54 protein-coding genes and 1 tRNA gene (1 of these 55 cut by a window edge) are annotated in these 57,671 nt (G+C 56.8%); 19 read left to right on the forward strand and 36 right to left on the reverse strand.

Annotation, left to right across the window (positions count from 1 at the left end):
* The first annotated feature begins 22 nt into the window (after positions 1-22).
* A tRNA-Val gene (locus tag FY156_22730) sits at positions 23-97 on the forward strand.
* A gap of 455 nt (positions 98-552) precedes the next feature.
* Positions 553-2,496 (forward strand): HAMP domain-containing protein, encoded by a 1,944-nt coding sequence (locus FY156_22735; GenBank protein UXS04297.1) that lies wholly within the window; start codon positions 553-555, stop codon positions 2,494-2,496.
* Positions 2,497-2,597: 101 nt separating this feature from the next.
* On the opposite strand, the gene FY156_22740 is transcribed toward FY156_22735, so the two are convergent.
* The 9 genes from FY156_22740 to FY156_22780 form a co-directional block, all read right to left on the reverse strand.
* Entirely contained in the window at positions 2,598-3,758 is a 1,161-nt protein-coding gene (locus tag FY156_22740; GenBank protein UXS04298.1) for an alanine racemase, read from the reverse strand.
* A 41-nt stretch (positions 3,759-3,799) separates the two neighbouring features.
* Entirely contained in the window at positions 3,800-5,671 is a 1,872-nt protein-coding gene (locus tag FY156_22745) for an adenine deaminase (GenBank protein UXS04299.1), read from the reverse strand.
* Positions 5,668-6,255 carry a helix-turn-helix domain-containing protein gene (locus FY156_22750; GenBank protein ID UXS05213.1) on the reverse strand — a complete coding sequence of 196 codons (588 nt, stop codon included), beginning with the start codon at positions 6,253-6,255 and terminating at the stop codon, positions 5,668-5,670. Before FY156_22750 ends, FY156_22745 begins: the two co-directional genes overlap by 4 nt.
* A 101-nt stretch (positions 6,256-6,356) precedes the next feature.
* Positions 6,357-7,292, reverse strand: a complete 936-nt coding sequence (locus FY156_22755; protein UXS04300.1) for an N-carbamoyl-D-amino-acid hydrolase — start codon at positions 7,290-7,292, stop codon at positions 6,357-6,359.
* A 2-nt stretch (positions 7,293-7,294) separates the two neighbouring features.
* The gene (locus FY156_22760) at positions 7,295-8,380 is read right to left on the reverse strand and encodes an ABC transporter ATP-binding protein (protein UXS04301.1); all 1,086 of its coding nucleotides are present in this window, start codon (positions 8,378-8,380) and stop codon (positions 7,295-7,297) included.
* A gap of 4 nt (positions 8,381-8,384) precedes the next feature.
* Positions 8,385-9,173: an ABC transporter permease gene (locus FY156_22765; GenBank protein ID UXS04302.1), complete on the reverse strand. Its 789-nt coding sequence runs from the start codon at positions 9,171-9,173 to the stop codon at positions 8,385-8,387.
* A 7-nt stretch (positions 9,174-9,180) separates the two neighbouring features.
* On the reverse strand, positions 9,181-10,017 hold the full coding sequence (locus FY156_22770; protein UXS04303.1) for an ABC transporter permease: 837 nt from the start codon (positions 10,015-10,017) through the stop codon (positions 9,181-9,183).
* A gap of 23 nt (positions 10,018-10,040) precedes the next feature.
* Positions 10,041-11,066, reverse strand: a complete 1,026-nt coding sequence (locus FY156_22775) for an ABC transporter substrate-binding protein (protein UXS04304.1) — start codon at positions 11,064-11,066, stop codon at positions 10,041-10,043.
* Positions 11,067-11,258: 192 nt separating this feature from the next.
* Positions 11,259-11,675, reverse strand: coding sequence for a helix-turn-helix transcriptional regulator (locus FY156_22780; GenBank protein ID UXS04305.1), 417 nt, complete (start codon positions 11,673-11,675; stop codon positions 11,259-11,261).
* 117 nt (positions 11,676-11,792) lie between these two features.
* Between FY156_22780 and FY156_22785 the strand changes: the two genes are divergently transcribed.
* Entirely contained in the window at positions 11,793-12,404 is a 612-nt protein-coding gene (locus FY156_22785; GenBank protein ID UXS04306.1) for an NAD(P)-dependent oxidoreductase, read from the forward strand.
* A 32-nt stretch (positions 12,405-12,436) separates the two neighbouring features.
* Positions 12,437-12,907 carry a hypothetical protein gene (locus tag FY156_22790; protein ID UXS04307.1) on the forward strand — a complete coding sequence of 157 codons (471 nt, stop codon included), beginning with the start codon at positions 12,437-12,439 and terminating at the stop codon, positions 12,905-12,907.
* Between the two features lie 69 nt (positions 12,908-12,976).
* On the opposite strand, the gene iolG is transcribed toward FY156_22790, so the two are convergent.
* The 4 genes from iolG to FY156_22810 form a co-directional block, all read right to left on the reverse strand.
* Positions 12,977-13,969 carry an inositol 2-dehydrogenase gene (gene iolG, locus FY156_22795; protein UXS04308.1) on the reverse strand — a complete coding sequence of 331 codons (993 nt, stop codon included), beginning with the start codon at positions 13,967-13,969 and terminating at the stop codon, positions 12,977-12,979.
* A 271-nt stretch (positions 13,970-14,240) separates the two neighbouring features.
* The gene (locus FY156_22800) at positions 14,241-15,476 is read right to left on the reverse strand and encodes an adenylate/guanylate cyclase domain-containing protein (protein ID UXS04309.1); all 1,236 of its coding nucleotides are present in this window, start codon (positions 15,474-15,476) and stop codon (positions 14,241-14,243) included.
* 209 nt (positions 15,477-15,685) lie between these two features.
* Positions 15,686-15,916, reverse strand: coding sequence for a helix-turn-helix transcriptional regulator (locus FY156_22805; GenBank protein UXS04310.1), 231 nt, complete (start codon positions 15,914-15,916; stop codon positions 15,686-15,688).
* 246 nt (positions 15,917-16,162) lie between these two features.
* Positions 16,163-17,275, reverse strand: a complete 1,113-nt coding sequence (locus FY156_22810; protein ID UXS04311.1) for a DUF1612 and helix-turn-helix domain-containing protein — start codon at positions 17,273-17,275, stop codon at positions 16,163-16,165.
* Between the two features lie 246 nt (positions 17,276-17,521).
* Here FY156_22810 and FY156_22815 point away from each other — a divergent pair, with 246 nt between their 5' ends.
* The gene (locus tag FY156_22815) at positions 17,522-18,826 is read left to right on the forward strand and encodes an MFS transporter (GenBank protein ID UXS05214.1); all 1,305 of its coding nucleotides are present in this window, start codon (positions 17,522-17,524) and stop codon (positions 18,824-18,826) included.
* 58 nt (positions 18,827-18,884) lie between these two features.
* Here FY156_22815 and FY156_22820 read toward each other — a convergent pair whose 3' ends face one another.
* From FY156_22820 to FY156_22835, 4 genes are all read right to left on the reverse strand, one after another.
* Positions 18,885-20,219, reverse strand: a complete 1,335-nt coding sequence (locus FY156_22820; protein UXS04312.1) for a HAMP domain-containing histidine kinase — start codon at positions 20,217-20,219, stop codon at positions 18,885-18,887.
* Between the two features lie 6 nt (positions 20,220-20,225).
* Positions 20,226-20,879 carry a response regulator transcription factor gene (locus FY156_22825; protein ID UXS04313.1) on the reverse strand — a complete coding sequence of 218 codons (654 nt, stop codon included), beginning with the start codon at positions 20,877-20,879 and terminating at the stop codon, positions 20,226-20,228.
* A gap of 66 nt (positions 20,880-20,945) precedes the next feature.
* A complete protein-coding gene (locus tag FY156_22830; GenBank protein ID UXS04314.1) occupies positions 20,946-22,613 on the reverse strand; it encodes a phosphoethanolamine transferase in 1,668 nt (555 codons plus the stop codon).
* 180 nt (positions 22,614-22,793) lie between these two features.
* Positions 22,794-23,705, reverse strand: a complete 912-nt coding sequence (locus FY156_22835; GenBank protein UXS04315.1) for a LysR family transcriptional regulator — start codon at positions 23,703-23,705, stop codon at positions 22,794-22,796.
* A 185-nt stretch (positions 23,706-23,890) separates the two neighbouring features.
* Between FY156_22835 and FY156_22840 the strand changes: the two genes are divergently transcribed.
* From FY156_22840 to FY156_22865, 6 genes are all read left to right on the forward strand, one after another.
* The gene (locus FY156_22840; GenBank protein ID UXS04316.1) at positions 23,891-26,017 is read left to right on the forward strand and encodes a TonB-dependent siderophore receptor; all 2,127 of its coding nucleotides are present in this window, start codon (positions 23,891-23,893) and stop codon (positions 26,015-26,017) included.
* A 30-nt stretch (positions 26,018-26,047) separates the two neighbouring features.
* Entirely contained in the window at positions 26,048-26,950 is a 903-nt protein-coding gene (locus FY156_22845; GenBank protein UXS04317.1) for an iron-siderophore ABC transporter substrate-binding protein, read from the forward strand.
* Positions 26,947-28,914 carry a Fe(3+)-hydroxamate ABC transporter permease FhuB gene (fhuB, locus tag FY156_22850; protein ID UXS04318.1) on the forward strand — a complete coding sequence of 656 codons (1,968 nt, stop codon included), beginning with the start codon at positions 26,947-26,949 and terminating at the stop codon, positions 28,912-28,914. Before FY156_22845 ends, fhuB begins: the two co-directional genes overlap by 4 nt.
* 30 nt (positions 28,915-28,944) lie before the next feature.
* Complete coding sequence (locus FY156_22855; protein ID UXS04319.1) at positions 28,945-29,754, forward strand: ATP-binding cassette domain-containing protein; 810 nt, start codon at positions 28,945-28,947, stop codon at positions 29,752-29,754.
* Between the two features lie 236 nt (positions 29,755-29,990).
* Positions 29,991-30,518, forward strand: coding sequence for a DUF992 domain-containing protein (locus FY156_22860; GenBank protein UXS04320.1), 528 nt, complete (start codon positions 29,991-29,993; stop codon positions 30,516-30,518).
* A gap of 100 nt (positions 30,519-30,618) precedes the next feature.
* Positions 30,619-31,023, forward strand: coding sequence for a cytochrome c family protein (locus tag FY156_22865; GenBank protein ID UXS05215.1), 405 nt, complete (start codon positions 30,619-30,621; stop codon positions 31,021-31,023).
* Positions 31,024-31,030: 7 nt separating this feature from the next.
* Here FY156_22865 and recX read toward each other — a convergent pair whose 3' ends face one another.
* Together recX and FY156_22875 are read right to left on the reverse strand one after the other, a co-directional pair.
* Positions 31,031-31,540 carry a recombination regulator RecX gene (gene recX, locus FY156_22870; protein ID UXS04321.1) on the reverse strand — a complete coding sequence of 170 codons (510 nt, stop codon included), beginning with the start codon at positions 31,538-31,540 and terminating at the stop codon, positions 31,031-31,033.
* 189 nt (positions 31,541-31,729) lie between these two features.
* Positions 31,730-32,959 carry a PQQ-dependent sugar dehydrogenase gene (locus FY156_22875; GenBank protein UXS04322.1) on the reverse strand — a complete coding sequence of 410 codons (1,230 nt, stop codon included), beginning with the start codon at positions 32,957-32,959 and terminating at the stop codon, positions 31,730-31,732.
* Between the two features lie 203 nt (positions 32,960-33,162).
* On the opposite strand from FY156_22875, the gene FY156_22880 reads away from it, so the two are divergent.
* Positions 33,163-33,348: a hypothetical protein gene (locus FY156_22880; GenBank protein UXS04323.1), complete on the forward strand. Its 186-nt coding sequence runs from the start codon at positions 33,163-33,165 to the stop codon at positions 33,346-33,348.
* On the opposite strand, the gene FY156_22885 is transcribed toward FY156_22880, so the two are convergent.
* From FY156_22885 to FY156_22895, 3 genes are read right to left on the reverse strand one after another with little or no spacing between them, the layout of a single operon-like run.
* Positions 33,349-33,975: a class I SAM-dependent methyltransferase gene (locus FY156_22885; protein ID UXS04324.1), complete on the reverse strand. Its 627-nt coding sequence runs from the start codon at positions 33,973-33,975 to the stop codon at positions 33,349-33,351.
* Positions 33,976-33,984: 9 nt separating this feature from the next.
* Entirely contained in the window at positions 33,985-34,653 is a 669-nt protein-coding gene (locus FY156_22890) for an RNA pseudouridine synthase (protein ID UXS04325.1), read from the reverse strand.
* A 40-nt stretch (positions 34,654-34,693) separates the two neighbouring features.
* Entirely contained in the window at positions 34,694-35,281 is a 588-nt protein-coding gene (locus FY156_22895; GenBank protein UXS05216.1) for a YigZ family protein, read from the reverse strand.
* 54 nt (positions 35,282-35,335) lie between these two features.
* Here FY156_22895 and FY156_22900 point away from each other — a divergent pair, with 54 nt between their 5' ends.
* Entirely contained in the window at positions 35,336-36,595 is a 1,260-nt protein-coding gene (locus FY156_22900; GenBank protein UXS04326.1) for a TIGR03862 family flavoprotein, read from the forward strand.
* Here the strand turns inward: FY156_22900 and FY156_22905 are convergent.
* The 10 genes from FY156_22905 to FY156_22950 form a co-directional block, all read right to left on the reverse strand.
* The gene (locus tag FY156_22905) at positions 36,589-37,533 is read right to left on the reverse strand and encodes a glyoxylate/hydroxypyruvate reductase A (protein ID UXS04327.1); all 945 of its coding nucleotides are present in this window, start codon (positions 37,531-37,533) and stop codon (positions 36,589-36,591) included. The two genes, FY156_22900 and FY156_22905, sit on opposite strands and share 7 nt — an antisense overlap.
* A gap of 132 nt (positions 37,534-37,665) precedes the next feature.
* Positions 37,666-40,014, reverse strand: a complete 2,349-nt coding sequence (locus FY156_22910; protein ID UXS04328.1) for a polysaccharide biosynthesis tyrosine autokinase — start codon at positions 40,012-40,014, stop codon at positions 37,666-37,668.
* Positions 40,015-40,127: 113 nt separating this feature from the next.
* Positions 40,128-41,033 (reverse strand): UTP--glucose-1-phosphate uridylyltransferase, encoded by a 906-nt coding sequence (locus FY156_22915; GenBank protein ID UXS04329.1) that lies wholly within the window; start codon positions 41,031-41,033, stop codon positions 40,128-40,130.
* Between the two features lie 50 nt (positions 41,034-41,083).
* Positions 41,084-42,079 (reverse strand): glycosyltransferase family 2 protein, encoded by a 996-nt coding sequence (locus FY156_22920; protein ID UXS04330.1) that lies wholly within the window; start codon positions 42,077-42,079, stop codon positions 41,084-41,086.
* A complete protein-coding gene (locus tag FY156_22925; GenBank protein UXS04331.1) occupies positions 42,079-43,023 on the reverse strand; it encodes a glycosyltransferase family 2 protein in 945 nt (314 codons plus the stop codon). Before FY156_22925 ends, FY156_22920 begins: the two co-directional genes overlap by 1 nt.
* Positions 43,023-44,018, reverse strand: a complete 996-nt coding sequence (locus FY156_22930; protein ID UXS04332.1) for a glycosyltransferase family 2 protein — start codon at positions 44,016-44,018, stop codon at positions 43,023-43,025. Before FY156_22930 ends, FY156_22925 begins: the two co-directional genes overlap by 1 nt.
* Before the next feature lie 16 nt (positions 44,019-44,034).
* Positions 44,035-45,216, reverse strand: coding sequence for a glycosyltransferase family 4 protein (locus FY156_22935; GenBank protein UXS04333.1), 1,182 nt, complete (start codon positions 45,214-45,216; stop codon positions 44,035-44,037).
* 73 nt (positions 45,217-45,289) lie between these two features.
* Positions 45,290-46,081, reverse strand: coding sequence for a family 16 glycosylhydrolase (locus tag FY156_22940; protein ID UXS04334.1), 792 nt, complete (start codon positions 46,079-46,081; stop codon positions 45,290-45,292).
* A gap of 4 nt (positions 46,082-46,085) precedes the next feature.
* A complete protein-coding gene (locus FY156_22945) occupies positions 46,086-47,195 on the reverse strand; it encodes an acyltransferase (protein ID UXS05217.1) in 1,110 nt (369 codons plus the stop codon).
* Between the two features lie 412 nt (positions 47,196-47,607).
* On the reverse strand, positions 47,608-49,086 hold the full coding sequence (locus tag FY156_22950; protein UXS04335.1) for a lipopolysaccharide biosynthesis protein: 1,479 nt from the start codon (positions 49,084-49,086) through the stop codon (positions 47,608-47,610).
* A gap of 119 nt (positions 49,087-49,205) precedes the next feature.
* On the opposite strand from FY156_22950, the gene FY156_22955 reads away from it, so the two are divergent.
* Together FY156_22955 and FY156_22960 are read left to right on the forward strand one after the other, a co-directional pair.
* A complete protein-coding gene (locus FY156_22955; GenBank protein ID UXS04336.1) occupies positions 49,206-50,171 on the forward strand; it encodes a glycosyltransferase family 2 protein in 966 nt (321 codons plus the stop codon).
* 51 nt (positions 50,172-50,222) lie between these two features.
* On the forward strand, positions 50,223-51,173 hold the full coding sequence (locus tag FY156_22960; protein ID UXS04337.1) for a polysaccharide pyruvyl transferase family protein: 951 nt from the start codon (positions 50,223-50,225) through the stop codon (positions 51,171-51,173).
* A 56-nt stretch (positions 51,174-51,229) separates the two neighbouring features.
* Here the strand turns inward: FY156_22960 and FY156_22965 are convergent, their stop codons facing one another.
* Positions 51,230-52,222, reverse strand: a complete 993-nt coding sequence (locus FY156_22965) for a glycosyltransferase family 2 protein (GenBank protein ID UXS04338.1) — start codon at positions 52,220-52,222, stop codon at positions 51,230-51,232.
* Positions 52,223-52,346: 124 nt separating this feature from the next.
* Positions 52,347-52,631 carry an exopolysaccharide production repressor exox gene (locus FY156_22970; GenBank protein ID UXS05218.1) on the reverse strand — a complete coding sequence of 95 codons (285 nt, stop codon included), beginning with the start codon at positions 52,629-52,631 and terminating at the stop codon, positions 52,347-52,349.
* A gap of 372 nt (positions 52,632-53,003) precedes the next feature.
* Here FY156_22970 and FY156_22975 point away from each other — a divergent pair, with 372 nt between their 5' ends.
* The gene (locus FY156_22975; GenBank protein UXS05219.1) at positions 53,004-53,270 is read left to right on the forward strand and encodes a hypothetical protein; all 267 of its coding nucleotides are present in this window, start codon (positions 53,004-53,006) and stop codon (positions 53,268-53,270) included.
* Positions 53,271-53,370: 100 nt separating this feature from the next.
* On the opposite strand, the gene FY156_22980 is transcribed toward FY156_22975, so the two are convergent.
* Both FY156_22980 and rpsU read right to left on the reverse strand, forming a co-directional pair.
* Positions 53,371-54,261: a tetratricopeptide repeat protein gene (locus tag FY156_22980; protein UXS04339.1), complete on the reverse strand. Its 891-nt coding sequence runs from the start codon at positions 54,259-54,261 to the stop codon at positions 53,371-53,373.
* 121 nt (positions 54,262-54,382) lie between these two features.
* Positions 54,383-54,598: a 30S ribosomal protein S21 gene (gene rpsU, locus FY156_22985; GenBank protein ID UXS04340.1), complete on the reverse strand. Its 216-nt coding sequence runs from the start codon at positions 54,596-54,598 to the stop codon at positions 54,383-54,385.
* Positions 54,599-54,915: 317 nt separating this feature from the next.
* Here rpsU and FY156_22990 point away from each other — a divergent pair, with 317 nt between their 5' ends.
* The 3 genes in view from FY156_22990 to FY156_23000 are tightly spaced (at most 18 nt apart) and all read left to right on the forward strand, a layout consistent with a single transcriptional unit that may run on beyond the window.
* Positions 54,916-56,169 (forward strand): sarcosine oxidase subunit beta family protein, encoded by a 1,254-nt coding sequence (locus FY156_22990; GenBank protein ID UXS04341.1) that lies wholly within the window; start codon positions 54,916-54,918, stop codon positions 56,167-56,169.
* An 18-nt stretch (positions 56,170-56,187) separates the two neighbouring features.
* Positions 56,188-56,502: a sarcosine oxidase subunit delta gene (locus FY156_22995; protein UXS04342.1), complete on the forward strand. Its 315-nt coding sequence runs from the start codon at positions 56,188-56,190 to the stop codon at positions 56,500-56,502.
* Positions 56,499-57,671 carry the 5' end (the start) of a sarcosine oxidase subunit alpha gene (locus FY156_23000; GenBank protein UXS04343.1) on the forward strand. The gene runs 1,788 nt beyond the window's last position, so only the first 1,173 of its 2,961 coding nucleotides appear in the window; its start codon is at positions 56,499-56,501; its stop codon lies beyond the right edge, outside the window. The genes FY156_22995 and FY156_23000 overlap by 4 nt, the downstream gene beginning before the upstream one ends.

The raw sequence follows: 57,671 nt of genomic DNA on the forward strand, positions 1-57,671 counted from the left end.
GTGGTCTATCCGCCGCAACGGAGGGCGTGTAGCTCAGCGGGAGAGCACTACGTTGACATCGTAGGGGTCACAGGTTCAATCCCTGTCACGCCCACCATCCTAATTCGTTGATTGAAAAGGGCTTCTGAGAAATCAGGAGCCCTTTTCCTCTTTTAGCCTCCGGCCTCATCTCGTCGTTATTCTTTAAAAATTTCGCGCCAGACCGAAGCGGTTTTGTGCGGTTTCCGGCCTGTGGCGACAGCGTCAATTGCCCCGTTTCCAAGACATGAATAATTCGGCAGCAATCGATGCGAATTGCGATTGATTGGGTGCCTGAAGTAACAATTCATTCAGTGATTTGGTGAAATCTACACCGTGCAGGTTCCAATGTTTCATCGGAGGAGCCGGTAGAACGAGTGGACACCATCCTCGAGCGAGCTTTGGCCGCTTTCACCGGATGCCCGCTTGTCGCCCTATGAGGAGGGGCACAGCTACCCGCGATGTTTCATTCTATATTTCGTTTCTCAGGCGTCCTGGAGGGGAGCCGGGGAAGCGCTTGCCTTGAGGCTATTCATGTCGTTCCTGAAAAATACCAAGATAAAAACGAAGGTCGTTTTTGTCATATCGCTGATGAGTCTGATGTCGCTTTCCGGGATCAGCTATGTGAGCTGGCAATATAAGAGCACAGACAGCGTCTACAGCGATTTCATTGCCAATGAGGCGCTCGCTGCCGTACTGAATGCCCGGACCAGCGGAAACCTCAACGCATTGGGCATGCAGACGCTTCGCGCCACGCTCAATGATCCAAAGAGCAGCGATTTTGAAGCCGCGGTCAAAACCTTCAGGGCCGATCGCAAGCAGCTCGAAGAGCGCCAGAACAAGATCATGGAACTGGTTCCTGCCCGCACGGATGCAGCCCGCGAGATCCTGAAGGGCGTCGTTGAAGTGGAAGACCTTGGCAACAAGGCAATCGCGTTGGCACAGGCCGGCAAACAGGCCGAAGCCCAGCAGATGGCGCTCGCCGTGCTTCAGAAGATGACCGAAGTTTCCCCGAAGATCAGCGCCGGCAACGAGCAGCTCATTCAGGTCATGAATGAGGGGCGGCAGCGTCTAACAGCCAGCACCAGCACAACGATCTGGACGGGCCTTGCTGGCATCGCAATCGTCTCCATGATGTTGATCGCGCTTGGTCTTCTGATTTCTTCCCGCGGTATCACCGCGCCGATTGCGCGCCTGCGTGAACGCATGGGATCGCTGGCGGCCGGGGATACGGTTTCTGAAATCGACGGTATGGACCGCAAGGATGAAGTCGGCCAGATGGCCGCCGCCGTTCAGGCCTTCCGGGAAAGTGCAATCGAGCGCATTCGCCTTGAAAAAGAGACGGAAGCCAATCGTTCGTTGTCGGAAAAGGATCGCATCGAGCGTGAGAAACAGAAGGCGAAGGAAACCGTCGATGTGCAGTTTGCAGTCGATAATCTCGCCACGGCGCTTTCGAAGATTGCCCAGGGTGATGTGACCTACCGTATCGTGCAGCCTTTTGTGGCCAGCCTCGACGGTATCCGTGGCGATTTCAACAGGGCTGCGGAGCAACTGCAGTCGACGCTGAACCAGGTGGCGCAGAATGCCCGTGGCATCGATGCTGGTGCGAACGAGATCAGGTCGGCGGCAGATGATCTTGCCAAGCGCACGGAACAGCAGGCTGCTGCTGTCGAGCAGACTGCCGCGGCACTCGAGGAAATCACGACGACCGTGAAGGACGCGAGCAAACGCGCCCAGGACGCCGGGCAGCTTGTTGGTCGTGCAAAGGTGGGCGCAGAACAGTCGGGCGAGGTCGTTCAGCGGGCTGTGTCTGCAATGGAGCAGATCGCATCCTCCGCCAACGAGATTTCCAACATTATCGGCGTGATCGACGAGATCGCCTTCCAGACCAACCTGCTGGCGCTGAATGCGGGCGTCGAGGCGGCCCGTGCCGGTGAAGCAGGCAAGGGTTTTGCGGTTGTCGCGCAGGAGGTTCGTGAACTGGCGCAGCGTTCGGCAGGTGCGGCCAAGGAGATCAAGAATCTCATCACCACGTCCAACGGTCAGGTTCAGCAGGGCGTTCAGCTGGTTGGCGAGACCGGCAAGGCGCTGGAGCAGATCGTGACCGAGGTGAAGGAAATCAACCGGCACGTCGCAGCGATTGCGGAATCGGCACAGGAGCAATCATCCGGCCTGCAGCAGATCAACACCGCTGTGAACCAGATGGATCAGGATACGCAGAAGAACGCTGCCATGGTCGAAGAGAGCACGGCGGCAAGCCACGGCCTTGCCCGCGAGGCGTCCTCGCTTAACCGGATCCTGTCCCAGTTCAAGCTGTCAGAAGGTGGTTACAGTGAAGCGTCAGCAACGCTCCGCACCGCCTCGCCCGCTGACAGGCCCGCAGTGTCACCCGCGCGCGCACTGGGTGGAAAGATCAGGGCTGCATTCGCTGGCAATGCTGCGCTCAACACATCTGCGGATAGCTGGGAAGAGTTCTGATACGGACCGGCGAAAAACGTCTGCCTAGAAGCTAGGATCGGGGTCGGAGAGTTTGAACGCTTTCCGGCCCCTGTCTTTTCGCCAAACCCGAGACTTCAAGGTCATGGAAACGCAGAGCGTGTGCCTTCAACGTGAATTTCACGCGTTGCGACCCGATCATTGCCGAGACCCAGCATGCCCCCGCTCAGATTGGCGACAGGGCAGCTATGGTTCGGCAGGATGAGGATGGGGGTGCCATTGGCTGGCCGCTTTCCGCTGTAGGAGAGAAACGCATGTTCCTCTGACAGCTTCAGCACGCTTAGTGGTTCGTCGGCACCGGCGATCCATGCCTCGCCAAAGCTGCTTGTGGCCGACGTTCCATGAGCGCCGAGATCAGACGACAGCGTTTTAGATCCGACATTGGCAATGGCGTAACGGTCATTGCCGGAAACGATGCGGGCAGCGATGCCAAGGGCAACATCCGTACGCTTTGCGATGCCGAGACGGACTGCCGTCAGATCGAGGAAAGCATAGTTTCCCGGTCGGACCTCATCCACGCCCTCAAATCCTGCATTGGACAGGAGAGTGGGTGTGCTGCCAATGGAGATGCGGTGAACCGCGACGCCGTTCTTTTCCAGGCGGAGGCGAAACTCTGACAAAAGAGAGAGTTCTTCGGTTGCCACCACTCTGATCGCATCAGGATCGGGGGCGCCGTAAGCATGGCCTGCGTGAGAGAGCAGCCCGACTAGACTCAGGTGTGGATCACGATCGATAGTCGCTGCAAGCTGCAGACCCGCATCTCCTTTCGGATCGACGCCACAGCGATGCAGGCCAACATCGACCTTGAGAAAGACCTGAACGGACATGCCGAGCTTGCGACCGGCGGAGGAAAGGGCGATGACACCCGCATCGCTTTCAGCGATGAAACGCAACCGCTGCGGTTCACCCGCCAATTTCAAAAGAGCAATGATCGTTTCTTCTGATATCAGCGGGTAGGCAATGGTGACCGGATCGTGCCCGGCTTGAAGCAGCATCTTCGCTTCATGCGCGCGCGCCACCGTAAAGCCCTTCGCACCGTGATCAGACTGCATTCCGGCAATGGCAAGGCTCTTGTGTGTTTTCACATGCGGATGCAGTTCCGCCTGTCCGGCAACCAAGTTCGCCATCGCCCTGAGATTGCGGTCAAGCGTCGGGAGATCGATGACCACGCGTGGTTCAACAAGCGCGTCGAAACCAGAAAAGCGGTTTTCGAGCTCAGGTGTAACGGTGGTGATGGCGGTCATGCTTGCACTTTCAAAAGAAAACGGGGAGGGGAAAGTCCGGCTTAGAAGACAACCGGGTGGGTCGCTCCGGTCTGGACGTTGACCAGACCCTGCGGGGCATGGTCGCTCGGTGCAACCAGCACCCAGCGCCAGGGCGCGCAGGTCAGAGTGGCAAACGCCAGCCGCTCAGGAAATCCCGGGAACCAGCGCGGCATGAAGGTCGGCTCGTACATCCATTCTATCTTTTCGCCGGCTGCATAAAGCGCCTGCATTTCCTCGTGCAATGCTTCTGCCGAGCGGCAGCTCATCAGACCCGCCACCTCGTAACGAACGCGGGCAACGACCTCACCCGCGTGGACCAGCGCCCAGCCGCCGTCATTGTCTGCGACCGCATTGACGGCTTTTGCCATCGCGTCGTCGGACGAGCCGACGCACCAGATATTATGTTTGTCATGCGCCATCGAGCAGGCAAGTGCTGTGTCTGGCGTTGCCGGACCACAGCCGAGCCAGAACATTTTCGACACGCCGGCCGTTCCGGAGAAGCGGTCAATGACGGAGAATTTGGTGAGGTTGCGGCTCTCGTCTCGCTGCACCAGGCCATCTTTCACCGGCAGATCGTAAGTGAGGAAGTCATCTGTCCAGTGGAAAGGACGCAGGACCGCGGCGGTCATGGTTTCTCGGCCAGGAGCAGCCTTGATGGCGAAATCGTCTGCCGTCAGATGCCGACCGATGTTGACGGTCTTTCGGGCCCATTCCGGCCAGTCTATCTGGGGTACCTCCGGCAGGAAGGTCTTACCTTCAGAGACCTGCCGTCCGTCCGCCCAGACCTTGGCGATTTCGAATGTCTCGACATCGGAAAGCAGCACGATGTCGGCATAACGGCCAGGAGCGATCGAGCCGACCCAGGGTGTCAGCCGCATGTGGCGGGCCGGGTTGATTGTCACGCACTGAATGGCGATTTCCGGCGCAAGGCCAGCTTGAATTGCAAGTCGAACATTATGGTCTGTCGCACCAAGTTTCAGCGTGTCGGAGGCAGAACGGTCGTCCGTCGTCAGCGCGATCTGCGACCAGTCGGAAAGGCCGCGCTCCAGAAGGCCCTTGATGACCTCCGGCAGACTGTGCGGACGTAGCTCCATGAAGAGGCCATGTGTGAGCTTGTCCCAGAATTCCTCGACGGTCCACGCCTCGTGATCGGAGGACAGTCCGGCGGCGGCGAAAGCATTGATTGTCGGCAGATCGCGGATGCCCGCGGCATGTCCCTCAACCACGGCGCGCTTTTCGAAAGTTGCGCGGATCATGCCCCACAAACGGTCGTAAGAAGGGTTTTCCGGGTTCCAGACGGCTGGCCAGTCCATCACCTCATCAAGCCCTGCCGTCATCAGGCTGTCCTGAAGGAAAGCCTTCTGTTCATCGTAGCCGAAGTAACCGCCGCCGTGTTCATAGGCAGTGGGCGGTACTGCAGAGCCGGGCAGAGGGAAAATCTTGAGTGGTGAGCCAGCCTCACGTGCCTTTAACCAGAACTCCAGCGTTTTCGCACCGTTGACGTTGGAGAATTCATGGCTTGCCTCACAGGTCCAGGTGTTGCCACGCGGCAGAACCAACGCGGCCTCCCATTCCGGTGTCAGATGCGAGCTTTCGATGTGCTTGTGGACTTCTCCAAGGCCCGGAACGGCAGATAGATTGGGTTCGTGCACGCGGATTGAGACTTCACCCGGATAGCTGCCTGCCTTGCCGACATAGGCAATGCGACGATCCTTGATGATGATTTCCTGGTCGTCCGACCATGTACGGGTTGCGACATCAAGCAGCCGCCCGACCCGCAGGGCCACATCAGCCTTCTCCTTGCCCAGGGCAACAAGCGTCAACCGCTGGCGGATCTTGATCTCGCTGGCGGCATCAATGGAAATATCCTGGATCGTCGTATCGTTGGTCATGCTGTGTCCTCGCCGGAATGTACCGCGCTTGCAGGACGTTCCAGGCAGATTGAGAGAATGCGGGCGATCTTGTCGCTGTTGGAAGAAAAGCCGTGCTCACTGGCGCCGTCGAAATAGACGCTATCGCCGGTCTTGAGCACGACGGGCGTGTATGGCTCCATGAAGAAGGTCACTTCGCCGTCCAGTACGTAGACGAATTCTTCGGCTCGATGGGCGCTGCGAACGGTCTTGGCGTTGCCGGTACGCTTGGGAATGTCGATGACCATGGGCTGCATGGATTTTGCCGCCAGGCCAGAGGCGAGCGCTTCATAGGCGCCCATCTTGTTCACATAGGTCGTGCCTTCACCGGCGCGCGTGATAACCCGGGCTGCGGAGGCAAATTTCTGGGTCGAGCTGCCGATTAGGTCAGCAAAGTCGATGCCAAGTCCATCCGCCAGGCGCACCAGAACGCTGTAGGCCGGTGTCGACTGGTTGTTTTCGATTTTTGACAATGCAGAGATGGAAACGCCTGTGCGACGAGAAACCTCGGCAAGCGTCCAACGTTTTTCGAAGCGCAGCCGCGACAGGATTGCACCAACGGGCATACCGACGGGTTTTTCCGCGCTTCGCCCGTCAATTGCTACCGGCCTGTTCGGCGTTGCCTCATGTTCCGCCATATAATGCCTCTCAATCCTGCCGATAGTTCTCAAACCTCGACAATTGGTCCCTTGCGCTCCACGATCAGACCGTATTGCGATGGCTCGCGGTGTCGAGCGAAATCGAAAATCGTGCGCTTGTACAGGACGCCCATGTCGAGGTCGCACCTGGCGCTGATGATCTCATCACCAGTTGTGGATGCCATCGCGACGATCTGGCCGGATGGTGCGACGATCATCGACAAGCCGATCATGTTCGTGCCTTCTTCACAGCCGGCCTTGGCAGCAGCGGCGACCCAGGTGGCGTTCTGATAGGCGCCTGCCTGCAATGACAGCTGGTGATGGAAGCCGGTCAACTGGTCGAAATCGAAGACGCCGGTGTGATTGTCCGGTGTGTTGTAGCCAACAAACACCATCTCTGCCCCCTGCAAGGCCATGACGCGATAGGTTTCCGGCCAGCGTCGATCGTTGCAGATGCACATGCCGACGATGCCGTCCATCGTGCGCCAGACCGGAAAGCCCAGATTGCCGGGCTCGAAATAGCGCTTTTCCAGATGCTGGGCATCACGGCCGGGCACCGGCTCAGCGTGGCCGGGGAGGTGAACCTTGCGATATTTGCCGACAATCTCGCCTTTTGAGTCGACGATGATCGAGGTGTTGAAATGCCGAGTACGGCCATCTTCTTCGGCCAGTTCAGCATAACCGATGTAGAAGCCGATGCCGAGTTCTCTGGCCGCGTCGAAGAGTGGCTGTGTCTCCGACCCCGGCATTTCCCGTTCGAAATAGCTGTCGATCTCGGCCTGATCGTTTAAAACCCAGCGTGGGAAAAAGGTGGTGAATGCAAGTTCGGGGAAAACCACAAATTCTGCACCGCGCGATTTTGCCTCGCGCAGCAGTTCGATCTGCCGCTTCACGATCTGCGGACGGCTATCTATACGGGCAATCGGGCCCATCTGTGCGCAGGCAATGTTGATGAAGCGGGCCATCGTCACGTGTCCTTTTTGCTGGAAATGGCTTCGAACGGCAGGATCGCACTGTGCAGCGGATTGATGGTCAGGCCCACGGCCGTGCCGGCCTCGAATGGGGTCTCGATCGATCCCAAAGCCACCAGCGTGCCCGCCGAGCTTTCGCAGTGATACTGATAACTGCGGCCCAGAAAGGTTCGCAGGCCGATGTTTGTCGTGATGCCTTCGCCGGCGATGTCGGGCGTCAGGCCCTCGGGACGTGTAGCGATCAGGCCCCGATCAGGAATTTCACCGAAGTCGGCACTGGAGAGGATAACACGGCTTCCGCCCTCGAATTCAACGCTCACCTTGCCATTTGCCAGACGGTCGACGACACGGAAGGGCAGGATGTTCTCGAATCCGACGAAACGGGCGACGAAGGCGTTCGCCGGTCGGCGATAAAGAACCTCCGGGGTATCGAGCTGGACAACACGTCCAGCATCCATGATGGCAACCTTGTCAGAGATTGAAAACGCCTCTTCCTGATCATGGGTTACGTAGACGGCTGTACGCTGACCGGCCATCTGCAGGCGGCGGATCTGCACCCGCATATCGACACGCAGTTTTGCATCGAGGTTGGAAAGCGGCTCATCGAACATCATCAGTGGTGGATCGATGACAAGCGCGCGCGCCAGTGCGACACGTTGCTTCTGGCCACCGGAAAGCGCAGATGGCAGGCGATTGGCCAGGTGCGCCATGCCGACGATTTCAAGCATCTCAATCGAACGCTTCTGGCGCTCTGCAGCAGCAATGCCGCGTTGTTTCAGTCCGAAACTGACATTGTCGATGACGGTTAGATGCGGCAGCAGTGCGTAGTTCTGGAATACTAGGCCGATGTCGCGCCGGTGCGGCGGCAAACTGGTCAGCTCCTTGTCACCAAGCCTGATGGAGCCAGTAGAAGGCTTGATAAAACCTGCGATCAGTCGAAGCGTTGTCGTCTTGCCGCAGCCGGATGCGCCAAGCAGCGAAATCAATTCGCCGCTTTTGACGGTCAGGTTCAGATCATCGAGAATGCGGGTGGGGCCATAATGGGCGGAGACGCCGGTGAGCGAAAGGGTAGGACTGGTCATCGGTCTATCTCATGACTTTCGACAGGCCGAGCGTGCGTTCGACGATCACGATAACAATCGCCGTCAGAAGCATCAGGAGCACGGAAACAGCGGCAACTGATGGATCGAAATGCTGCTCGACATAGGTAAACAGGTTGATTGGGAGCGTGCTGACGCCGGGTCCGGTCAGGAAGAGCGATACGGACACGTCGTTCATGGAGGAAATGAAGGCGAGGATGAAGGCTGCGACGATGCCCGAGCGGATGTTGGGCAAGACCACCGTGAAGAAAGTTTTGAGTGGCGAGCAACCAAGCGAGATCGCAGCTTCCTCCGCGCTGAAATCGAAGCTTGAAAGGCTCGCTCCGATGACGCGCACTGCATAAGGGATGGCAATGATCGTGTGGCCGATCAAGAGCGCGGTCATGACGGGAAGCTCCAGCGTCACGATCACGGTTTTCAGAAGCGAAAAACCGAACACGATTTCGGGTACCAGTACGGGAAGGAAGAAAATCGATCCGAACCAGCCAGGAATGACGGAGCGATGGCGAACCAACGCATAGGCCACTGGAATGCCGACCAGCATGGCAATGCCGGTGCCAAGCGTTGCGACGATCAGGCTGGTCTTGAAGCTTTCCATGAAGCTCTCGTTCTGCAGAACGAAGGCGTACCAGCGAAGCGACAGGCCTTGTGGCGGGAAGGAGAGAAACGTTCCGGGTGTCAGCGATGCGCCGAAGATGATGAACAGCGGTGCCAGCAGGAAAATGAACACCAGGACGGCCATCAAGCGGGTGAAAAGGGAGGTGGTGTCAGTCATCGCCCGATTATCCTGCAGAGGGGTTGAGACGTCGTGCGGCGAACTGGCCGACAAGGACGACAGCAAAAGTGATCGCGACCATCACGACGGCGATAACGCCAGCGGCGTCCCAGTCGAAGCTGATCATCGCCTTTTCGTTGAGCAGTGTCGGAAGGATGGTCTCCGCTTCACCGCCGAGCAGACGGCCCGTCGCAAATGCCGCAAGGCTTCCGGTGAAGACCAGAACGCCGCCGACCAGAAGGCCAGGCGCGATAAGCGGTAGCGTAACTTGTCGAAAGACAGCTCGCGGCGATGCGCCAAGCGACGTAGCAGCATCGATGATGCTGCGGTCGATCGCCTCGATAACGCCAATCAGGGAAAGGACGGCAAGCGGGGTGAACAGGTAAACAAGGCCGAGGATCAATGACACCTCGGTAAAAAGCAGCGGAATCGGTTCGTTGATAATTCCAAGTGACAGCAGTGTGGAATTCAGCAGGCCGTTGCGACCGAGCACGATCATCCAGGCGAAGCTGCGCACGATCGCGCCTGTCAGCAGCGGGAATACCGCGCAGACAAGCAGGATTTGCCGCCAGAGGCCGCTGGCGCGTGCAATGACGCTTGCGGCAAAATAGCCGAGAACGAGAGACAGCACCGACGTGACAAGCGCGACGCGGACGGAGCGCACGATGACGGTGATGTTGTAGTCGTAGCTGAAGAACTGGCGGTAGAGAGCGAGACGATCGCCCTCTGGGCCAATTGTTCCAGTAAATGTATCTGCAACTGGCAAGACGAGAAGGCCGAGGACGATAAGCGTCCCCGGCAACACCAGAAGGTAAGGTAAAGCCTGACCGGGCCGGATGTTCATTGGTCGATATCCACCGTTTCGGCTTATTTCGCGAAAATATCGTTCCAGCGGCGTTCCCAATCAGGCTTCTGTGCGAGAATGGCCTTGAAGTCAGGTTTGCGCAGCTTTGCGATGGCGTCGGCGCCGTAAGCCATGTCGCCGACCTTCTCAGGGCTGATCACGACGTTCTTGTTGACAGGGCTATCGCCAACGGCCACGAACTTTTCCTGAACGTCCTTGGAGAGTTTGTAGTTGATGAACTGATAGGCAAGTTCAGGATTGTTGGCCTTTTTGCCGATGTTCAGCGTGTTGAAGATGGCATAATCGCCTTCAGACAACGGCGCCCACTTGGCATTTGGAACAGCTTTGTGAATAGCCGGCGCAGCAAAATCCTGAACCGCAGCGATCACCACTTCCCCGGTGGAGAAAAGGTTCACCAGTTCCGAGCCGGTGTTGTAGGTCTTGCGAACGTTTTCCTTGAGTTCGCCCAGGCTCTTGAAGGCACCTTCCGGGTCCTTGAAGGCATCCACGCCTGCGCGTTCTCCGGCGATGACTGCTGTCAGCGGGCCCGTCGTGGTGTTGAAACCGGGGATGGCGACAAGTCCCTTGAACTCCGGACGCCACAGGTCCTTCCAGGAAGTGATCGGCTCCTTCACCTTGGAAGCATCGTACATGATGCCGTAGTGACCGGCGACGTAGGCCGGACCATACTCTTCGCCTTGGGGAGCTTTTGCAATGTCATAGACTTCGTCAAGATTTGGCAGCTTCGACCGGTCGACCTTGGCGAACACGCCCGCGTCGATGCCCTGCTGGGTGAAGGCATCGGTGATGAACATCACGTCTACGCCGCCGCGGACGCGCATCTTGTTGAGGCGGTCTGCATTGTTGCCCGTATCGATGACGACCTTGCAGCCGCAGATAGCCTCGAAAGGCTTGTAGAGAAATTCGTTCGATTGCTCGGGCGTGTAGCCCCATTCCGAAACGACCAGGGTCTTTTCCTGGGCGAGCGCCGCCGGCGCACTTGCCGCAAGAGCGACAGCCAGGGAAATCAGGGTGGATGCAAGGCGCATGTGACGGGCTCCGTTGGGATTTGAATAATAGGGAGGCATATCGTATGTTTGCCTACGCTATAGGCATTGCATTTTCTGATGCAACAAAAATTTTCTAGTTAGAGAAAATGCAAACAATTAAATCCGCGTGATGACGGGCCGTTTCGTTCCCGCTGATCGGGTGTGGCAGCGCACCAAGTGCTGTGGAGAAAATCAGACTGGCTCGTTTGGTGTGGCGTAGCGCGTACGCGCCTTGACGATTTCCCGATGGTTGTCGTCGGCCCAGCCAACCAGCAACTTCATAGGCTGCAAAAAGGACCGGCCAAGATCGGTCAACGTATATTCGACGCGTGGTGGGACTTCGGGATAGACCTTGCGTGATATGAAGCCGTCCTGCTCAAGCCGGCGCAATGTCCTTGAGAGCATCTGTTTGGAGATGTCGCCAATATCGCGCATGAGCTCGTTGAAGCGCCGGACGCCATTTTCCAGCGCCTCCAGCACCAGCAGGCTCCACTGGTCACCAATACGATCCAGCACATCTCTTATCGGGCAGGGCTGATCGAAAACGAGGGGCTCGTCCTGGTTCGATGGGGTCGTCAATTTCATTCCTTCCTCTCCGCCAAAGGTCATTGTCGTGTGACCAGATCAACGAAAGATGACTTCTTGCGCAGGCCATTTATCTGTCATAGCAAACTTATAGGTCTATATTTTAGACCGTATTAACAGTTACGCCAAGGAGCTGTCGTCATGACAAAAGTCGCACTGATCGGAGCATCCGGTAATGCCGGATCGCGTATTCTCAAGGAACTCTCGGACCGCGGCCACCAGGTCACCGCCATTGCCCGAAACCCTGAAAAGATTGCAACATTGGCCAACGTGACGGCTCTTAAAGGTGACGTGTACGATGGGCAAGGATTGGCTGCTCTGTTGAAGGGGCATGACGCCGTGATCTCGTCAGTTCACTTCACCGCGAGCGATGCAGCTACCCTGGTCGCGGCGGTGCGTGCATCCGGTGTGACGCGTTATCTCGTTGTTGGCGGTGCAGGCAGCCTGGAAGTGGCGCCGGGTGCGCGTCTGGTCGATCAACCCGATTTTCCGGCCCTGTACAAGGCGGAAGCATCGAAGGGGGCCGAATTCCTCGACTTGCTGAAGACGGTTGAAGACCTCGACTGGACGTTCCTTTCGCCTTCGGCGATGTTTGTCCCTGGTGAACGCACCGGAAAGTTCCGCCTCGGCAAAGATGCCCTGCTTGCCAACGATCAGGGCTCCAGCATTTCCTTCGAGGATTACGCCATCGCGCTCGTAGACGAAATTGAGAAGCCAGCGCATGTGCGCCAGCGTTTCACGGTCGGATACTAAGTCGTTCTCAAGAACAATGTAAGGGAGACACCATGGTCAGATCTCTGAAGCTGCTTATGGGCGCCACTGTCATTCTTGTTGCCGCAACAATGCCCGTTTTCGCTCAAACGGCCTCTCGCAATCTTGTGCAGGAAGAAGCAAACCGCAAACTTGTGATCGAATTTTACGATCGTTTCTTCAATAGGCATGAAACTGAAGAAGCGGCCAGGGTGGTGGCCGACGACTACAGACAGCACAATCCGCAGGTGCCGGATGGCAAGGCGCCTTTCCTGTCGTTTTTCACTGGTTTCTTCAAGGACAACCCCAACTCCAAAGCGCGCATTGTGCGCAGTTCCACGGATGGAGATCTGGTCTGGCTACACATCCACTCCACCAATGGTGAGAAGGATAATGGCCAGGCTGTTGTCGACATCTTCCGGGTCGCGGATGGCAAAATTGTCGAACATTGGGACGTGATCCAGAACGTGCCTGAAACGTCAGCAAACCAGAACACGATGTTCTGACGAACAAAACAGGCCTGTAATGAAAAAAGGGCCGGGCGTTGTCGCCCGGCCTTTTTGCCTTTCGCCGTTTCAAGCGACAGAAACAGCTGTTTTCGTTTGTGCGGATTTAAGGGCGGCATCCGCCAGCTTGAGGGCAACGAGCCCGTCGGTAATGGATGGCGACGGCGCCTTATTGTTCTGGATGCAATCGATGAACGCCGTGATTTCCGCAGCATAAGCGGCGGTATAACGCGTCATGAAAAAATCATGCAGAGGCGGGCGTGTATAGCCGTCCGCATTGGCGATCTCTATGGAAACCGGACGCTGGTTTTCGGCAGCCGCCGAGCCAAGAGAACCGTGTACTTCAATGCGCTGGTCGTAACCATATGTGGCGCGGCGTGAGTTCGAAATGATGGCCTGTTTTCCGCTCTTGGTGGTGAGAATGACACTGGCACTGTCGAAATCGCCAAGCGCACCGATCTCGGGATTTACGAGAACGGAACCGCTTGCGAAGACGTCGCTTACCTCTTCGCCGAGCAGGAAACGCGCCATATCGAAATCGTGGATGGTCATGTCACGGAAAATGCCGCCGGACACCTTGATATAGTCTCCAGGCGGCGGGCCGGGATCACGGCTGGTGATCGTCACCATTTCCACCTTGCCGATGCGGCCATCTTCGATCGCCTTGTGAACGGCCTGAAAATGAGGGTCGAAACGGCGATTGAAGCCAAGCATGACCTTCGCGCCGGTTTCCTGAACCACCTTTGCGCAGGCTTCTGCACGTGCAACGTCGAGGTCGACGGGTTTTTCACAGAAGATCGCTTTGCCGGCGCGCGAAAAGCGCTCGATCAGGTCGGAATGCGTATTGGTCGGAGTGCAGATGATGACGGCATCGATGTCCTTGTTCGCCAGGACGTCGTCAATTGTGCTGACGGCACATCCTGTTTCCTCTGCGATTGCCTTCGCTGCGTTTTCCATTGCATCGACCACGGCGACCAGCTTCGCGCGACTGTCCGTCGCGATTGCCTTGGCGTGAACCTTGCCGATGCGGCCAGCGCCAAGCAGTGCCAGTTTCGTAACCATTATTCCTCCCGTTGCTCATAACTGCCCTCCACTCCCTGGAAGGCAGAACGTAGAATTCTCTACGTGAAAATATGGAATATATGTTCTATTTTGCTAGATCGACAGGTGCATCATGTCAAGCGATTTAAACGAGCAGATGCATCCCTTTCGGGCGCTGGTTTGACGTGTCCGGTCACAATGCACCTGACGTTTGGTTAAGATGAAAAAAAGCGCGCCGCAGTCATCGATGATGGCGTATCCGCATGACAAATGCGTTTTTTATATCAGTCGCTTATGCATGGCTTTGCGCGGGGAGGGCATAGACTTCCACAGGGGTTTCAAGTCCACGAAGCAGCCAGGGTCCGAGGTTTTCCAGCTTGTCGCTACATCCTGCCGCGTTGACGAACTCCTTGGAAAAGAGAACCGGGCGCCCGGTGTCTTTCGTCAGGGTTTCAAGGCGGGATGCTATGTTCACGGCTGGGCCGATGACTGTGAAATCCAGACGGGTTTTCGAACCGATGTTGCCATACATGACATCGCCGATATGAACGCCGATGCCGTACCCCAGATGTTCGTGGCCTTTCTGCCTGTTGACTTCATTGAGCGCGGCAAGCCCTTCCTGCGCCTTGCCAATCGCCTTGAGAAGATTGTGGCAGGCGTCGGGATTGCTGAGTGGAAAAACCGCCAGCAATCCGTCGCCCATAAACTTCAGGATCTCCCCACCAAATTCCTCGATCGGGTCGCACATAGCGTCGAAATAGCCGTTGAGCAGTTCGATCACATCGTCTCTCGGCCAAAGGTCGGAAATATGTGTGAAATTGCGCAGATCGCAGATCAGGATCGCCGCGCCGACTGTGGCGCCGCTTCCGCGTGTCGTTGCGCCATCCAGAATCTTCGCCCCAGCATGTGGCCCGACATAGGTTTCCAGCAATGTCCGCGCCATGCGATTTTTGACCCTGATCTCGCTGACGAGCGCGAGCGCGGGTATAAGATTTTTCAACGTTGCGATTTCAGCATCAGAAAACCCGCCTAGGCGATCGCTGGCGAAACTCGCCACATGCCGTTTTTCGAACGTGTGTTCTATTGGCCAGGCACAATAATCTGTCATTCCCTCGGCGAGAAGATCGTCATAGATCGCATATCCGGCCCCGTTCGTTGCGCCGCTTTGCAGTCGCTGGCGAACCTCCTGAGCACCACGATGGATCTCGCTGATAGGACTGTTGATATATTCCGGAGAACTTTCCGATCCGTACCCGAATGTATCGATGTCGGCGGCTTCGATGCCCGGCTTCCAGATTATGCGCGCACCAAGCCATTGCGGGTGGCGAACCTGGAAGGCAAGGACGGCACGTGCGATGGAAACGCCTTCAGCACGCAACCGCTCGCACATTTCCACAAATATTTCGTCGATGAAACGCTGACCCTTGGTATCGGTCACGAGCCAGTCGAGGATGCCGGTTTTTTCCGTCGGCCAAAGATTGAGCGTCGACGCCGAAATGAGATCCTCGGTGTTATCGCGAAGTGTCATGAGCGGATTCCCGAAATGTGGCCGGCTCTCGGTCGTGCAGGCAGCGCCCGGCGGATGCCGGTGACCACGCTCATGTGGTGCTGAAAAGCGAAATTTTAAGAGAAGCGTCGGAAATAGTTTCGCCATTTCTGATGGCGAATATTCAAACGCCGCCGGAATGCTCCATCAAGAACATTCCGTTGGCGGCGGTTAAATCGGAGCGCAGAAGATCAGATGACAGCTTCGACGGGGATGTTCAAAGCAGCCGCAACGCGCTTGATGCGTATCGGATCGCTGTCAGTGCCCTCTTCCAGGGCTCGGATTTCGGTGGTCGTAAGGCCACAGGTTATTGCCAGTTGGTCGACCGTGTAGCCGGCGTGGTTTCTGGCTGCCAGTATCTTTCTGGCAAATGGTGCGCTGGTTTCCTGATCGGAATCTGGCTGTGAAATGGAAATGGTCATGACTTGCATCTCCCTCGTGATGGACACTGGATGTCGCCGGTCTGAAAATATTGCCGGTGTTGAATGCGACTGCGTTGCCGGAGAATAAATTGGGCTGCAACGCTGCGAGGAAGATAGACATTTCGTCCCGCTCCGCAATAGTTAAATTTTGTTAAGAATCGTGATCGGAAAATTCTGAAATTGTTTCAGTTGTTTATCCAGTGAGCATAGCCGCTGTCATGGCGAGAAAGCCAGTATCAGTCAGCCTCAAAGCATTCCCCAGGCACGAAATCGCCCGCGCCCCGTGACTTCGCGAAGTTCAAGCTGGTTGGCTAATCCCACAGCACCTTGCTGTGTTGTTCCAAGTTCCTTGACGATGACTGAAGCCGAGACGACGGGCCGGGCGACAACAAGGTCGATCAGTGCCGGCAATCGCGAACTTGAACGCCGGCCGACCAGTTTCCGCAGCATTCTTTCACGGGCGTGCAGGAGCCTGTCATGCTCTTTCAGTCCACCAACAGCGCCTTCGTAAAAACTGTCGAGAAGCGCTACGGCGCGCTCCGTCTGGTCGGCGGCGTGTCTGCGGTCGCGTGCAACAGCGCGCAGGCCTGGGCTGAGCGCCGGCAGATGATCAGGAGAAACCCCCGAATCACGTAGAAAAGCCGCTGTCAGCAGCCTGCCAAGCCAGGGGCTTCGTTGCAGAACTTCAAGCTTGTTCCACGCGTCCAGCATGATCGCGGCGCGCAGGATCGGCGGGAGTGCCTGGCTTGCGTCATGAACCTGCCGCCACTCCTCAAGCCTTTCTTCCTCATCCCAGTCTGCGTCACGGATCAGAGCGTGGCTGTCGTTTGCGGGCAGGCTTGGCGGAAGATCACGCCCTCCGGTGACGGCTTGCAATGTTGCCGTGCTGCGTGCCAGAAGGGCATCCAGCTCGGAAAAAGCATCTTGTAGTGGCACATCTTCGACAGACGTTTCATCGACATCCGGTGTAGCGGGAGAGAAACTTTGGAGGCCTGTACTTTCATCAGGATCCGATATCTTGCCACGCAGGCGGGACAAGCCGCTCGCCGAGAAGGCCCATCCTCTGACATTCGCGAAGATCGTGCGTCGGGTTCGCAATATCCTGTAGGCGGAAATCATCTCGTGCGTTGGCGCACGTACGTCCATTCGCGCCTCATGCAAAACGAGGTCTTCCATGTGCACGAGTTCGCCATCGACCCACATGGATGAAATCGCATCGCCGAAATCCTGTCGCTCAATGAAGCCCAATCGCAGCGGTGAGCGTAAAATTCGTTCGTCCAGCCGCGCCAACGCCTCGCCCGCCCGTGATGCCGGCACGAGGAGCTTCTCGAGATGCAAATGTGCGATATTGTAAAGCATTGATATTTTTTATTTTACCCCGCAGCCACTGGCAACGGCGGGATTGGTGTTTTTGCCGTCTCGACGGCGGCATATGAAAACGCAGATGCGACCGGGTGAAAGCAAGGATTATGCCGCATTGCAGCATAAGCTTGCGCATTGCAGCATCAGAGGTATATACCGTCCGCAGGGAGCGACAAATTATCACACCTTCCTTGCTCGCTCCAATCTCCAGATCAGACTGAATCGGAGTCTAGCGTGAATATTATGACAAATGAGCCGGCGGCTGCGCCGGATCAGAAAACCCGGCTGAAATCCATCATCGGTGGATCGGCGGGTAACCTCGTTGAATGGTATGACTGGTACGTCTACTCGGCCTTTACCCTCTATTTTGCGCCGATCTTCTTCCCGTCTGGGAACCAGACCGCCGAACTCCTGAGTGCCGCCGCGGTTTTCGCTGTCGGGTTTCTGATGCGCCCGATCGGTGCGTGGTTCATGGGCACCTATGCCGACCGCAAGGGTCGCAAGGCAGGCCTGACCCTTTCCGTGACGCTGATGTGTCTTGGGTCCCTCCTGATTGCCATCACCCCTGGCCATGAAACGATTGGTATAGCTGCACCGGCAATTCTGGTTTTTGCCCGTTTGCTGCAAGGGATCAGCGTCGGCGGCGAATATGGCGCCAGCGCGACCTATCTCAGCGAAATGGCCGGTAAGAGCCGCCGTGGCTTCTTCTCCAGCTTCCAGTATGTCACCCTGATATCCGGTCAGCTTCTGGCACTTGCTGTGTTGCTCATCCTGCAGCGCCTGTTGACGCCCGAACAGCTCAGCGCATGGGGCTGGCGCATTCCGTTCTTCATCGGCGGCGTTCTGGCGATTGCGGTGTTTTACATTCGCCGTGGACTGGTCGAAACGCAGTCGTTCAAGAACGTCAAGGAAAATGACGACAGTAAGCCGAAGTCCAGCGGCTGGGCGCTTTTCCGGCACTACCCGAAGGAGGCCTTTATGGTTATGGCCCTGACGTCGGGCGGTACCCTGGCCTTCTACGCCTACACCACCTACCTGCAGAAATTCCTCGTCAATACCTCGGGCTTCAGCAAGGAGAGCGCGACCGAAATCACCACGGCGGCCCTCTTTGTCTTCATGCTGTGCCAGCCGATTGCCGGCGCGCTGTCTGACAAAATTGGTCGCAAGCCGCTGATGGTCGGCTTCGGTATCCTCGGAACGTTGTTCACCTATCTCATCTTCAGCACCCTTGCGACCACGACCAGCCCGTTCACGGCTTTCGCATTGGTGCTTGCAGGACTGTTGATCGTGACGGGCTACACGTCCATCAACGCGGTAGTGAAGGCGGAAATGTTCCCGGCACATATCCGTGCTCTTGGGGTTGCGCTGCCTTACGCGCTTGCCAATACCATCTTCGGTGGAACGGCTGAGTTCGTCGCCCTCAAGTTCAAGCAGATCGGCCATGAGGGCTGGTTCTTCTGGTACGTGACGATCATGATTGCCCTGTCGCTCATCGTCTATGTGAAGATGCGCGATACACGCGATCACAGCCACATCCACGAAGACTGAACTGGCCAATACGCCCATAAATATCCAAGCCCCGTCGACCTCGGCGGGGCTTTTTTCGTCAGGCCGCTTTTACGGGAAAGACAACGCGCGCTTCAAACCCGTCTTTTCGTCCAGGTGCCGGCGATGACAGAAACAGCTTTCCACCGCTTTCTTCGACCAGCTTTTTCACGATGGCAAGGCCGAGGCCCGAGCCTTCGGCACCCGTCTGGCCTCTGGTGAAGCGCGTTGTCAGTTTGGGCAACAGTGCTTCGTCGATCACCGGTGCGGAATTGACGACGGAAATCGTTCCGTCGGGCTTCGTCTGGACCGTCACCGGACTTCCCGCCGGGCTGTGGATCAGTGCGTTTTCGAGCAGATTTCTGACGACAATCCCCAATGCGTCGGCACCGATCCGACATTCGAGACCCGTGTCGCAATCGTTGATGAACCTGATACGGCGTGCGCCAAGTGCCGATCTGCTGATGTCGTCGACAACCAGTTCCACGACCGGCATGATATCGCTGCTGCTATCGGTGACGCCGATCTTCGCCTCCGCACGGGACATCTGCAGCAGTTTTTCCGCCAGATGACCGAGATGGCTCAGCGACTTTTCGATATTCTCCACACGGGGAGACAGTTCAGCAGGAATATCTGCACGCAGTCGCTGCGTTTGCGCCAAAGCGCCGGCAATCGGCGTGCGCAATTCGTGGGCGCTGTTTGCCGTAAATTCGCGCTCAGCCTCGATGGCTGCGCGCAGCCGCTCCAGCAGCAGGTTGACCGAGCGAGCGATAGGATGAAGTTCTGCGGGAAAAGGTTCGGTTTCAAGCGGCGCAAGGTTGCCGCCATCCTTCTTGCCGATCTCGTCGCGCAGGGTGCGTATCGGATAGAGTGTTCGTCTGACGACAACGATCACGGCGATGATACTTGCGGGAATCAGAATGAGGACGGGCAAGAGCAGTGCGGTTCCTGCCTCCTGTATGGCTTCGCGGCGATTGGCGAAAGCGTCGGCAACCTGCAGGACATAGTTTCCGTCCGGCGTCGCCACCGAATAGATGCGTTGAGTCGAGGTTTCGGAAAAACCGGGATCGAGCGAAACCTCGAAAGGCTCGGTCGAGCTGTCATGCGAATGCAGGACGACCTGTCCTTCGCGGTCCCGGACTTGATAGGTCAGATATTCCGATCCCTCCGAGGAGCGAAGTTTTTGCAGGGCGGGTGCCGTGTTGTTCTGTCTGAGGTCGTCGACCAGAAGAGGCAGCAGCCTCTCTGCCGTTTCCTGCACACCGGAATCGAAGATTTCCGCGAATTCATCCTGCATCACCATGATCCCGAGGCCACTTGCGAGAAGCCACGACGCCGCAACGACGCTTGTGACGGCGACGACGATTTTTCGGGTCATGCTGACGGGTTTGGACATGCTTGCCTACTTGATGGTGTAACCCACGCCGCGAACGGTCTCGACGCGGTCACGGCCGATTTTTTTGCGCAGACGGCTGATATAGACCTCGACCGTATTGCTTTCGATTTCTGCACCAAACGCGTAAAGCGCGTCGTGCAATTGCGTTTTCGAAATGACCGCGCCCGGGCGCTCGACAAGTTTTTCAAGAACGGCCCATTCTCTGGCACTCAGCGTCTGCGCCGTTCCGTCAACCACGATGCTCCGCCCGACCTGATCGATTTCGATGCCTGGCAACCGAATGACCGGCGCCGAACGCCCTTCGTAACGCCGCGAAACCGCCAGCATGCGGGCCGAAAGCTCGTAGAGATCAAACGGTTTGACGAGGTAATCGTCGGCACCCGCGTTCAAGCCTGCAATGCGGTCGGAGACCTGGTCATGGGCAGTCAGAATGATAACGGGTGTGGCGTCGTTACGATTGCGCAAGGCCTTCAACAGGGTGATGCCGTCGCCATCAGGCAATCTCATGTCGAGCAGCACGAGCCCATAGGCCATGGTCAATGTTGCCGCCATGGCGTCGTTCAACGTCTTGAACCAGTCGACTGCGTGTCCCGCTGCCGCAACATGGTCCCGCAACGCCTCTCCCAAGACGTGATCGTCTTCAACAAGCAGAACTCGCAAGACAGCTCCCTTAATAGCGCTGTCCTGCGTATCGCTTTCGCAGGACAAGCGTCAAGTTCTGTCTGATCAACTGCTCTGACGTGTCGTGCATCCGCTGAAAATATCGAGTGACGGATCGTAGACGGAGGTGGAGATGTTCATCATGCCCAGGATGCTGTGGAAGTAGTCGTCATGGGAACGGCCACCCTTTGCTGCATCCTTGGCAAGGCAGGCTCTGTCCAGACCCATGGACCTGGCGAAGTCATCATCGAACCAGACGAGGAATGGAACGTGGGTCTGCTGATCCGGTGCCAGCAGATAGGGCGCGCCGTGCAGGTAGACGCCGTTCTCACCGAGCGATTCACCGTGATCCGAGGCATAGATCATGCCGGTCGCCAGCTTGTCGGATCGTGCTTTCAGCTTGTCGATTACTGTCGACAGAAAATGATCGGTATAGAGAAGGGTATTGTCGTAGGAATTGACGATCTCGCTATCGGTGCAATTGCCAAGCTCTGCGGTACGGCAATCCGGCGTGAACTTCCTGAACTCGTCGGTGTAGCGCAGGTGATAGGTCGGTCCGTGGCTACCCATCTGGTGAAGGACGATAACGCTGTCCTTTCGAATGTTGTTGAGCCAGCTGTCCAGTTTGTCAAAGAAGATGTCGTCGCGGCATTCACCGCCTGTGCAGAAGCGGGGATCATTGGTCGATGGCAAGTCGAAATAGGCGATACGGTCGGCGACATTTTTACTGCCTGTATTGTTGTCCAGCCAGCTTGCATCCACACCCGCATGGACGAGAACATCCATGACGTTTTCGTTGGCGAGCGCCTTGCTATGGCTATAGCTCGAACGGGGGAATTTCGAGAACATGCAGGGGATGGAAATGGCGGTCGCGGTGCCACAGCTCGTCGTGTTCGGAAAATAGACCACGTCACGCTTTTCCAGTTCGGGATTGGTGTCGCGCTCATATCCGTTGAGCGAGAAGTTGGCCGCGCGCGCCGTCTCTCCTGCGACGATAACGGTGACACGCGGTTTATGGACGCCGCCCAGCGCGGGAAGAATTTTCGCATCCTGGCCGATTGGGCTCACCGTGATCTCAGCCTCTTTGCCTGCCTGTGTGAAATAATGGATTGTCGACAGGATCGGAGACAGCGGATTGACGCTCTTTACGATATCCTTGTGCTGACGGATGGCAGTGGTGAAGGTCTTGGAATTGGCGAAGCTGATAATGCCGACGAGAAGGAGGCAGAGCAAAATGCTGACCGTGTTCCAGAGCAATTTGTCGAGGATCGGTCGATGCCTGACCCTGACAGCCATGATGACGATGGACGGCACAAGTCCGTTGATCGCAAGATGCAGGATAAAGCCCGGCGTCATCAGGTTGCCGGCCTCGGCTGGCGTTGTTTCCATAGCGTTGCGGATCATGTCGCTGTCAATGACGATACCATAACGATCCATGAACCAGGACGCAGAGGCCGCTGCGATCACCAGAAAGATCAGAAACGGCTTGATGAGATATTTGGCGGAAAAAATCGTTATCAGAGCGCCGAGAAGAGCCGCCATGGCAATATAAAGCGCCGCGATGGCAACCGGATAGGCCGACAGATAGGTGTGTATTTTCGACCAGAATGTCTGGTTCGTGCAAAACAGCAAATACACGCCCGTTAGCAAGCTAAGCGGCACGCTGCCGATTTCGGGACGATACGATTCAGTTCCTGTTGCTTTCGCCGTAAATAGAGCCACTGTCAGGTCCACCAGATTTCACATGAACCGACGACAGCGAAGAGCGTAAAAAAACGCGTGCAAGTGCAGCACCGCATCGGCCTTGTATGGCGGATGCGGGATTTAGCTGACATGAACCTGAAAGCCTTGTCATGGAGGCGTCATATCCTGGTGGTGCGCCTGACGGTCCGGTTCAAAAGATGCCGTCTGACATCATTGCCTGTTGTGCAGGACGAAGGCCCGAACGGCGGGAGAGGCTTCGGTTTTGCGATAGGCAATTGCCAGATCAGATGTTGTTGTGCTGGATGAAAGTGGCACGTAGTGGACACCCGGCAACCTCAGGCAGTCGAGCGAACGCGGTACGAGTGCAATTCCAAGGCCGATAGAGACCATGCAGGCGATGGTGGTGTAATCGCGCCCTTCAGGGCTGATGGACGGCTGGAAGCCTGCCTCGTTGCAGGCTTCGATGGTGTTGTAATGGAAGCCAACATCGGGAGGCTGACGGGGTGTGATGAAGGTTTCCTGTGACAGGTTCTTCAGATCGACCTGGCGAGCGAACGCGAAAGGATGAGTTTGCGGCAGTGCCGCCATCAGAGGCTCACGCAGAATGACGTTGGTCGCCACACCCTCGGGTACTGGCGCGGGTGGACGTATGAAGGCGATATCGAGATTACCATCGGCAATCTTGGAGAGCTGCAGCCGCATTTCCATCTCGATGAGTTGCAATTCCACATCGGGATGAGATGCGCGAAAGCTGGCGATAGACTGAATGAGCAGGCCGGAGTAAGCGGCGGAAGCAACATAACCGATGGTAATGCGGCCCGTTTCCCCGCGATCGACTCGTTTGAGGGCTGCCAGTGTAGCATCGGCATCTGCCAGAATCTTTTTCGCATCTTCGTAGAGAAGCTGGCCCGGGGCCGTCAGTTGCACGGATCGGCGTGTCCGATCCAGCAACGGCATTCCGACGATATCCTCGAGGTTCATGATCTGCTGGCTTAACCCCGGCTGTGCGATGCCAAGCTTTAGGGCAGCACGCTCGAAGTTGCGCTCGTCCACCAGTGCGGTGAAATACCGTAAGTGCCGGAGTTCGAAGGTCTCGGCCCGAGGTCTTTGCCGTTTGGTCATGGTTGTGCGGTTTTCAGATTAGAATAATTTCAAGCTATTATCGAAACCATTTATCATAATCAACAGTGATGAAAAAACCGGTTTTGGCTTATTGGATCATGATCGACCACTTGCTTAATAAGATGACTTAATTAGTCCAGAAAAGCGCCCGTTTTTTTGGGTGCGCAGGTGAAAAGGGTCTCGGGGTGAAGGCGAAGTCGAAATACAGTTCTGTCCTGGCGGGCAATTGCGCTCTGATCGCTCTCTGCGCAGCTCTGCCTGCCGTCGCACAGGACGCCGGTTCAACGACGCTCCAGACGATTACCGTTGATGGTAATGGCAAAACGCAGGACCCCAAAGCGCCAGTCAAGGGATATGTGGCAAAGACCAGCGCAAGCGCGACGAAGACGGGCCGCTCCTTGATCGAGACGCCGCAGTCCATCACTGTCATCACCAGAGACCAGATGGACAATCAAAGTGTTCGCAATCTCAGCGAAGCATTGAATTACGTTCCAGGTGTTGTCTCTCAGCCGTCCGGTTCCGACCCGCGGTTCGATGCGCCTCGAATTCGCGGTTTTGCAGGAAACCAGTTGCAGTTCCTCAACGGCCTTCGTCTCATGCGTACTGCAGGTGCACCTTCTTACGAGGTGTATGGTCTGGAGCGTGTCGAGGTCATTCGTGGGCCTGCATCGGTTCTTTATGGACAGGGTAACCCCGGCGGTCTCATCAATCTCATCAGCAAACGTCCCACCTTCGAGCGCTTTGGAGAAGTCGGCGCACAAGTCGGCAGTTACGACTATTACCAGTCGATGTTCGACATTGGTGGCCCGATCGCTGACAGCGACACTTTTGCCTATCGGCTAACCGGCGTGGCGCGCAACGCGCACACGCAAACCGACAACCTGCAAAACGACCGCTATTTCATCGCGCCCGCAGTCACCTGGCAACCCGACGAAGATACGAAACTGACGGTCCTTGGCGCCTATCAGCACGATAACCCAAGCTCGCCATCCGGTCTGCCTCCAGCGCTGACCTATCTGCGCCCCGGTAATATGCTTGACCGTAGTTTCTATGTCGGTGATCCGTCGTTCGATACGTCCAGCCGCAAGTTCACGAATATCGGCTATGAGTTCGAGCACCGCTTCGACGACACCTTTACGTTCAGACAGAATGCCCGTTATTCCAATTTCGATTGGTCCTATCGGGCACTTGGGATGTCTTCGACCAATAGCGGGATGATCGGCAACCTCATTCGTCGCAATGCGACGTTCCAGGACGAGTTGCTGAACACCTTTAATATTGACAACAGCCTGCAGGTCGATTTTTCGACCGGGCCGGTCGATCACACAGTACTGGCCGGGGTCGATTATCGCTACTTCGACAACAATGTGAAAACCGAATTTTGGGCGGCAACGTCGCTCAACCCCGATAATCCAGTTTATGGCGGTCCGATCAGCCTGACGTCACGCACGCTTTATGCCGACGTGAAAACCGATATTTCCCAGGTCGGCCTTTATGTGCAGGACGAGATGGCCTTTGAGAACTGGCGCGTCACCGCTGGTCTGCGGCAGGACTGGGCAAGCACCAGCGGTACGACATTCAATGGCACCACGTATCGATCGCTCGACAAGGATGACCACAAGCTGACAGGGCGTGCCGGCGTGAGCTATCTCTTCGACAATGGCATTGCGCCTTATGTCAGCTATGCCACGTCGTTCGAACCCGTGCCGCAACCTGCCGTCGGTGATGCACCCAAGCCGACGACCGGCGAACAATGGGAAGCTGGCATCAAGTACCAGCCTGAAGGCTGGGACGGTTTCTTCTCCGTCGCGGCTTATGACCTGAAACAGAAAAACGTAACGACGACCGTCGGCGGCGTGACACAGCAGATGGACCAGGCGCGTGTAAAAGGCATCGAACTTGAAGGCGTGGCAACACTTGCTGATGGCCTCGATCTCAGGGCAGCCTACACCTACATGAACACGGAGGTTTCAGGCCGCGTCAACAACGGCAAGGAACTCGATAATGCGCCGCGCCATGCCGCAAGCCTCTGGCTCGATTATACGTTCCCGGAAGACACCGCTCTTGAGGGTTTCGGCATCGGCGGTGGCGTGCGTTATATCGGTCAGCGCTACGGCGACGCCGCCAATGCCTTCGATATGAAGGCTCTCGCACTGCTCGATATCGGGGTTCACTACGAGAAAAACGGTTATCGTGCCTCGCTTGTCGTACAAAACTTGACTGATAAAGAATATATTTCTAGTTGCTCCACTTTCGGATGCTATTACGGTGACGGAAGAACCGTTATGGGCAAGCTGACCTATCGTTGGTAAGGCTGCCGCAACACGCGAAGCAACAGGGGCATGACAGTCAGGTATCGATACATGTCCTCGTCCTGGGGGCGGCGGGAATTTCTCGGATTGCTCGCTGCTTCGGCTTTCGTACGGCCGCTTCAAGCCCAAACAGCGCCGCGAATCGCTGCGATCGACTGGGCCATGCTGGAAACCGTCGTTGCCCTCGGCGTCACGCCTGTGGCGGCGACAGAACTGATCCAGTTCAGAAAAGATGCCGTCGAGCCGCCTGTTCCGGCTGAAGTGACTGACCTCGGCCTGCGTGGCGCGCCGAATTTCGAGCTTTTGCACCTTTCCAGGCCCGACCTCATTCTGATCTCGCCTTTCTACACTCGCTATACCGGGCGGCTGGAAGCGATCGCCCCCGTGTTCTCGCTGCCGTTCTATGTGAAGGGCGAGCCGCCTTTCGCAAAAGCGCTATCGGCCGTCTCGGCGCTTGGTAAGAAACTCGGAAAAATCGACGAGGCCCAAAAGGTTCTGGATGAGACGGCACGTTCCCTTGAGACGATGCGGGAACGCCTTGCCGCATTCGCTGCGCGCCCGACCTACATTATCAACATCGGTGACGCACGACATTTCCGGGCTTTCGGCGCGGACAGCATGTTCGGTGACATTCTCGACAGGCTGGGTCTTCCCAACGCATGGAAAGACCGCTCGCAATTCACCTTTGCCGCTCCGGTGCCGCTTGAGAACCTTGCAGAAACACCTGAGGCGCGCATTGTCATCGTTTCCGATATTCCTGTTGAAGCGCGTCAGAGCCTCCGCAACAGCGTAATCTGGCAGTCGCTGACGCCAGTTCGAGAAAACCGAGTGACGATGCTCGAAAATATCAATCCCTATGGCGGTATCACGGCCGGCATGCGTTTTGCGCGCCTTCTGACAGAAGCACTGACGACGCAGCAGGGGGCATTGTGACGACGCGCTCCATCCAGCTTTTCTGCGGTCTCGCTGTTGCGCTGGCATGTGCGCTTTCCCTGCACGCCATGGTCTTGCGTTTGCCCTTCGGTCTTTGGCCATCCTTGCCGTTCGATCCGTCGTCAATGTCGCTCGATCAGATCATTGTTGCGTTCAGCCTGATGCCTCGCGTCGTTGTGTCCATCCTTGCCGGAGCCATGCTTGGCCTTTCCGGTGCACTGTTTCAACTATTGCTACGCAATCCGATTGCAGATCCCTCCACGCTCGGTATCTCCGCCGGAGCGCAACTCGCCATCGTTATTGCAACCCTGTTTTTTCCCGAAGCTTTGGACGGAAACCGCTCACTGGTGGCATTGCTCGGGGCTGCTTTGGCAGCCTCAGTCGTCTTTCTGCTTGGATGGCGCCGGTCTTTCGAACCGGTCACCATGGTGATCGCCGGGCTGCTGGTGGGCATTACCGCCGCATCGGTTTCGGCTGCTTTGACACTGGCGCAAGGCGAATATCTCATGTCGCTTGTCGTCTGGAATGGCGGCGCACTCAGCCAGCAGGACTGGTCGGCGGCAATTGCGCTGTCGTGGCAGCTTCTTGCAGGGCTTGCCGTGACATTCCTGCTGATGCGGCCGTTGACCCTTCTCGGGCTCGGCGATTCCGGTGCACAATCCCTCGGCGTGTCGCTTTTCTCCGTGCGTCTGGCGGTTGGGGCGCTGGCGGTCGTTCTGGCGGCATTCGTTTCTTCCGCTGTCGGTCTTGTCAGTTTTATCGGGCTTGCGGCGCCGGCCATCACGCGGGCGCTCGGTATACGGCGTTCGTCGGCGGTCTTGCTGGTTTCGCCTCTTGTCGGCGGATTGCTCCTGTGGCTTTGCGATGGGGTTGTACAATTTGTTGCGACGTCCACATCCGAGGTATTCCCGACTGGCGCCGTGACGGCGTTGATTGGTGGCCCGCTGCTATTATGGTTGCTCCCGAAAATCCGCGCCACCGAGGTTCATCGCGGCGGCAATGACGAGCCGACGAAGAGGCGCGGACCTGCCGCATTGCTGCCAGTGCTCGCGGTGCTGGCCGTTCTTGTCTTTGCGGCGCTTGTCGTCACCAAAGGGCCTGAAGGCTGGGCACTTCTGGCGTCGTCCGATCTGCCAGATCTGTTGCCGTTCCGTTGGCCGAGACTGCTGGCTGCTTTTTCCGCAGGCGGCCTTCTGGCCATGGCCGGGGCTCTCTTGCAAAGGCTGACAGGTAACCCGATGGCAAGCCCTGAAGTTCTGGGCGTCAGCGGCGGTGCTGGCCTTGGCTTTGCTGCAGCCATCACGCTGTTTCCAGCAGGTGGCATTTTCGAATTGTTTGTAGGCGCAGGTGTCGGTTCTGCCGCCGTCATGATCCTGGTCATGTTCTTTGCTGCGCGCCGATATCTGACACCCGAGAAAATCCTGCTCGCCGGCATTGCCATCAGTTCCTTGTGCTCGGCGGTGTTATCGGCACTGCTGTCCATCGGCGATCAGCGTGCCTGGCAGATTCTGTCATGGCTCAGTGGCTCTGGATCGACGGCGACACCTGCCTCGTCGATCTTCCTGTTCGTTCTGTCCGCCGTTTTGCTCACTGCTGCGTTCTCGGTGACGAGATGGCTGGCAATCCTGCCGCTGGGCCAAGCCGTGCCGCAATCTCTGGGGTTGCCGCTTATTGGTGCGCGCGCCGGTGTCGTTGCCGTCGCGGGCATTGCGACAGCAGCTGCTTCACTGCTTGTCGGCCCTTTGAGTTTCGTCGGCTTGATGGCGCCACACATCGCCCTTCGTGCCGGTTTCGTCACCCCACGACATCACATGCTTGCATCGTTCCTGTTTGGCGCGACCTTGATGGTGTTATCCGACCTGGGGGCGAGGACGATTACGTTTCCCTACGAGCTGCCGCTCGGCCTCTTCGCAACGCTGGCAGGGGCACCCTACCTGATCTGGCTGGCAGGTCGGCGACAATGACATTCACGTTCACATCCGGAGATAAGACCCATGGCTCAGGCTGCACTTGCCATACAGTATGATGAGACGCCGCTTTTTTCGTTGGATGCGGTTTCGATGGAGGTGCCGGGGCGGGTGCTTTTGCATCCCCTGACAACGCAATTCGACAGTGGCAAGACGATTGGCCTCATTGGTCACAACGGCTCTGGTAAATCCACGCTGCTGAAGCTTCTCGCCCGGATGCATGAGCCCTCATCCGGTAAAATCGCCTTCGAGGGCAAGGCGCTCGGCGATTGGGGCAACCGCGAGTTCGCGCGAAAACTTGCCTATCTGCCGCAATACACGCCTGCGGCGTCAGGTATGCTGGCCAAGGAGTTGGTGGCACTCGGCCGTTACCCGTGGCATGGCGCGCTAGGACAATTCACAAAGGCAGATCAGGAAAAGGTCGACGAGGCGATAGAACTCACCGACACGGTTGCCTTCCGCGACAGGCTGGTCGACACTCTTTCCGGCGGTGAACGTCAGCGGGTATGGCTGGCGATGCTGGTTGCGCAAAATGCTGAAAGCCTTCTCTTGGATGAGCCGATTTCGGCTCTCGATATGGCCCACCAGATTGAGGTGCTGTCTCTTGTTCAGCGTCTGTCACGGGAAAAAGGTCTTGGCGTTGTCGTGGTTCTGCATGACGTGAACATGGCCGCTCGTTTTTGCGATGAAATCGTCGCCCTGCACTCGGGCAGATTGATCGCGCGTGGCACACCGCAGGAGATCATGAACCCCGAGACATTGGAGAAAATCTACGGGGTGAAGATGGATGTGATGACCCATCCCGCTACCGGTTTTCCCGTCGCCCTTCCGCTCTGATTTGCAACTGGGCATGGCAATCCGGGGATAGACACCTCTGTATCAATGTCTGCCCTAACACTGCCTTAATGGCCCCCTACCGCCTTAAAGACATTGTTAACTGTTTGGGTCTCCTTGTCCCCAATTCGGTTGTTTTGGATCGATTTTGAGGAACAAACGTTAACAGTGCGGAATTCAGTATCCGGAGTGGGCAAGAAGGGCTGCTGCGGGTAGGAATAAAACAAGGAGAAAACCAGATGAAAAAAGCTGTTGCCGTAACCTTTGCCGCATTGACGATGGGTCTTGGCGGTGCCGCATCTGCGCTGGCTGCGGACCTTGCGAGATACGAGCAAGCTCCTCAGGAGCAGGACGATCGCAATGGTGTCAAGATCGGTTACCTGAGCTGCGATATCGGTGGCGGTGTGGGTTACGTGATCGGTTCCGCAAAGGAACTGGACTGCACGTTCCAGTCCACCATGGGCGCGCGCCGTACCGATCACTACACCGGCGCTATCCGCAAGATGGGTGTTGACCTAGGCTTTACCACACAGGGTCGTCTGGTCTGGGCGGTTTTTGCTCCGACAGCAGGCTATCACCGTGGTTCGCTCGGTGGCCTCTATCAGGGTGCAACGGCTGAAGCGACTGTCGGTCTTGGCGTCGGCGCTAACGTCCTCGTTGGCGGTACCTCCGGTTCCATCCAGCTTCAGACTGTCAGCGTGACGGGCCAGGTCGGCCTGAATCTTGCAGCGACCGGTACGTCGGTAACGCTGACGGCCATCAACTAATTTGCGCGGGGCGCTCGAAGCAAGGCTTCGGGCATTCTGTCGCAGCATGCACAACGCCCTTTTCATTGCGAGATGAAGAGGGCGTTTGTATTATGAGGATATGAGATTTACTGCCTCCTCTGTCGTCTCAGCGTCAATCGCCTTTCTTCTGAGCGCGGCTGTGCCTGCTTTTTCAGAAGGTGATGTCGGCAAAGGGGAGCGCGTATTCAGCCGCTGTTCCACCTGTCACAGCGTCGACGCTCCCCGCACCCGGATGGGGCCACATTTGATGGGTGTGGTCGGCAGGCCAATGGCATCTGTTGCCGATTATAATAACTACTCGCAGGCGATGAAGGATGCGGGTAATGCGGGACGGGTCTGGTCAGAGGAGGAATTGGCCAAATTCATTGCCAGCCCCAAAAAAGCTGTGCCAGGGACGTCAATGCGCTTCTTCGGCCTCTGGAGCGAAACGGAAATCGCCGACCTGATCGCTTTTTTAAAAGCGCACCCTTTGCCAGCGCAATAGTTAGACGTCAAAGCGGCGCGTCGTAGAGAATATCTTCCGCTTCTTCAGGCGTCATTGCGAAAACCCGGGCACCGATCTCAAACGAAAAACCGTTGCGCGCAAAGGCTGATAGTTCCTTGTTCTTTCGTTTTTCATCCAGTTCAATACGGCGGTAGGGACCGAATGCCCGTTTGCGGGCAAAAACCACTGCCGCGACAAGGTCATTGGTTTCGTCGAGAGCAGCTTCCGCAGTCTGCCGATCGACGCCTTTGATCGTCAGTTTCTGGGCAAGGCCACGTTTGGATTTGCCACTGCGCAGACCACTGCGAACCGTGATCTCAGCGAAGGCGGTATCGTCAAGAGCCTTGATTTCGTAAGCGAATTTGACGGCAAAATCGCCGAGAGCCTTCGTCTGCTGGACACTGATATCTTCGAACTTTTCCTTTGCCTTGCGGGTAATCGCGTCGCGCAATTGCCGCTCAGTCATCATCCGTCGTTCCAGGCGATAAATCGCGGAATTGCGCGCCCACGACAGCATGCGGCTTGTCGGCTCCAAGTTTTCTGGTTCTGGCGTGTCATCGGTGTCGGCAATCAAGGCGGGGCCGGAATCGTTTGGTTCACTTCATCTGACGATATACGGGAAGGGCGATCGCATGTCAGCGCTTGATACGCGAAAGAGATACGGGCCGCTATTGGCAAGCGGCCCGTTCTCATGAAGGAAAGTTGGTTAGCTGGACTTGGCGATCCGCAGGATCTGCGAATTACCGCCGCCGCGCTGCTCGGTCACGGCATAAACAGCACCATCGGGGCCGACCTTCACATCGCGAATGCGTGCATCCAGTGGCAGCCTGTTCTCGGTCGCAACCTTATCGCCGTCGATTTTCAGGATCACCAGTCCCTGGCTTACCAGTCCGCCGACAATGAACGCACCCTTCCATTCCGGAATTTGCTCTGCGTCGTAATAGACCATGCCAGATGGGCCGATAACAGGGTCCCAATAATAGGCAGGCTGTTCCATGCCGTCCTTGGAGGTCGCACCCTCGCCGACGGCACGTCCGCTATATTCGACACCGTAAGTGATGACGGGCCAACCGTAGTTCAGCCCCGCTTTGGGCATGTTGAGTTCATCGCCACCCTTGGGGCCGTGTTCAACGGTCCAAAGCCTGCCCTGTCCGTCCAGCGCGGCCGCCTGCAGATTGCGGTGGCCATAACTCCAGATTTCCGGGAGGGCGTTCTTCTGGCTGGCGAACGGATTGCCCTCGAATGCCTTGCCCTCGGTATCGATCCGGAAGACTTTTCCGAGGCCGCTCGACAGGTCCTGCGCCTGAACGCGCGGTGTTGCATCGGAGCGTTCACCGACCGTCACATAGAGCGCATTGTCTGGCCCAAAGACGAGCCTGGAGCCAAAATGCTTGTCGCCGTCATAGGTTGGCATCTGGCGGAAGATGACATTGACGTTTTCGAGTTTTGCTGTTCCGCCGTCCTCACTCAGCTTTGCGGATGCGACAGAGGTTCCGTTGCCGCCGTCACGGGGTTCAGAGAAAGAAAAGAAGATCGTGCGCGAGGTTTCAAAGTCCGGTGCAAGCGCAATGTCCAGAAGGCCGCCCTGTCCGTCGGACGCAACGTCCGGCACGCCGTCAATCGCGGAGCCGGCCTTGCCATCGGCGACAATATGCATCGCGCCCTCCTTGGCGGCGACTATCATGCGGCCGTCTGGTAGAAATTCCATCGACCACAGATGCGGTAAGCCGTCTGCGACAACGGATGTTTCGACGTTTGGCTGCGCGGTTGCCTGAGGTGCTCGAGTTTGACCTTCAAAAGCCGGTTTTTGATCTGGTGCGTTGGCCCGTCCTGTCTCAACGGGCGAAGCAGATTGCGCATAGGCTGCACTCGAGAGCGAGGCTCCCACCACCGCCCAGAGCATGGTCGAGGTCAAAAATCGTTTGTTGTGGAACATGGATCTCCCTTCCGTCATTACCGTCAGCAAAGAACCATATGGGAGGCATTTCGTTTCAGTCGATGCATTCAAGAAAACTTGATGGCATCGTGTTCGCAAAGGAGGGGTTTGACGCGCAATGGCGCTACTTCTCATCCATGCGAAATTGCAGGGAACTGCAATGGGTTCACGTGCGTTTCTGCTCTGATACGATGGAGGGAACCATGCAGGTCATCGATAACAAAAACCTAGACGGTAGCGGGATAAAACCGATCCTCAACGTTGCCGAATTCTGCCGACGTTACCGTCTCGACAAGACGGAAGAAACGCGCCTTCGCAAGCTGTTCGGCGATTTCGCCACGCGCCATGAGCTTCTCATGAATGCCCAGCGTAAACCGGTTTCGCGTTGATCAGTCTTCTATGTCGGCCGTTTTTCCGAAGATCATAAACACATCGTACCGGGTGTTTTTACCAAGTATCTGATGCGAGGGTTTTCGTATGCCCGGCATCGGATCGGCCCGCAGCGGCCATTTCAGTACGACCCTCTTTGTAGCGTTGGCCAGAGCCACTTCCATCAACTGCACCTGGTCTGGATCAGCGCCGACGAGTTCGCGAAGCACGCGCATCTCTTTCTTGACCAGTGCCGTATTGTGTCTGGGTGGGTGCATTGGATCGACAATCACCACCTCAGGTGAAAGCTCTTTCAATAATTCCCTGGAATCACCATGCAGTAGCGTCATGCGGGCCGCAGTTTCGGCGTAGGCACCGCCAGCTTCAAGTGCACGTCTTATGCCATCCTCAAGATGGGCGTGCATCCCCGCAGAGCGCTCGATGAGCGTGACATCGGCGCCTAGTGAAGCGAGCAGGAATGCATCGCGCCCAAGGCCGGCTGTCGCATCGACAATCCTCGGCGTACGCCCTTTGGTGAAACCTGCAGCTTTTGCCAGTGCCTGTCCGCGCCCTTCACCAGAGCGGAACCTGTGACCGACCGCGCCACCGACAAAATCCACCACGAAGCTTTCGTCTTCTTCTTTCATTCGTCGCTCTCAGAAGGGGCAGGGCACAACATAGCGAACGTCTCGGCCATCCGGGTGCCGGAAGGCCACCTCCTCGGCATGCAACATCAGTCGGGAAGCGCCCGCTAAGGCTTCTCCATCTGCATAAAACTCGTCGCCAAGGATGGGATGGCCGATCGCCTTCATATGAACGCGCAATTGATGAGTACGGCCTGTCAGAGGGTGAAGCCGAAGCCGTGTGGCAGGCAGAGGCAGCCGTTCTAGCACATGCCATTGGCTTTGCGCGGTTTTACCGTGCTCGTAGTCGACCCGGTGACGAGGCTTGTTGTCGGGATCGATCGCAAGCGGCAGATCCACTTCGCCGTTCTCGCCCTGAACGTCTCCCCAGACCACAGCGATATAGGATTTCTGCGTTTGCCGATTTTCAAATTGTGAGGCGATCGCAGCATGGGCCTTTCGGTTGAGCGACAAAAGCACGATGCCGGATGTGTCCTTATCCAGCCGATTTATCATCAAGGCCCTGGGAAATTTCTTCTGCACCCGCGTCAGCAAGCTGTCGGACAGGACAGGGTCGCGTCCCGGCACCGACAGAAGTCCGCTTGGCTTGTCCAGCACAAGAAGATCTTCATCGCGGTGAACGATCGTAAGATAGGGTTCAAGCGGTGGATTATAGATCGGGTTCGAAAGCTTGGACGACATTTTCGTTCTTTATCACGAAACCACCAACCGGCCAGAGTGGTCAGTCCGGAATATGCAAATTGACCCGTCCGCTCGTAAGGTCGCTTAACAATCGTCCAAGTCGCTCAGCCTCTTCGTTTGGCACGGAAAGTCGCATATCAGCCCCGGTGGCAGTGAAATCCTCGGCGTCGACTTTGAGGCTACGGATCGCCGAAAGCCTCGATTTAACCAGAGCCAGATCGGAAAACGGGCAACTGAGGGTCGCAGTGAGATAAGCTATCACCGGCGATTTTTCACCGAGCCGCAAACACGCGGCTGCTGTGCCGCCATAGGCCCGGATCAGGCCGCCGCTGCCAAGGAGAATGCCCCCGAACCAGCGCACGACAACCACCGCGACATTGTCGAGTTCCTGTCCATCAATGGCCTGGAGGATCGGTTTGCCCGCCGTTCCGGAGGGTTCGCCGTCATCGCTAAATCTGTAGACCTGTCCTGTCCGCCAGGCCCAGCAATTGTGGTTCGCAGCAAAATCGGAATTCTTAGCCAGAAAGGTCTTTGCATCCTCCTCGCTGGTGATCGGCGAGGCAAACGCAATGAAACGGCTCTTTTTGATATCCTGCGAAAAGGTGACGGGCTGGTCGAGTGTGAACATGCCCATGCAATATCGCATATATTCCGGCGCGCAAATCGGTATAAGGCAGCGATGATGGATGGTGACGGAGATAAGCACGTGACTGGCGCAAGGCAGATCGCAATCGTCGGCGGTGGACCGGCAGGTCTGATGGCAGCCGAGATGCTGTCGGCTGCGGGCCATGCTGTCACGGTCTTTGAAGCGATGCCGACGGTCGCAAGAAAATTGCTGATGGCGGGGAAATCCGGCCTTAACATCACCCATTCCGAGGACTACGAAAACTTCGTTCACCGATTTGGTACGGCCGAACCGCGTCTGCGTACCGCACTCGATGCTTTTACGCCTGCCATGTTGCGTGACTGGGCGCTGGGTTTGGGGCAGGAAACCTTTACAGGAACATCGGGCCGTGTCTTCCCAACGGTGATGAAAGCGTCGCCACTGTTGCGAGCGTGGTTGTCACGGTTGGAAATGCAGGGCGTTGTCATCAGGACGCGCCACCGTTGGACAGGATTTACGGGCGACAGTCTTCGGTTCGAAACACCGGCTGGACCAATGACAGCCACGTTCGATGCCGTTTTGCTGGCGCTCGGTGGCGCCAGTTGGCCGCGCCTTGGCTCGGATGCTGCCTGGGCTCCGAGGCTCGCCGAGAAGGGTGTTGTCGTCTCTCCCTTCCGCCCTGCCAACTGCGGTTTCGACGTCGACTGGAGCGAGACATTTCGCGAGCGTTTCGCCGGTGACGCTTTAAAATCGGTTGTCGCCATTTCCAGTGCTGGTGCGTTTTCGGGCGAGTTCGTCGTCACCAGACATGGTGTTGAGGGCAGTCTCGTTTATGCACATTCGGCCGCACTTCGCGATCAATTGGACGAGACCGGAAAAGCTTCCCTCATCGTCGATCTGGCGCCCGGCCGAACGGTGGAGCGGCTCGGACGCGATCTGTCCAGGCTTGGTCGCAAGGAAAGCTTTTCCAACCGGTTGCGTAAGGGAGCCGGGCTGTCGGGGGTGAAGGCTGCACTGCTACGAGAGCTCTTTCCTGACATTTCCTCTCTACCGGCAGACCTTGTGGCCGTGCGGATCAAGCATGCCGAGATCCCACTGGCGCGGACAAGGCCGATTGACGAGGCTATTTCTTCTGCCGGCGGGGTCGCGTGGCAGGGCGTCAGAGACGATTACATGCTGGAGAAGCTCCCCGGCGTCTTTGTCGCCGGGGAAATGCTTGACTGGGAAGCACCGACTGGTGGGTACCTGTTGACCGCCTGCTTTGCGACCGGAAAAGCCGCCGCCAACGGCATTGCGACATGGTGCAGGCAGGGTCTCTCAGACCGCGCGGATCAGTAACCTCGCTGCATATCCACGGTTTCAGGCAAGACACCTGTGGTCCGCCACTTGCCGATATTGGCAGCAACGATCCTTGCCGAACTTTCGCGGCTGGTGGGTGCGGAAATATGCGGTAAAACGGTCACTTTCGGGTTTCGCCAGAGCGCAGACGACTGCGGCAATGGTTCCTGATCGAAGACATCGAGCACAGCATGCGACAGCTTGCCGGAATCGAGTGCTGCGGTGAGGTCATCGGTTACGATGACAGGGCCACGTCCGAAATTGATGATCTCTGCACCGTCCTTCATCACGCCGATGCGGTCGGCGTTAATAAGGCCACGTGTATCGTCTGTAAGCGGTATCAAGCAGACAAGAATGTCGCTTTTTGCAAGCAGGCTGTTCAATCCGGTTTCGCCATTCAGCGTTTCCACATTGGCAATTGATTTTGGTGATCGGCTCCATCCTGCGACATTGAAGCCGGCGTCCAGAAGTCGTTCGGCGGCAACAGCACCGAGAGCACCAAGTCCCAGCAAACCGACGGTGACATCTTGTGGATGGCGGTAATCCAGGTCCTTCCAGATGGCATTCTGCTGATTGTTGCGATAGACGGGCATATCGCGCTGCAGATAATAGGTCCATGCCAGTACTGCTTCCGCCATCACGCGTGACAATTCAGGATCTTTCAGCCGAACGATCGGTGGTGCCTTTTGCCCGAGTTCGAGGACCAGCCGCTCAACGCCTGCCCACAGACTGTGAATCCATTTAAGCCCCGGTAAAGCCGCGATATCGGCTGGGTCCGGATTTGCGACGATTGCCAGTTCCACCGCCTGTTTCTGTTCTTCACTCAGTTCGGAAAAGGAAAGAATGGTTTCCTCCGGCATGGCCGCGCGAAGGGCGGTTTTCCAGATGGTTTCGGATTCCGAATCCGATCGGGAAACAAAGGCAATGGGTGTCGGCATGAGAAATTCTGTCCTGCTCATTGATGCGATTTGATCGGGCACCATCAATGCGCAATTTGCGCGCCAAATCCACACGCAAAAATAAAATCGGATAAAGAAACGGCCCGGTCAGGTGCCGGGCCGTTCTGGTCTTTATGCTGGCTCCTTGGCGGGCTGCTTGGCGTCGCCGTAATAGGCCGCAAATTTCTCGTGATAGTGCTCCGAACCGCCCGGTCCAGCGTAGCGCTGCAACTCGGTCATGTCGGTCTTGTTCAACACGATACCGAGCGTCTTATTGGCGATTTGCGGTTCGTTGGCCATGACGTTCTGTACCATCTGGATCGGCGTCTTACCCCATTCGGTCACGAACACGAAACCGTCCACCTGCGATGCGAAAGCCTTTGCATCGATTACTGGAACGACCGGTGCTAGGTCGACGATGATGTAGTCACACGCTTCGCGTGCGGCATCGATGAACTTGCGCATGCCAGATGACGACAGAAGTTCACTGGAATGGGCGAACTGGTTGCTGGTCGAGACAGGGAGAATGCCCATTTTCGTACGGCTATCGACCTTGACCGCCTGCGTCCAGGGAACCTCGTCGAGGACCACTTCCACAAGACCTGCAGATTGACGCGTGGTGAGCATGCGGCTGAGACCCGGGTTACGGATGTCGGCGTCCACCACCAGCGTGCGTTTGCCAGTCGATGCGATTAGCCCCGCGAGGTTGAGTGCGACGACAGATTTACCTTCGTTCGGCAGGCAGGAAATCACGCCAATGACCCGGCATTGGCGCTCCTGAATGACAACGTCCGCTGTCAGCTTCACATTGCGAAGCGTTTCGGCAAAGCTCGAACGCGGGCTATCGACGGCAAGACGCAGCATCTTCTGGAACGAGACCTGCCCGTTGGCGTCAATGGTTGCATTTTCACCACCGGGGGTCGCGGCGCTGTTTCCTGGCTTGGCAGCCTCGACACCACGCTCACCGATGAATGGCAGGTAGCCCAGGAAACGCATACGCAGATTGTCGCGCACATCGTTGCCGGTGTGGAAGAAGCGGTCGCGAAACTCAAGCAGAGCTGCAACACCGCCGCCCAGCATCAGGCCAAGAATGACAGAAAGTGCCATCGTCATAGTTTTTTTAGGGCTGGAAGGTGACGTCGGCAGGCCCGCTTCAGAAATGACGCGCGCCTTTGCAATCGGGAAGGACTGCTTTTGTGCGGCTTCTTCGAAGCGCCCAAGATAGGACTGGTAGAGCGTGCGCAAAGCCGTGGCGCGCTGATCCAGTTCACGCAGTTGCACCATCGTCATGTTGGTCTGAGAGTTGCGGCCTGCGACACGATCGATGTTATCACGAAGGGACTGCACGCGGGAATTGGTCACCTCATATTCGTTCTTGAGGCTGCCGGTGAGCTGTTGCAGTTCCTGGAAGATCTGACGCGCAACTTCCTTCTTCTCGGCGTCCAGCGCAACTGCCTGCGGGTGATCGGCACCAAACTGCTCGACGATCCCCTTCTGGCGGTCGGAGATGGTGATGTAACGCTTACGAAGATCCTGAATGACGGTGTTGTCAGTGTCGCGGGCCGAAACGACCGCGTTGTCCACGGCCGCATCTGGGCCGCGGTCGATGATCGACTTGTATTGGTTGTAGCGTGCGGAAGCGGTAGCGGCATCGGCCTGTGCGGCAATAAGCTGGCCGTTCAGATCGGCAAGCTGGCCTTCCGAAATCAGTTCGCCGCGCGAGGAGATGATGTTGTTGTCCGCCTTGAATTTTTCAACGGCGAGCTCGGCAGCCTGGGCACGCTGATTGAGGTCGCTGAGGCGTTCCTGCAACCAGACAGAGGCGCGCTCACTTGCGTCGAAGTTGGCATTGAGCTGTTCGGTCAGATAGGCCTGTGCATAGGTCTTGGCGATCTGTGCGGCGAGCTGGCGGTCGGTGGAGCGCGTCGAGATCGCGATCACGGAACTGCGTCCAACGCGTTCGACGGTTAGCGATTGCTGGAGAACGGCGGCGGCCTTTTCACGGCGCCCAGCACGGATTGCGGCTTCGGAGACTGGCGGCTCGCCCGGCGTAAGCAGATTTACAATGCCACGTACGGACGATTTCACCAGTTCGGCCGGCGACATCGGCGGATTGACGATGGTGTCATTCTCATCGAACTTCGCCTTGTCGACGACGGTCAGCGCCATTTCCTTGGATTTCAAAATTTCCACGGCGCTGGCAATACGGTTGTCGACGATCTGGGCTGCCGGGACCGGTGATTCCTCTTCCGCATAACGAGAAAGGCTTTCATCCAGAAGGACCTGCGTCATCGCGGTATAAACAGGGGTTGCAAGCACCAGATAAAGGCCAGCCAACACCATGCTGGCGACCACACAGGCGGCAATCACGTTGGCGCGACGCATCACGGCCGCCCAGAGGCGATCGAGGTCAATGAAGGTGTCGGCATCCTTGCCCTGATCGGCAAAATTGATGTTGGATTTAAAGGTCTTGTGGTGCATGGACCTACCTTGTGAACTAAAAAATGGCGCGGGAAGCCAAGCCTTGCTCGCCTTCCCGCCTCCCGTTGTCTCGGCGCGGTCAGGGATCGGAAATCCCAACGCGCGTGGTGATGTCAGGCCGCCTGAACGCGGCTTTCATGGTTGGCGACCAATTCCTTGATCGACGCCAGAACCTGTTCTTCCATATCCGCACGGAGCAGCGAAAATGCGACGTTGGCGGCAATAAAGCCCTGCTTGCTGCCGCAGTCGAAGGTGCGACCCGTATATTTCTGAGCGTGGAACGCCTGCTTTTCAGCCAGTCGTTTCATGCCGTCGGTCAATTGGATCTCGTTGCCTGCACCGCGCTCCTGCCTCGCGAGAATGTCGAAAATCTCCGGCTGCAGAATGTAGCGGCCATTGAGATAGTAATTCGACGGTGCCTTGGACGGTTCCGGCTTTTCGATCATTTCGGTGACGGAAAAGCCGTGGCTGACCTTCGCGCCCACGCCAACAATGCCGTAGGAGGAGGTTTCCGCCGGAAGGCATTCCTCGACGCCGAGGATGTTGCCGCCGACTTCGTCATAAAGCTCCATCAGGCCGGCTATGCAGCCGCGCGCGCCGTAAGAAACCATGTCAGGCAGAAGAAGGGCAAAAGGTTCGTTGCCAACCAGTTCGCGGGCACACCAGACGGCGTGGCCGAGACCGAGCGGCACCTGCTGGCGGGTATAGCTGACCGTGCCTGCTACCGGCAGCATCTTCTCAAGCTGGAGAACCTGCACCGTCTTGCCGGAGCGGGTCAGCGTGTTGATCAGTTCCGGTGCGCTGTCGAAATAGTCTTCGATCGCGGTCTTGTTGCGGCTCGTGACAAAGATGATGTGCTCGATACCTGCCTGCAAGGCCTCGTCAACGGCATATTGCACGACGGGCCGATCGACGATCGTCAGCATTTCCTTCGGCATTGCCTTCGTTGCGGGCAAAAAGCGCGTGCCGTTTCCGGCAACGGGAATAACGGCTTTTCTGACAGTTTTCTTCATGTCCATCGCGTTCTCCTTCATCAAGGTTTTGATCTGTCCCCAGTCCCTTGCAGACTCTACGAAATCTGTCTTTTCACCCCTGTGTTTGCTGCGGGCGAAAAAAGTGCCTCCCGCAGGCGTCGTAACCGTACGGCGACCGGCATTCTCAAATGACCGATGACCGCAGGATCTTTGATGGTCGTTTTCAGGACGCCAAGAATGGACCGGCGCTTGATGTCCTCGACCAATGTCAGAAAGTTGAAGGCAAGGCTCAGGCTACGACTTCTGGCCTTTTGCGCATCCATGGCGGCGGGCAGCAATGTGTAGTGGCTGAGAAAATCTCGGTCGGCCTTCATCATCGCTTCGACGTGACTGATTTCCAGCACGCGCGAAATCGAGCCCTCGCGGATGTTGTAGATATAACCAGGCTTCGGCTCGATAACGCAGAGGCCGCCAGCGGCCAGTGCCGAAGCAAGCAGGATGTAGTCTTCGCCAATGCGAATTTCCTCACGGAAACGCAGTGCGTTGTCGTTGAGAAAATCCCGGCGGAACATCGGTTTCATGTAACCGAAATTGAAGGTCGTCCGGAAAAGAACGTTTGATCCGATAAACTGCTCAAGCGTCAGAACCGGCATGTTTTCGAGCATGTCTTCCGGAAACATCGTCTCCATCGGGCGGTCGTCCAGATAGACGACGTCGAGATTGTCAACGGCGATAGCGGCATTGGCAGTTTCCGCCCGAGATACCATGCAGGCGGTGCGCTCCGGGCGGATGACATCATCGGCATCGAGCACTGCAATCCAGCGCCCTGTCGCAGCCTCAATGCCTGCGTTACGGGCGCCGCCCGGACCGGCGTTTCGTTCAAGTGCAATGAGCTTTACGCGCGGATCGCGGCCACCGATTTCAGCGACGATGGATCGCGTTTCGTCGCTGGAACAATCGTCCACAACGAGGATCTCCAGGTCGACATGCTTTTGCTCAAGCGCGCTCTGAATGGCCGCGGTAATGGTGTCGGCGGCATTGTAAGCGGCAATGACGAAGCTGACGTCCGGCTGCGAAATCTGGTTGTCCATCAGATCGCCTCCACTGTTCCGTATTGGCGGATTTCGCGTACGCCGAACGCGCCGCTGGCTGAGCCCAGATGTAATGCGCCGCGCAGCGCATACCGATTGCGACGAACCGCATCGAAGCTGCTGAGTGCAGCAAATGTCGCACAATAAAGCACCTTGGAGCCAGCCGTCAGCATCTGCATGACACGCCGGATGCCCGGTTTCTTTTCCGCCAGCACGCGGCCATGGGTCTGCCCCGAGCGGAAGCGGCGTTTGGCGAGCCACATGAAGCTGGCCCGGCTTTCCGGAACTGGTTCTGACAGCATGGCATTTTCAGCGAAGGCGATCTGCCCGCCTGCTGCATGCATGTAGGAGAAGAAATGCGTGTCCTCGCCACCGCTCTGGCCAAGCGCGAGGGCAAATCGTCGGCCCTTTACCGGCGGTGCATCCATTTTCAGAAGTGTGTTGCAGGTGTAGCCAGTGATGATGTCGCCATTGACCCAGACGGGCACAGTGGAGTGAAAGTCACCGCGTTTCATCCAGCCAGGAGCATTGTCGCGATAGACGGCGGTAACCGGCCCGAGAACCGCTTCGGCGTCCGTTTCACGCGCTTTTTGCAGAAGAGCTGAAAGCCAATGAGGCGGTGCTGTTTCATCGTCATCGATAAATGCGAGGTAGTCGGCCTTGCATTCGGAAAGGCAGGCATTGCGGGCAATCGAAATGTTCGACTTGGGGCAATGTACGTAGGTGATTTCGAAAGGCGCTGTCTTGCGCAGCCGTTCGACACTGTCTTGCGCACTCGGTTCCGCGTCATTGTCAGCGACGATCAGGCGAATTTTCACACCCTGAGGAACGTCGAGTTCGAACAATGACAGAAGTGTGGCGACCAGTGCGGGGCGTCTATACGTGCAGATGCCAATGTCAACGGTGGTCACAGAATTCGGTTGGATGACGGTTGTGTCGTTCATCAGGCAGCCTTTTTTCCCCGGAATTTCAGGAGTTCCAGCCAGAAGCCGGTAGACCAGGCGAAGTGCATCACCATGGCTGAGAAGGCCGCGAGTGGGCCGTATGGGTTTTTCTGACCTATAGCCATCCACAAGCCATAACCGAGACATGCGGCAATCCAGAGGCCAAGCGGAATAAGAGCGACCCAATGATAGAGGGACAGCAGGGCAAAGACGAAAACCGGCAGCACGGCCAGCGGGATCATCTGGCGGATTTTCGGAATGGAGCGGTGCTTCAGCAGGTTCTTTGCGCGGCCACGGCCATAAGCCAGATATTGTTTGAAGAGCGGTAGGACACTAGAGCGTGGATAATAGGTCATGCGTGTCTTGTCGGTCATCCAGATGCGGAAGCCTGACTTGCGCAGGCGGAAATCCAGTTCCGCATCCTCATTGTGGCTGAATGTTTCATCGTAACCGCCCACGGCATCGAAAGCGGCGATCCGCATCAGCGCGTGGTGGCCATGGTCGATCCAGTGACCTTTGGCACCTTCCCGGTGTTTGGAGCCGCCATTACCGAGCTTGGAGTTCTGCGCCATGGCGGTGGCCTTCTGGAAAAGCCCATGGCCCACGGTGTCCATCGCAACCACAACGGAATCCGCACCGGTGCGTTCCGCGTCCTCGATGAGACGCAGGCAATAATCGTCTGGATAATCGCCATGTGCATCGATACGGATGAGGTAGTCGTAGTCCTGGCCGAACGTCGAAACGGCAAGGTTGATACCCGCACTCTGGATACGTTTGGGATTGGGAAGCAGCGTCACGCGCTCATCGTTTTTGACAAAGGCATCCACGATGTCGCGGGTCCCATCCGTGCTGCCACCATCGGCCACCACGACCCGGAAATTTTTTCCGTTCATCATGCCAGTAAACTTATGCAGCAGCGCCTCGATCGTCTTTGCCTCGTTGAGGCAAGGAATAACGATCAAAGTCCGGATCTTGGAATTTACGCGACTTTCCATGACTTGCCCCCACGCATTACACAGTTGAAAAGGCCGCTTCACTGGCATGGCCCGAAGCGGATTTGGTCAGGTTGGAAAGTTTGTGGACCAGAAGACGGCAATCGTCTCGGTCCGTCAGCCACTGTTTTTCGTCCTGCGCAGCAAGTGTCTCGAACGCGGCAGAGTAGGTTTCCGGCGTCATCGTACTGAAAAGCGCGGCAAGGTTTGCAGCTGTCGCGTCCGGCAGGGTGAAGCCGATATTGCGTTTCTGGATGAAACGGGCGGTTTCTGTGCCTGTTACGGCAATGGGAAGCGCGCCATGAAGGCAACCCTCATAAAGCCGGTTGGGCAACAGCCAGCTCGAGTTCTGGCCCTCTTCGAAGAAATCGATAGCCCAGGTGAACTGCACTTCATTGTAGATCGAAGCCAGTTGCTCGGGGTTTTTGTAAGGACCGTGGAAATGAAGGTGCGGGGCGTTTTTTACAAAACCATCAAAATCCGAAAATTCGGAATAGGCGGGTCGGCCACGCAGAATGACCTCGACCTTTCCATCCATTTCCCTGGCGAATGCGGCAAGTATTTCCAGCGATTTCCGGCAGCGCAGTGCACCGAACCAGCCGATTTTCCATGGTTGGCCGGCTTCAGGAAGACGAGGGCGGGGTTTTTCCTGTGTGACGGTATCGAGCGCCAGAACCTTGTTTTCCTGCAGCAGAACGGGCAAATCGAGGCCGGAAATCGGCTTGAAATAATGCTCTACAAAAGCCGGAGAACTGGTCATCAGAAGTTTTGCGCCGCGTGCGAAATAATGCTGTGCGGCGTTGAGGGCCTTGCCCACCTTGCCTTGGTTTAAAAGCAGGCGGTGAATGTCGAGGCATTCATAAACAAGCGGTATGTCGCCTCCGTAGAGCGCGAGCGCGCGTTTTGCCAGTGCCAGCATTTCCAGATTGCGTGCGATGACGACGTCAGGGCGTGCAATCCCTTGCAGTTTCCCGCCGAGCGAAAGGCTGGCAAGCACCACTGCCTTCACACGCTGCGGAAATTTTCCGTCCGCGGTCTCGCCGAGCGCGATTGGGCGAATCCCTTCGATATCCGCGAGCTGGTTTTCTCCGCGGCGGAAACCCGCCAACGTAACCTGCGCGCCGCCTGCAATCAGTGTCAGAACCCGCCGTCGAATGGCGGGATCGGACAGATCGTGCGCAAGATAAAGAACATGGGTCATAAAATCGTCCTGGCTGGGATCTGGACCTGAAAGACGTTGAGGCTCATGCTTGGGCACCAAAAGTCGCTTGCGCTCAATTCAACGCGCAAGCGATCGACTCGGAGAATTGGCATTTGTCGCCGAGCGCGGTGAAGGCGACGCGGTCAACCGTCATTTGTGTGGCGCCAGAGTAGGAAAAGGCGCCCATCCAGTCCTTGAGCGTATCGGTGCCCCACAGGCTGAAGAAAATCTTCTGCGCATTTTGCGGAATTTTTGTCGGGTCGGTCACTTCATGGACGAGCGTGCCGTTAACGTAATAACGCAGGCGCTCCGGCTCCCAGACGAAAGCGAAGTCGTTGAAGCCGGCATCTGCGCCACCGGCAACGGGAACGAGCTTTTCATTGCCTCCCTTACCGGAAATATACTGGTTGAGCTGCACCTTCGCCGAGTTCTTGCCCAGCACTTCGAAGTCGATTTCGTCGTGCGGCTTTTTATCGGTCGGGCCGATATAGGTGAAGAATGCCGAGTTGAGGCCGGAGCCGGTCGCAGCCTTCACGCGTGCCTCATAAGTTCCGTAGCGGTATCGTCCCTTGGTCTGGATTTCGCCGCACGAATACTCGCGGTCGCCGGCTTTTCCCTGCTGAAAACCGAGCTGAAGTTGGCCATTTTCCACGCGGGCAAGCTTTTTCGACCAGGTGCAGTTCTGGTGCGCACCATTTGACCAGCCGTCCGAGACGTACCAGAAGCTACGGTCCATCGCGTCGAAGCTCTCGACGAAGGAGGCACCATTGCCTTCTTGAGCCTGGCTTGGTGTTGCAAGTGGCGTGGCAAGCAGCAATGCGGAAAGAAGAAGGTGCGGTCGAACGCGCGTCGCAAATTGTGTCATCGGTTCACCTCTGGCGTTGCGAGTAAAGTGTTTCTGGCCGGGTGGGCATTGGTGGAGACGCCGGCTTTGTCGCGGAATCGCCAGTGATCTTGCGCTTGCCGCTGCGGCTCCCGGTCAGTAGGGCGTAGAGAGCCGGCAGGTGTTTGCGGACCTGCGTGTTGCTGACGACGAGGATGACAAAAGCCACTAGTGTCGCGCCGACATAGAATGCAGGATAGAAATCAGGCCCGGCCTTGTTCCAGACCATCCACATCAAAACGAGAAGCGGATAGTGGGCGCAGAAAATCCAGAAGCTCAGGCTTCCCGTCTGCGCAAGACGCTGCCCAAGCCTGCTGCGGATCAACAGGGCGGAGGATGCCCAGAAGCCGATGGCACCGAAAACGGCCAGCAGGTTGCGTGACAGGCTCAGCCAGAAGGTAAATTCCGGTCCGGTGAAATATAGGCCGGTGGCAAGGGCCGCAGAAGCAACGAGTGTCAGAAGCATGATCGGCAAGGCAAAAGGATCAAGCGCTTTGACATCAACCCGATGCAGGGCGAGCGCGATACCGAGCGAGAAACTGAACAGGATCGATTTTTTCTGGACGATGAAGATCGTCACGTCCGGAACGGCGGTGATGAGCAGCAACACGGCAAGTGTCGGTAGCGCGAAACGCCGCATCAGGAATGCCAGGATAGGAGACAACAGAATGCAGGCGAAAAGATCGCGCAAAAAGTAGAGCGGTACATTCACGGGCAGCGTTTCGATGGCCATGCCGTGACTGACGATTTCGCGCGGAGTGGCGTTCCAGATATCCGGAAAATAGCCGACGCTGAGGTCAAAATGCTGGAGCAGCATGATCGCCAGAAACAGCGCTCCGTTCCACAGTAGAAACGGCAGCAGCACCGTTTTCGACTTGGAACGTATCGTAGCAGGATAGTCGAATTCACTCATTCCGCGACGGAACAGCAAATAGCCGGAGATCGCGCTCAGGCACGGCACACCGATCCGAAACAGAGCGTCGCCGAGAAAAACGCGAAGCCAGTCGAAGAAGCCATAGAGACCCAGAAATGGGCTCGTGTCGGGATCGTGCGGCACATGGACAAACACGATTCCGGATATCAGCAATATACGCATCAGGTTGATACGGGAGGATAGGTTCTGATCGACCGTCACATCAGTCACCCCTATTTATGCGGCGTCCACCCACGCCGCGTTGCAACCAGAGCGAACCTAAGTCCGCCTAGCAAAGTCTGTTTTCGACTTGAGGGTAAAATGTGGCGACGCAGGAAAAAGACAAGCTAAGATTTTGTGGGTAATTGTCTGTCTTTTTCCATTTTTTATATGAAAAATGATATTAAGTGTCTGAATTAAAACGTTTTGTTTTTATTTTTATTACAGGTCGAAAATTGCTGTCGCGCAATGAATTATCATCCGTCATAATGTTGCAATGCAAAAAACACACCTGTTTCGTCACGCTTCTGTGAAGGCGTGCGCCGCGAACAGGGGGTGTTCGCGGCGAAAATGGGGCGCAGTAAAGATGCTGTTTTTAACTCTGGGTTGCGGGTTCTCGCGTACGTCGCGCTTTGACCATGCCGAGAATTTTTTGCAGCAAGGCTCTTTCTGTCAGGATAACGAGGACACCATAGATAAGCCCGCCTGCGGCCGCGCCGACGAGAACCTGCAGGGTCGCGCCCTGAATGCGATCACCCATAAACTCAAGCAGATAACGCACACAAATCGCCATCACCAGAGCCGAGATCATCGGCCTGCTGCTGACATAAAGACCGCTGAAAAACGGTGTGTCGCTGGCCTTGAAGACCGCCCAGGAATAAGCGACGAGGGTGACGGCGTTGACAATGCAAAGCCAGACCATGGCGTCGATCAGGGTGCCGTAAAGTGCTGCGATCCAGACCGCCGCCGTGGTGACAACGGCGCGAATCGTCGCCGACCAGAACAGGACACGTCCGTACCCGGCGCCTTTCAGATAGGGAATGAAAGTGCTGCAGGGCGTCAGGATTGCCTTCGAAAGGGCCAGCAGTCCAAGGACGGGCCAGGCGTAAGCCCAGTTCGGGCCGAAGATCACCAGCATGGCGGGTTCGGCAACAGCCCAAAGACCGAACATCATGGGGGCCAGCAGCACGGTCAGCACCTGCGTGCTGAACATCAGCGCATCGCGCCGCCGCTGCGGGTCGTCCATCATTCGACTGAAAGCCGGAAAAAGCACGCCCATGACGGCAGACAACACGACCTGGTTGGGTATGCTGGCGAACCGGTTGGAAGCAGAATATGCGCCCGCGTCAGCGAGCCCGAGATGTCTGGCAATGATGACCATCGGCGACTGAAAGGTGACGAAATTGGCGATTTCGGAGCCCATCAGACCGGAGCTGAAACCAAGAAGCGGCACCAGTCGACGTGGTTTCATGACAAAGCGTGGGAAATAATGCGACACGGCGTAAAGGCCGATCAGTCGGATCAGGGCAGCGGCAAAAAGCTGGATGATCAGCGCCCAGACGCCAAAACCCATGAAAGCGAGAGCCACGGCAACCACCGCTGCAATGCTTTCCGAAAGCATGCTCCAGACGGCGTCCTTGCTGAAATTCATGCGCCGGGCAAGAAGCGAATAAGCGACATCGCCCGCCAATTGCAGCGGAATGAGAAAGGCCATGATGCGCAGCAGATAAGCACTTTCCACGGCGCCGAGCAGTCCGCCGAAGAACTCTGCCCAGGTGTATAGGATGGCAGCCATGGTGCAGGAAATGGCGAGATTGGCCCAGAAGACGGTATGGATCGTGTCCATATCCTCTTCTTTTTCGACGATCAGAGCGGAGGTCAGCCCCGCTCCGGCTATCATGGTCAGAAATTGTACGACGGTTAAGCCGACAGCGACAACGCCGAATTCTTCGGGCGACAGCAATCGCGCCAGAATGGGAACCGTGACAAATTTAAGCCCGAATGTCCCTGTTTTTGACAGGACGCTCCATCCGACATTCGTGGTGATAGATTTTATATTTGGAGCTGGGGGCATACGTGCATCCTGTTTCTGGAGGCCGGCGAGGGAGGAAAGCCGGTTGGGAGTTGCCGATACCATCGGGTCCGCTGAACAATCGGACCCGAAACTTCTTGATCAACGCAAGGGGCGAAACAATGGCAAGATTTACAGTCGTTATTCCCTATTATCAAAAGCAGCATGGAGTCCTGGGTCGCGCCCTGGCATCGGTGTTTGCGCAGACCTATCAGGACTTCGATCTTGTCATCGTCGATGACGAGTCGCCATACCCGATAGAAAACGAACTCGCTGATCTCACGACAGCCGAGCAGGACCGGATCACCGTCGTCAAGCAGGCGAATGCCGGCCCTGGCGGTGCACGCAACACTGGCCTGGATAATGTTCCGGCGGCAAGTGCCTATGTTGCATTTCTTGATTCCGACGACATCTGGATACCAGATCATCTGAAGAATGCAGCCCACGCGCTCGATACATACGAGGGCGAATGCTATTGGGCTTCCATGCAGGCAAGTGACGAATTTTATTACCATTTCGCCATTTCCGAGCTGGAGAAAAATGAAGGTGCGGCGCGCCTTTCGGAGCGGCCATTGTTGATCGAGCTACCCGATCTCGCGAGTGTCATGCTGCGGAACTGGAGCTTCCTGCATCTTTCCTGCATGGTCATCGGTCGGCGACTTTTCGAAAACATCCGCTTCGATCCGGCGCTCAGGCTGGCGGCTGAAGACGTGCTGTTTTTTTGCGATTGCATCCTGGCATCGCAACGCACACTATTGTGTGACGATGCCGGCGCAATGCGTGGTATGGGCGTCAATATCTTCCACAGCATCGACAACACCTCGCCGGAATTTCTGCGGCAGCAGTTCAATACATGGGTTGCGCTCGACACGCTGGAGGGTCGTTTTTCCCGACGCCCTGATGACGTTGCCTCGATCGCTTCCTATAAAAACACGGCACGCAAACAGGCGCTCTGGAGCCAGGCAGGCAAACTGAAACAGCGCAAAGTTCCCGAATTCGGGTTGCTTCTGAAGTGGGCGATTCGCGATCCGGCAATTCTTCGGGCCGCGTTTCAGCTTGGAGCGGGCAAAATTGTCGGTTCTCGCTGAGTGAATTTTCGCCCGTAAGAATTTATATGTTTTTTATCGAGGAGTAACCTCATGAAACCTTACCACTGGGAATCGCATCACGGCAATTTCGGTGACGATCTCAATCTCTGGCTCTGGGATTTCCTGCTTCCGGGCCTGCGAGACGTTCATGACGACGTTCTGCTTGTCGGTGTCGGCACCGTGTTAAACGATGTCCTGCTACCGACCAGACAGCGCAAGCTCGTTATTGGCAGCGGATACGGGTACGGCGCGGTGCCGGATGTCAGTACGGGGCTGTGGGACATTCGTTGCGTGCGCGGCGAAAAAACTGCTGCAAAGCTCGGTCTCGCTCCTGAAATGGGCATTGTAGATCCGGCAGTCATGGTCACCGAGATGCCTGACTTCAAAGGTCTGCCCAAGGTGCACAAGAAAACCTTCGTTCCGCACTGGGAATCGGCGGAGTTCGGCATGTGGGAAACGGTATGCGAACCTGCTGGCCTGACCTATCTCGATCCGCGTGGCGAGGCGAAGTCTGTCATCCGCGCCATCGCACAGTCTGAATTCATCGTCGCCGAATCGATGCATGGAGCGATCCTTGCCGATGCCTTCCGTGTGCCGTGGGTCGCCGTCACGACATCGACTTCGATCAACAGCTTCAAATGGAGCGATTGGGCAGGCACCGTCGACGTCAAATACGAGCCGCGTTATGTGCCGGTGTCGACACGTGCCGAGGCGGCCAAGAAGGGGTCACGTTTCTGGGGGATGAATTTCCCGCCGCCAGCACCGGCTGCCGTCGTTGAGCACGAGGTTGCGGTTAGGGAAGAGGGTGATGTGCTGGTGCGCGAGCAGCCCGCGCAGAAACCGCTCCGCAAGCTAGCCAAGCAGGTGCTTGCCGCGCCCTCGACGCTGGCGCTCTGGCAGGCCAGCCGGGCGGAACCTCGTCTTAGTCCCGATGGCAGGCTGGAGGAACGCAAGGAGCGTTTTGCAGCGGTGCTCGAAACGATCAAGCGCGATTATCTTTAAATTCGTCTCTGGGAATCAAAGAAAAAGCCGGTGGGGTAACCACCGGCTTTTTTGCGTCAGGATATGGGCGTTGCGGTCAGCAGGTATCGAATGTCGCTGACCTGTTGCGGGGATCGGCGGAACCGCGCCGTCTTGTCCTTCCAGATGCCGCTTGTGATGGCGGGGACGGCAGGCAAACGGCTGAGCGCATGGCCAAGCGCCCCACCCATGCCCTTCTGCTTTTTCGTGTCTAGGAAATGGCGCAGCTCAAACTTGCTGCGAATATGCCTCTCGTGCTCGCGCAGAACAGCTTTTTCCGCGGCAGAAAGATTGGCGGCGGCAAGGATAGCCCTGTCGGCCTCGTAGAGCAGACGCAAATCCTCCGTGCGATGTCGGCCACTCAGGGAGTTACCGCGTACGATTGCGCCATAACCGCAGTGACGGATCACCTTGTAACGAGCGCCGGCGGCAAGGGCTCTGACATATAGCTCATAATCTTCGCCGAGACGCATGGCTTCATCGTAACGCAACGCATTCCTGTCGAGAAACGACCTGCGGATGACCGGTTTCAGGAAGCCGGTTTCGCCGCGTTCGACACCGGGCCTGGATATGTTGCCCTCGACGAACTCCTTCAGTGACAAAAAATGCGACTGCGGCTCGAAGCTTTCTGGAACCATCGAGGATGCACCGGCGACTGTCTGCTGAATGAAGGCGATGTTGTCAGCAACCATGTCCCAGTCATCTTCTGCCAGCATGGCGGCAAACCGGCCTTTGAAGAAGAAATCGTCGGCATCGAGAATGCTGATAAGCGGTGCAGAGGAAATGGAGATCGCATGGTTGCGCGCAGCCGATGGGCCACGATTGGTGTCGAATCGCGAAACCTTCAGGCGGCCGGTGCCATCGTCCGTGGCATGGGCCACATCACTGGTTTTATCCGAAGATCCATCGTCTATCACCACAACCTCAGCCACTTCCGGCTCGGCAAGAGCTGAGCGGATAGCGATGGCAATCGTGTCGGCCGCGTTCTTCGCAGCGATAATGACGCAAATGGACTGGGAACCGTTGGCCATTTCATACCCTTCTGCTTCTGCGTTGTGGTGAGGACTTGGCCAGCAGAAAGTGTCAGGGGTGTGGATGCAACCGATAAAAAATTAGGGGTGAGTTTAGAGAGGGGCAGAATGGTTCAGAGCGGAGCTACATATCCGTCAATTTGGCGCCGGAATGTGGAACACCCTTTATGCTGTCTGAAGACGCATTTTCAGCACTTCGTTCTCTCTGAAAAGGAGAGGCGTCTCGGAGCTGCTTTTTTTCACGCGCGACAAGAACAAGAATACCGATGAAGTAGCCGACTTGAAGAACAACGGCAGCAATCAGGGTTTGAATAAACGCGGTATAAAACGAGCCATGAATGAAGTAGGTCGCAACCGCAAATACGAGCAAGGCACCGATCATGCTGACGAAAACACGCGGTGCATACATGGTGCTCTCCTCCCGAGAACGATTGCTCCGTTTTTGGCTGCGAGATTTCATGGCTTTTCTTGACTGAAATATACGATGAGACAGGTGCTGTTTCAACACACTTATACTTCTTCTATCTTCGGGGGCATGAAATTTTGGTAATGTGAATTGGTAAATTCAAACGTAACGGTCGGCAATGTGCTTTGTCCGTCCGTTAATTTCGCGCCGACGCCGGAACCTCAAAATGTAAAAATCCGGTCGAAAATGAAACGTTTAGGCGGAGCTGCACCTGCAGAAGCCACGCATTTCAACCTTTCGCGGCTGCCTCCAGACTTCGTTAACCATATCGCCTTTAAAAAGTCGGGATTGATTCCTCGAAGAGTAGGTGCCCGCGTGACGACGAATTCGGAAATAATCGCCTTCCCGGCCAAAAATCGCATTGCTGATGTAAAACGCTGTGCTGTTATGCTCGATCGTCTGCACGGGGCGGAAGCCAATGATTTCTGGCGCAACGAATGCCGGGAACTCGCCGCTCACCTGACCCGGATCGGCTATGAGGATGCCGCGATGCGTCAGGAAATCATGGAATTCCAGGAGGCCGTTCAGGCTGAGCTTTGGGCCAATGTACTGGCACCGGAAGCGCGCCGCGACAGCAACTGAGGTCCAATCCGCGCCTCGAGCCTATCGGCGGATATTCGACAGTATTCAAACAAAAAGCCCGGAATATCGTTCCGGGCTTTTTTGTTGGTTTTCGTAGATATCAGGACGCGCCGCGCGTACGCGCAATGCCGTCGAGAGCCGGTTTGTACTTCGGGTCAAGGCGTGCGGCATGGGAATAAGACTTGGCAGCCTTGGCAGTCTCGCCGCGGCGTTCGTAGACCAGTGCCTGGTTAGCCCAGGATTCGGCAATCTTGTCGTCCAGAGAAATGGCGTGGTTGAAATCGGCGAAAGCATTTTCGTCGTCATTGAGCGCAACGTAGGAAAGGCCACGGCCGTTGTAAGGCTCCGGCGACGTCGACGACAACGAGATGGCCTTGGAAAAGTCCTCGATTGCCTGCGCGTGCTGATTGCGAAGCTGATAGATCAAGCCGCGATTGTGCCAGGCGCGTCCGTCGGTCGTTTCCAGTTCGATTGCGCGCGAGAAATCGTTGAAAGCCTCGTTTACACGTCCGGACTGGCGATAGAGATTACCGCGTCCGATCAGGGCAACGTCATAGCTTGGATTGATCTGCAGCGCCGAATTGTAATCTTGCAGGGCCTGCTGCTGCTGTCCCGAGTTGCGATAGACAAGGGCGCGGTTCGCATATGCCTGATAGAAGCGCGGGTTGAGCTGGAGGGCCTTGTTGAAGTCCTCGATCGCGCGGCGCGAATCGCCGGAGCGGCCGTAAGCGGAGCCACGAACGTTGTAGCCTTCCGGATCTTGCGGATTGGCGTTGATGACCGATGTCAGCGAGGCGATGTTTTCCTGCGAACCCTGGGCGCGGTCGATCCGGAATACGTCTTCCGTCTGCTTGGACGTGGCGCAGCCTGCAAGGGTTGCAAGCATAGCGCATAGAATGACTGGGGAACGGAACCGTTTGTTGTTCTTCATCGATACCCGGTGCGTGGAGACATCGGAGTTTTTCACAACACAAGCATCAACAGCGGTCATTCGATATGGGTTCCCTCGCACGCCGGTCTCTTTGGACGTCCCCGGCTTCAAACAGAAAAAGCGGCGGCGACAATATCGCCTCCGCCCAACAAGCACTCAAAAACGTCTAAAAGACGGCCTATCAGCGGCCAGCAACCAGACCTTCGCGCTGTGCACGCTTGCGTGCCAGCTTGCGAACGCGGCGAACCGCTTCAGCCTTTTCACGAACGCGCTTTTCTGAAGGCTTTTCAAAGTGATCACGCATCTTCATTTCACGGAAAACGCCTTCGCGCTGCAACTTTTTCTTCAGAACGCGGAGCGCCTGATCAACGTTATTATCGCGGACTAGTACCTGCACGTGAAACACATTCCTTTGGTTTTGGCTATGTTGCTGTGGGAATCTGGGACATTCGCACGCAAACAAGAAAAGTTTGGTTTGGCCACGAAGGCCGTACGATTGAGCGGGCGTATAACAGATAGTTCACCTTAAGTCCAGCTATAAGTCCAAAAGCGCCGGAAAACGCGGCTTTTTGGCACTTCAGCGAGGCATGTCAAAACAAAAGCATGGTCGCGTCGCAAAATGAATATTGCCTGCGATTTCGATTTGTCATGTGTATGATATCGCCGGGCCGGAGTGTCCGACCTTCGATCGTTTTGTCTGGGAGCAGTCTGCGAATGCGCAAATATTCCGTTTTTGCCGTGGCCCGTGAGGCCCTGCGCGGCCACAAGGGCTGGGACGCGCAGTGGGCGTCGCCGGAACCTCGCAAGGAATATGATGTCGTCATCATCGGTGGTGGCGGTCACGGTCTTGGTGCCGCCTACTACCTTGCCAAGGAGCATGGCATCACCAATGTCGCCGTACTTGAAAAAGGCTGGCTTGGTGGCGGCAACAGTGGACGCAACACCACCATCATTCGCTCCAATTATCTTTATGAAGAGAGCATGGACATCTACGAGCATTCCCTGAAACTTTGGGAAGGCCTGAGCCAGGATCTCAATTACAATGTGATGTATTCGGCGCGCGGCGTGATGATGCTGTCGCACAATATTCACGACCAGCAGTCGTTCAAACGCCATATCAATGCCAACCGGCTCTATGGAATAGACAATGAATGGCTGACACCGGAGCAGGCCAAGGCATATTGCCCGCCACTCGATATTTCCGGCAACGCCCGATATCCAATCAATGGTGCAGCATTGCAGAGGCGCGGCGGAACAGCACGTCATGACGCCGTCAACTGGGGTTATGCCCGTGCGGCCTCCGATCGCGGCGTCCACATCATTCAAAACTGTGAGGTGACTGCGATCCGCCGTGGGCCGGATGGCGCCGTAACGGGTGTTGATACCAATCGCGGCTTCATCGGTGCAAAGAAGATCGGGGTATCGGCTGCAGGTCACTCTTCTGTCGTTATGGCCATGGCGGACGTGCGGGTGCCGTTGCACTCCAATCCGCTGCAGGCGCTGGTTTCTGAGCCTTTGAAGCCGATTTTCCCCTGTGTCGTCATGTCAAATACGGTGCATGCCTATATCTCGCAGTCGGACAAGGGCGAACTGGTCATCGGCGCTGGCACCGACCAGTACAACTCCTATTCCCAGACAGGCGGCTTGCAGATCATCACGCACACGCTCGATGCCATCTGTGAGTTGTTCCCCATCTTCCGGCGCGTAAAAATGATGCGTCAATGGGGCGGTATCACCGACAACACACCTGATCGCTCGGCGATCCAGAGCGTGACGCCGGTGCCCAATCTTTTCGTCAATTGCGGCTGGGGGACGGGTGGCTTCAAGGCAACGCCTGGCTCAGCGCACCTGTTTGCGCATCTTATCGCACGTGGTGAGCCACACAGGCTCGCGGCCGGGTTGACGCTCGACCGTTTCCGGACCGGCCGGCTCATCGACGAGGCAGCGGCTGCTGCCGTGGCGCATTGAAGCAAAGGGGAAAACAAGATGCTTCTTATTCATTGCCCCTATTGCGGGGAAGACCGCTCCGAGCTGGAGTTTCGTTGGGCAGGTGAAGCTCATATCGCCCGACCTGAAAACATTGCCGATATTTCCGACGAGGCTTTTGCGGAATTTTTCTTCATGCGTGACAATGACAAGGGCCTGGTTTTCGAGCGCTGGCGCCACATTCATGGCTGCGGTCGTTTCTTCAATGCTGCGCGAGACACGGTCAGCGACAGATTTTACATGACGTACAAGGCAGGCGAACCGAAACCGGACAGGGAAACGGTTTTGAATGCGCAAAAGGGAAGTCACGAATGAGCGGCGCTTATCGTATCAAGGGAGCAGGTCGTCTCACCCCGGCCAGAACTGCGCGCTTCACCTTCGACGGGAAGATCTATCAGGCGTTGGAAGGCGACACGGTTGCGTCTGCACTGCTGGCGAATGGTGTGCACCTGATTGGCCGTTCGTTCAAATATCATCGTCCGCGCGGCTTTTTGTCTGCAGGTCCGGAAGAGCCGAATGCACTGATTGATGTTTCCCGCGACAGCCTGCGCAAACAGCCCAATGTGCGTGCGACCGTGCAGGAAGTTTTCGATGGCGCCATCATCGCGTCGCAGAACCGCTTCCCGTCTTTGTCGTTTGATGTCGGGGCGATCAATGATTTCTTTTCACCGATGTTTGCGGCGGGCTTCTATTACAAGACCTTTATGTGGCCGAAGGCTGCCTGGCACAAGATTTACGAACCTCTGATCCGTCGCGCTGCCGGTCTTGGCAATGCGCCGACGGAGCCGGACGCGGATCACTATTCATCCCGTTATGCTCATTGCGACGTGCTGGTTGCCGGTGGCGGTGTCGCGGGCCTGACAGCGGCGCTTGCTGCTGCAAAGACGGGTGCGAGCGTCATCCTCGCGGATGAAAATGCGGAAGTCGGCGGGGCGCTGCGTTTCGATACGGGAACGGTCATTGATGGTTTGCCTGGCTTTGACTGGGCGCAGAAGGTTTTTGGCGAACTCCGGTCCATGCCGAATGTGCGTGTTCTGACCCGCACCACCGCGTTCGGTTATTACAACCACAATTTTCTGGCTCTGGCGGAACGCGTCACAGATCATCTGGCCGTTCCGGCGAGGCACCAGCCGCGCGAGCGGTTGTGGCAGGTCCGCGCCAAGAAGGTCATCCTGGCCGCAGGCGCGATCGAACGCCACATGGTGTTCGCCAATAATGACCGCCCTGGTGTCATGCTGGCGTCGGCGGCACGCACCTACCTCAATCACTACGGTGTGGCGATCGGCGAGAACGTTGGCGTTTATACCGCGCATGATTCCGCTTATGAGACGGCATTCGATCTGAAAAAGGCGGGAGTGAAAATTGCCGCTATCGTTGACTGCCGTGAGGCCCCGGATCCGAAGCTTCTGGAAGAAGCGAGGGCATTGGGCATCGAGGTGCTGGCGGGACACAGCGTCTATGACACGGCAGGGCGCTTGCGCGTT

It is taken from the genome of Agrobacterium tumefaciens (genome assembly GCA_025559845.1).
In the GTDB taxonomy this organism is placed as follows: Bacteria; Pseudomonadota; Alphaproteobacteria; order Rhizobiales; family Rhizobiaceae; genus Agrobacterium.

Coding starts and splice junctions, on each gene's coding strand:
- FY156_22735 (UXS04297.1), top strand. CDS start 553: ATGTCGTTCCTGAAAAATACCAAGATAAAAACGAAGGTCGTTTTTGTC.
- FY156_22740 (UXS04298.1), bottom strand. CDS start 3,758: ATGACCGCCATCACCACCGTTACACCTGAGCTCGAAAACCGCTTTTCT.
- FY156_22745 (UXS04299.1), bottom strand. CDS start 5,671: ATGACCAACGATACGACGATCCAGGATATTTCCATTGATGCCGCCAGC.
- FY156_22750 (UXS05213.1), bottom strand. CDS start 6,255: ATGCCCGTTGGTGCAATCCTGTCGCGGCTGCGCTTCGAAAAACGTTGG.
- FY156_22755 (UXS04300.1), bottom strand. CDS start 7,292: ATGGCCCGCTTCATCAACATTGCCTGCGCACAGATGGGCCCGATTGCC.
- FY156_22760 (UXS04301.1), bottom strand. CDS start 8,380: ATGACCAGTCCTACCCTTTCGCTCACCGGCGTCTCCGCCCATTATGGC.
- FY156_22765 (UXS04302.1), bottom strand. CDS start 9,173: ATGACTGACACCACCTCCCTTTTCACCCGCTTGATGGCCGTCCTGGTG.
- FY156_22770 (UXS04303.1), bottom strand. CDS start 10,017: ATGAACATCCGGCCCGGTCAGGCTTTACCTTACCTTCTGGTGTTGCCG.
- FY156_22775 (UXS04304.1), bottom strand. CDS start 11,066: ATGCGCCTTGCATCCACCCTGATTTCCCTGGCTGTCGCTCTTGCGGCA.
- FY156_22780 (UXS04305.1), bottom strand. CDS start 11,675: ATGACCTTTGGCGGAGAGGAAGGAATGAAATTGACGACCCCATCGAAC.
- FY156_22785 (UXS04306.1), top strand. CDS start 11,793: ATGACAAAAGTCGCACTGATCGGAGCATCCGGTAATGCCGGATCGCGT.
- FY156_22790 (UXS04307.1), top strand. CDS start 12,437: ATGGTCAGATCTCTGAAGCTGCTTATGGGCGCCACTGTCATTCTTGTT.
- iolG (UXS04308.1), bottom strand. CDS start 13,969: ATGGTTACGAAACTGGCACTGCTTGGCGCTGGCCGCATCGGCAAGGTT.
- FY156_22800 (UXS04309.1), bottom strand. CDS start 15,476: ATGACACTTCGCGATAACACCGAGGATCTCATTTCGGCGTCGACGCTC.
- FY156_22805 (UXS04310.1), bottom strand. CDS start 15,916: ATGACCATTTCCATTTCACAGCCAGATTCCGATCAGGAAACCAGCGCA.
- FY156_22810 (UXS04311.1), bottom strand. CDS start 17,275: ATGCTTTACAATATCGCACATTTGCATCTCGAGAAGCTCCTCGTGCCG.
- FY156_22815 (UXS05214.1), top strand. CDS start 17,522: ATGACAAATGAGCCGGCGGCTGCGCCGGATCAGAAAACCCGGCTGAAA.
- FY156_22820 (UXS04312.1), bottom strand. CDS start 20,219: ATGTCCAAACCCGTCAGCATGACCCGAAAAATCGTCGTCGCCGTCACA.
- FY156_22835 (UXS04315.1), bottom strand. CDS start 23,705: ATGACCAAACGGCAAAGACCTCGGGCCGAGACCTTCGAACTCCGGCAC.
- FY156_22845 (UXS04317.1), top strand. CDS start 26,048: ATGACAGTCAGGTATCGATACATGTCCTCGTCCTGGGGGCGGCGGGAA.
- FY156_22855 (UXS04319.1), top strand. CDS start 28,945: ATGGCTCAGGCTGCACTTGCCATACAGTATGATGAGACGCCGCTTTTT.
- FY156_22860 (UXS04320.1), top strand. CDS start 29,991: ATGAAAAAAGCTGTTGCCGTAACCTTTGCCGCATTGACGATGGGTCTT.
- FY156_22865 (UXS05215.1), top strand. CDS start 30,619: ATGAGATTTACTGCCTCCTCTGTCGTCTCAGCGTCAATCGCCTTTCTT.
- recX (UXS04321.1), bottom strand. CDS start 31,540: ATGCTGTCGTGGGCGCGCAATTCCGCGATTTATCGCCTGGAACGACGG.
- FY156_22875 (UXS04322.1), bottom strand. CDS start 32,959: ATGTTCCACAACAAACGATTTTTGACCTCGACCATGCTCTGGGCGGTG.
- FY156_22880 (UXS04323.1), top strand. CDS start 33,163: ATGCAGGTCATCGATAACAAAAACCTAGACGGTAGCGGGATAAAACCG.
- FY156_22885 (UXS04324.1), bottom strand. CDS start 33,975: ATGAAAGAAGAAGACGAAAGCTTCGTGGTGGATTTTGTCGGTGGCGCG.
- FY156_22890 (UXS04325.1), bottom strand. CDS start 34,653: ATGTCGTCCAAGCTTTCGAACCCGATCTATAATCCACCGCTTGAACCC.
- FY156_22895 (UXS05216.1), bottom strand. CDS start 35,281: ATGTTCACACTCGACCAGCCCGTCACCTTTTCGCAGGATATCAAAAAG.
- FY156_22900 (UXS04326.1), top strand. CDS start 35,336: ATGGATGGTGACGGAGATAAGCACGTGACTGGCGCAAGGCAGATCGCA.
- FY156_22905 (UXS04327.1), bottom strand. CDS start 37,533: ATGCCGACACCCATTGCCTTTGTTTCCCGATCGGATTCGGAATCCGAA.
- FY156_22910 (UXS04328.1), bottom strand. CDS start 40,014: ATGCACCACAAGACCTTTAAATCCAACATCAATTTTGCCGATCAGGGC.
- FY156_22915 (UXS04329.1), bottom strand. CDS start 41,033: ATGGACATGAAGAAAACTGTCAGAAAAGCCGTTATTCCCGTTGCCGGA.
- FY156_22920 (UXS04330.1), bottom strand. CDS start 42,079: ATGGACAACCAGATTTCGCAGCCGGACGTCAGCTTCGTCATTGCCGCT.
- FY156_22925 (UXS04331.1), bottom strand. CDS start 43,023: ATGAACGACACAACCGTCATCCAACCGAATTCTGTGACCACCGTTGAC.
- FY156_22930 (UXS04332.1), bottom strand. CDS start 44,018: ATGGAAAGTCGCGTAAATTCCAAGATCCGGACTTTGATCGTTATTCCT.
- FY156_22935 (UXS04333.1), bottom strand. CDS start 45,216: ATGACCCATGTTCTTTATCTTGCGCACGATCTGTCCGATCCCGCCATT.
- FY156_22940 (UXS04334.1), bottom strand. CDS start 46,081: ATGACACAATTTGCGACGCGCGTTCGACCGCACCTTCTTCTTTCCGCA.
- FY156_22945 (UXS05217.1), bottom strand. CDS start 47,195: ATGCGTATATTGCTGATATCCGGAATCGTGTTTGTCCATGTGCCGCAC.
- FY156_22950 (UXS04335.1), bottom strand. CDS start 49,086: ATGCCCCCAGCTCCAAATATAAAATCTATCACCACGAATGTCGGATGG.
- FY156_22955 (UXS04336.1), top strand. CDS start 49,206: ATGGCAAGATTTACAGTCGTTATTCCCTATTATCAAAAGCAGCATGGA.
- FY156_22960 (UXS04337.1), top strand. CDS start 50,223: ATGAAACCTTACCACTGGGAATCGCATCACGGCAATTTCGGTGACGAT.
- FY156_22965 (UXS04338.1), bottom strand. CDS start 52,222: ATGGCCAACGGTTCCCAGTCCATTTGCGTCATTATCGCTGCGAAGAAC.
- FY156_22970 (UXS05218.1), bottom strand. CDS start 52,631: ATGTATGCACCGCGTGTTTTCGTCAGCATGATCGGTGCCTTGCTCGTA.
- FY156_22980 (UXS04339.1), bottom strand. CDS start 54,261: ATGACCGCTGTTGATGCTTGTGTTGTGAAAAACTCCGATGTCTCCACG.
- FY156_22990 (UXS04341.1), top strand. CDS start 54,916: ATGCGCAAATATTCCGTTTTTGCCGTGGCCCGTGAGGCCCTGCGCGGC.
- FY156_22995 (UXS04342.1), top strand. CDS start 56,188: ATGCTTCTTATTCATTGCCCCTATTGCGGGGAAGACCGCTCCGAGCTG.